This window comes from Bacillus capparidis (genome assembly GCF_017832095.1).
Taxonomy (GTDB): Bacteria; Bacillota; Bacilli; order Bacillales; family Bacillaceae; genus Bacillus; species Bacillus gobiensis.
Map to the genome: position 1 here is coordinate 172236 of NZ_JAFDST010000003.1, position 57671 is coordinate 229906.

A 57671-nucleotide genomic window follows, 5' to 3' on the forward strand; every position below is an offset into this window, starting at 1 on the left:
GGTCTGTCAAAATTTTTTTTTACTTTTCTCTCCCAAAGGAGAACCGGTTAGTAAAAGTCCCCAATTTTCTATATCTTCTCGATCTGCACTTTTCCTGAAAAGAAGACTGCTCCGCCGCCCATGTCTGACAGCCGGTCCGGCGCTAGAGCGTTCACAAGCTGTTGTTTATCTTTTGCGTCTGCCCAGAGCCCCTGCGTGACAACCGCTCCCGGAAGCACCTGGTCTCCTGCTGAAACGGTCAGCACACATTCGCCCCGGTCATTCCAGATACGGACTTTTTCGCCAGTTTTGATTCCTCGTTCGTTTGCATCATCTATGTTTATAAAGGCTTTCGGTTCTTTTTCTAATTTTTGATGCTTTTCATTATTGGAAAACGTTGAATTTAAATAATTGTGGTTGGGTCCAGGGATAAATGTCAACGGAAACTCACTGTCATCCAGTAAGTCGGTATGTACTGGAAGAGGTGAATAACCGTCTTTTTTCATCGCTTCAGAATATAATTCAATTTTTCCGCTTGGTGTTTTAAGAGTACCAGGCAGAAGAGGCTGTCTTTTCGCTTTCATAAACTGATTTTCCAGCAGAGCCTCGTAGGTAATACCTTCAATATGGGAGTTTCCCGTATTGTAAAGTGACTGGCGAATCATGTCTTCATCCGTATCCTGAAGCGCTGGTTCATCAAATCCCATCGCTTTTGCCAAAAGACGAAACACTTCTGTATTTGATTTACTTTCGGCAAAGGGCTTGATCACTGGTTGTTGGATTTGTATATAGTGATGCCAATAAGACGTATAGAAATCGAGATTTTCAAAAGACGACGTTGCTGGCAAAACAATGTCTGCGTATTTTGCCGTTTCTGTTAAAAATAAATCATGGACAACCGTGAACAGATCATCTCGCATGAAACCTTCACGAACTTTATTTGCTTCTGGAGCAACCACTGCGGGATTTGTACCGTAAATAAACAACGAATAAACAGGCGGATCTGTTTCCGTCAGTATCGTTCCGAGCTGATTCATGTTAAAGCTTCTGGGCCTGCGTCCTTTTAATAAATCAGGACGCTGTAACGCTTGTTTATTAAATTGAAGGAAAGCGGAGTTACCCTTGGTTGCTCCTCCTCCTTTTTCCAGCCACTGTCCCGTAATAGCAGGCAGACATGAAATGGTACGAACGATCATTCCGCCGTTGTCATGATGTTGAATGCCATTCCCAATTCTGATAAAGGCTGGAGACGTTTCTCCGTACATGATTGCCAGCTGGTACAAATCCTCTTCAGGAACCCCCGTTATGTTTGCAACCTTTTTAGGAGCATATTGCTTAACGTGCTCGCGCAGTTCTTCATGCCCCGTGGTGTAAGTTTTGAGGAAAGCATCATTTTGTAGATTTTTTTCAAACAAAATGTTCATGATGCCGAGCGCAAGCGCCCCGTCTGTCCCGGGATTAATCGGGATAAACCAATCGGCAAGCTTTCCGGTCTGGTTTTTATGGACATCGATGACGACGATTTTAGCACCTTTTTTTCTGGCTTTTTGCGCGATCGTTATTTGATGCATGTTCGTAGAAACGGCATTGATTCCCCAGAAAATAAACAGCTTTGAATGGATTGTTTCCTCAGGGTCGATTCCGTGCGCGCTGCCCATTGTGTAGTTGTATCCTACAGAACCAGCAGTATTGCAAATCGTCCGCTCTAGCTGGCTTGCACCTAGGTAATTGAAGAATCGGCGATCCATTCCTTCAGATTGAAGCCGTCCCATATTTCCGTAAAAGCTATAGGGAAGGATGCTTTCGGCTCCTTCTTTATCAATAAGTTTCTTCCAACGGGAGCTGATCGTATCAATCGCTTCTCTCCAAGAAATCGGTTCGAATTTACCTTCTCCTTTTTTCCCAATTCTCTTTAAAGGGACCGAAAGACGTTTTTTATCATATATTCGTTCCGTCATATTGCGTACTTTGTTGCAGATGTTTCCCTGGGTTACGGGGTGGTTTTTATCACCCGCAACCTTTACGATTTTTCCGTTTTCTTTATGAATTAAGAGGCCGCATTGATCCGGGCAATCGAGAGAACAAACAGATGGAAAAACACCGTTTTCCTGCATAGTGAAATCGTTCATAACGCATATTCCTCTCCGAGTTTATATTTCTAGCATTATATCATGTTTAATGAAAGGGGTGATTCAGGATTTAATGTAAAAAAACATCTAATTAGAAATTTTCACTAATATTGTATGGTGGTAATACAATAAAAATAGATAATAGTATCTATATAAACACGAAATATAGAAACCTATTAGTTAAATAAAAGGAAGAGGATCTCCTCCCAAAATTGATTCAATTAACCTTTAAACTTAATCGTATATTTCCACTAGCTAGAATCTTTACCAAGGTGTAAATCAAAATTAATAATCGATTGCTATTCTTGACTCGTAGTTACTATGAGAGGAGATGTGAATAGTGAAAAGAAAATGGTTAGCGGCTCTTGGTGCTCTGGTAATTGGAATTGGAATGGCTGCTTCAGGTGAAACTGGTATGGCAAAGGAAAAACATAAGGATATTGTAAACGTTTCACACCGTGGTGCTTCCGGCTATGCTCCTGAACATACTCTTGTATCCTATGAGAAAGGCGAAAAAATGCACGGTGACTATATTGAAGTGGACCTGCAAATGACAAAGGACGGCAAATTAATAGCCATGCACGACGAGACTGTTGACCGGACGACAAATGGGACAGGAAGAGTAAAAGATTATACATTAGCACAAATTAAACAGCTGGATACAGGGAGCTGGTTTAACGAAGCTTACCCTCAATACGCAAATCCTGACTATGAAGGATTAAAAGTTCCTACTCTTGAAGAGGTCTTTCAAAAATTCGGGAAAAACGCAAAGTATTACATTGAAACGAAATCTCCTGATGTATATCCTGGTATGGAAAAAGAGCTTTTACGTCTTGTAAATAAATACGATATTAACAAAGATACGCTTCTAGTTCAGTCGTTTAGTTCATTAAGCTTGCAAAAAATGCAGCAGCTGGATCCATCGGTCAAGCTCATACAGTTGCTCTCCTATAAAAGCAATGCGGTAATTACCGATGCTGAAATTGCAGCAATAAAAGAATACGCCGTTGGAGTCGGACCTAACCATACATATTTAAATCAAGAATATGTAAGGAAGGTTGTTGATAGCGGGCTCGAGATCCACCCGTATACCGTGAATGACAAGGGAAGGATGCAGCAGCTGATTGACTGGGGGGTTACGGGAATGTTTACAAACTTTCCAGATCAGCTTCATGAAGTGAAAAAAGGGAAGTAGTATCGATGAAAAATGCCGTTCCTATCGTGGAACGGCATTTTTACATTTATGAGATATGAAAATTAGACATTAAATAAAATCTCCCAACATAGCATACGGGAAGGGAGATGATAGAAATGCCAGATATTCAATTAATACCATATCGTGTTGAAGAACTAAGGGAAACTTCGACAGAGATTCCGTATGGTGTAAGCATGATTCAAGCACCGTCAATTTGGCGAGAAGGATACAAGGGTGAAAATATCGTAGTAGCCGTAATCACACAGGATGAAATCAATCATCCTGATTTAAGGGGACAAATCATCGGCTGATATAATTTTACGATGACTATAATGGAGGAACGTCTCCGATAATAACGGGCACGGCACACATGTGTGCGGCATTATTGCAGCGAAGGAGAATGACAGGGGAATAACAGGAGCTGTTCCTAAAGCAAAACTGCTGGTATTAAAAGGCTTAACAGGTGAAGGAAAAGGATCAGTTCAAACAATTTCTGATGCCATAAACTATGCAGTGAAATGGAGAGGACCCCGAGGAGAAAAAGTGAGGATTATTTCACTCTCGTTAGGCAGTCCTGACGATCATCCTGTCTTACACTCTGCGATTAAAAAAGCTGTACAAAATAATATTGTTGTCGCCTGCGCAGCGGGTAACGAAGGTGACGGAAATGCACAAACGAATGAATATAGCTATCCGGGAGCTTATCCGGAAGTTATAGCAGTAGGCTCTGTTGATAGTAATCAACGTCTCTCTCCATTTAGCGGCTCCAATTCTGAAGTTGATGTCGTAGCACCCGGAGACAAAATTGAGTCTACTTTTCCACCAAGTAAATATGCGGTATTATCTGGGACATCAATGGCTACTCCGCATGTGTCAGGAGCTTTGGCTCTTCTCATTGAAAAATATGAGGAAAAATATAACCGTACCTTATCTGAGCCGGAAATTTATGCTCAGCTCATAAAAAATACTGTTTCAATTGGCTATCGAGAGACAGAAGAAGGGAATGGACTGGTGAAACTGGATAGTAACCGGTCATCGAGATCGTTTCGATGGATGTAATGTATGTAAAAGTCTACCTGTTTTCCTATGTAAACAGGTAGACTTTTTATGTCAAATCACTCGTTTTGTTCCTTTATATTTGCTTTTCCAATGCGAGTCTAACTCGGAGATCTGCACTTTTTTCCCTTGCCGATACGTATGAAGGATATGTCCTTTTCCAATATAGACGGCGACATGTCCAATTTTTGCGACGCCTTCTCTATTTTCACGTTTTTTTGTTGTGAAAAACAGCAAATCTCCTTGCCGGATTTGAGAAAAAGGAATCCGGGTACCCATTAAAAATTGCTGGCGAGAATTTCTAGGAAGAGAAATCCCGTTTACGCCAAAAATATGCTGAATAAAAGAACTGCAATCAAATACATTGGTTTGATCCGAACGGGCGTTAAACACATAAGGAGTTCCTAAAAAGCGTAAACCTGTTGAAATAATTTGATCGGCGAGCATGTTAACCCTCATTATTTTCTTTTTTTTTATATCAAATGCGGCCGGCAGTCTGTTTGCTTGGACAAGTATCATACATTTATCAGCCCATTCTTTGAAAATATCCTACCTTGACCGGCATATATCCCCCCTACATCATACCTAGGTCGAAAATTGCATAGAGTAAAGCAACCCATAAGAAAGTGGTGGATTCATTTTGACTTCAAATTTTAGAGACGGCAAATTTCTAAAAGAGCATATAATGGCCATCGTCCGTTACTATGCTTCGAGATGTATAGATACAAAAAATGGCGGTTATATCAATTGCTTCTTGGACGATGGAACTATTTGTGATTATGAAACGAAGCATCTTGTTGGTATGTCCAGGTTTATTTATATTTTCAGTGTGGCTGCGATGATTAGTGATTCTCCCGCCAAGTATGTGGAGGCTGCAGAACACGGACTAACGTTTCTTGAGGAACATCAGCATGACAAAGATCACGGTGGCTATTATTGGATTTTAAAAGGACAAGACGTCTATGATTCAACGAAATTTGCGTACGGGCATGCTTTTGTCCTGTTGGCTGTCTCTACTGCATACCAGGCGGGGATTAAAAAGGCCGGGCAGTTAATTGAAGATGTTTTTGATATTCTTGAAACTTATTTCTGGAGAAAAGAAGATGGATTATACGTAGATGAAATATCTGCTGATTGGGCAACTGTTTCACCTTACCGGGGACAAAACGCCAATATGCATCTGTGTGAGGCGATGATGGCAGCGTTCGAGGCAACAGGGGAAGCACGTTATCTCGACCGGGCTTATCAGTTGGCCCATTCGGTCATATTTAAGCTTCTTCCCCAGTCTGGCAGTCTGATCTGGGAACATTATGATGAGAATAGGAAAATAGATTGGGAGTACAACAAAGATTATACCAAAAGTGAATTTCGGCCTTACGGCTTTATTTTTGGACATTCGATCGAATGGAGCAAGCTGCTGCAGCTTCTGGAAAAGCACAAAGAGGAGCAATGGATTTTTCCGCAGTCAGAGCGATTATTTCGTACGGCGGCAGACTACGGAAGCGACCGCAGGTATGGCGGGATTTATTATGCCATGTCTCCTGAAGGGAAAATCATCGATTCAGATAAGCTTTATTGGGTTATGGCAGAAGCAATTGGGGCAAGCGCTTTATTCGCTGCAAAGACTAACAAAATCGCGTATAGAAACTTTTATGAGCAAATATTCAAATATTGCTGGAGGTACTTTGTCGATCATAAATGGGGAGCATGGTATCAGCTGCTGAGCGTCGATAATCAAAAAAACAGCAACATTAAAAGCCCTCCGCCTAAAACAGATTATCATCCGATTACAAACTGTATAACTGCAATGAAGGCTTTTTTATAACGTTCTTCTTACGTCGTAACCATTTGGCCGCCGTTCACGTGAATGGTTTGACCCGTAATATAGGATCCGTCATCAGAGGCAAGCAGTACATAGACCGGGGCCAGGTCATAAGGCTGCCCTGCCCGTTTCATTGGCACATCTGTTCCCAATGTTTTTATTACCTCGGGAGGCTGCGTTGAAACGTTAAGCGGTGTCCAAATCGGTCCGGTGCCACAGCGTTCACACGAATTCCTTGATCAACAACAGAATTAGCCAGAGCCCGGGTGTAGCTCACGATGGCTCCTTTTGTTGCCGAATAGTCGATCAGGAATTTGAAATTATTATATTCAGCCTGAAAACTTTAGGTGAAATGTTCATTGAATACTTAAAAAGATTAAAGGAAATAGTATAAGTGAAATTTAATTCAATAGGAGGAAGCTTATGAACTCGCAACGGGCACAAGAGATTTCTGAATCGCCAGTTATGGCAAATGTCACTTATAACGGAATTCCAATTTACATTCAACATGTGGATGAGAGCAATGAAACCGCCAGAATTTATCCTCTCGATAACCCGGAAAATGAACAAGAGGTTTCATTAAGAAGCTTAAAAGAACTAGACTGAACCAATTATGGTTTGGTCTTTTTTTTTAGAACAGAAAAAATCTATAAAAAAGCTATTGACCTTCACGTTACGTAAAGGTGTACATTAAGGGTGTCAGGAGGTGATCACATGGAATATACAGTACAAAAATTGGGGCAGCTGGCTGGAGTCAGCACCAGAACGCTTCGGTACTATGATGAGATTGGAATTCTTAAGCCGGCAAGAATTAACTCGTCAGGCTACCGGATCTATGGTCAAAAGGAAGTTGACAGGCTGCAGCAGATTCTGTTTTACAGAGAACTGGATGTTAACCTGGACAAGATAAAAGACATTATCAATGCCTCATCCTTTGACGAAGTAAGCGCCTTAAAAGAACATCGTGAACAACTCTTTGACAAAAGAAAGCGATTGGATTTGCTAATAGCCAATGTAGAAAAAACAATTGCATTATCGGAAGGGAGAATCATTATGTCAGATAAAGAAAAATTCGAAGGCTTTAAGCAAAAAATGATAGATGAGAACGAGAAAAAGTATGGAAAAGAGATCCGCGAAAAATACGGGGATGAAACGATCAATAAGTCTAATGAGAAGCTGATGAACATGACGCAGGAGGAGTATCAAAAGGTTAAACAGTTGGAGCAGGAAGTAAAGGATACGTTAGCTGAAGCATTCAAAACTGGTGACCCAGCAAGCGACATCGCGCAAAAAGCTGCTGATTTGCATAAACAGTGGTTAACGTATAGCTGGAGCAAATACAGCAAAGAGGCACATGCGAATCTTGCGCAAATGTATGTCGATGACGATCGCTTTAAAGCATATTATGATGACAAGCAGCCAGGAAGCGCAGAATTTTTGAGAGATGCGATTCATATTTATACTGGGAAAAAGAGTTAAAAAAGTGCTTTGAAGAAGAACATGCGGGTGAATGCCCGCGTGTTTTATTAGTCTATCTGAACTAACGATATCAGCATATATTGACACTAATGTAAGATCAAAATATAATCAATGTTAGTTATCAATAACTATCTTAGTTGAGCATGATGTGAGGTGTCTTTATTGAAGGCAATTGAAGCGGGAACCGCGGAGCGAATCATTCAAGCAGCTCTTCAATTGATGCAGAATAAAGGTTTTAAAGCTGTAACAATAAAAGAGATAGCGCAGGCAGCAGAGGTGAGTGAGATGACTGTCTTCCGCCATTTCGGAACGAAGAAAGGCGTATTTGAGGCAGCTGTGAAAAAATATTCATATCTTTCTGATTTTAAGAATGCTTTCGATGAAAAGATTCTTTGGGACATAGAGAAGGATCTATACATGATCGCACAAATGTACATCGAATTAATGATTAAGAATCAACCTATTTTTCTGATTGCTGTCCAAGAACGGACGACGATGCCTGAATTGGCAGATTTTGTTTCTAAACAAACAGATCGATTGAAAGAATACCTTACAAATTATTTTCTCGTGATGCAGGACAAGAAAAAAATGATCAAAACGAACGCCAAGATCCAGGCGATGATATTCTTGACTATGTTATATGGCTTTTTTTCTTCAAAAGCCCTGTGGAAGGATCAATTTATCAAGGAATCAAAGGAAGAGTTCCTGCAGCATACTGTAGCTGCTTTGTCTAATGGATTAAAAAATAGATAAGGAAGAGGAGGGGGATGGACAATGAATCTGGTTGTCGGCCGTGGCGGCACAGGAAGTTCGGCGTGGCTAGTTTGTCTTTCCCTTTTTTTCTAATAGAACAGCCGATGATTCCTTACTGTGGGGAATATCGGCTGTTTTCATAAGGTAAATGAATAGGTTCGTCTTTTCTAGTAAAATTTTGATGAACTTGTAAACTTATTAACAAAACCTCAATGAGGATCAGGAGCACAATCAATATCGGTAAAAAGAGGAAGACTAAGTTTTGCAGGCTATCGATTAGTAAATGATGGCCCTTGGGTATCCTTTCAGTGAAAAAAAGAAACGTTCCAAACGTAAAGATTCTTGCCCATTGACTAGGTGAATAGGAAAAGACTCCTTGCTTCCATCCCAATTTTTTAACCCGCTGAGTAGACCGGAAAACCTCAATAGCCTCTATAATGAGGAAAAGGGTAAATGAAACGATCCAGATGAAATCAAGGATGTAAAAGGCTTCGAAATGTGAAAAGGTTAATGATACACCTGTAATCGACATAGCGCCATGAATGATGCAGTTTGTGTTTGTCCAACTTTCTGTTAGATCTTTATTTGGTATATGAATATACCGAAATAAAATAATTCCAAAATTTAACAAATAAAATAAGAAACCGATAATGAGAAGAATGTCTGCAAAGTGTGTTGGAAAAGCAACTCCAAATATGGTATACCCAGAAATAACAATCGACTGGGTGACAACACACGTCAGTAACAATCCGCCATGAATTTGATGTGAGTATTTTTTTGTTGCTTTAAAAATGTATATATAGTTTCGTACTGCCAATCCTAAATATGAAAGCCATAAGACAAGATTAATAAAAAAAAGAATCCGTGAAGGGGTATAAAATTGCTTATCTGAAAGTAAAACGGTAATAACGGATATGGCAGCAATCCAAGTCCCTGTCGAAAAACTAGATATAGGGTCTTTTATATGTGATGAATAAAAGACACCTTCCAGCATATCAAACGTGTAATGTATGATAACCCAAAAGGCTATGAGGATAATGAGATGGAAAACTATACCGCTTATATAAGGAAGGGCGAAATCCTCCGTAAGGATGTCTTTCATCATAATTCCCATTGCCATGATGGGAGCACCAGCTACTGTAGAAATGTTTAGGCGGGAAACTTTCAAGTTAACTATAATCGCTAATGTAAGAATAATAATGAATAAAAATATAAAAATCATCGCATTCTCCTAGGTGATTTATTCATGAGGAATTTATTTAAATTTTATTAGACTAATATCTTCGTTTTACGTAATTGATATCTATAATTCTGATGAAAATACATAAACGTCTGTAGACTATGCAGGTTTCATAGAGTAGTTCAATTCTCATTAATAATTATATCGCAATACGATATAATTTGTAAGTATAATTCGATCTATTCCAATTTGTTTTATTGGTATATAAGATCGCTTAATTTTTTAATAAAGATTCAACGTTTTCAAAAAGTAGATTTTTCCCCTCCCCTTTGCCTCCCCCCCCTGATAAATCATGTGAATTTATCCCGCATTAACGGGCAGTAAGCCCTCACCTTTCAGGGAGAATCGACTGAAAAAGAGGTGGGGGATTAACTGCCTGTAAAAGCCCGATTGGTTCACCTAACAATCAGGTGGGAGAAAATGTTCGAAGGCTAAGTACTCATGCGTCCTGTGCATATCCAGTGTGGACTTCTTCGGGATTAATAATCACTAAAGTGTCATTCACCCCAAATTGTGTTTCACCCTTATATTGAAACGTTATTAGACTCCTAACCGTTATTTGTCGTAAAATGAGCCCTATTTGAGTTTTGAAGAAAATGATCTACGATGATGCTGTTGATAGCGTTGATAAACGCGAATGCACTTGCTTTCATAATATCCGTGTCTGTTGCTTTCGCCATGTATTTTTCTCCTCTGTATTCGACCTGGATTTTTACTTTTCCAAGTGCCTCTTTTCCTCTTGAAACGCTGCTAATATTGTACTCAATCAAGGTAAGATCCAACTCGCTAATTTCTGCAATCGTTGAATACAACGCATCAATCGGACCTGAGCCGCCGCTGCTTCCTTCCAGCAGTTCATCTCCTTTTTTCACTTTTACACTTGCAGAAGGGAAATGGGTATTGCTGATCACTTGCAAGTCAATCAGTTCAAAGAAATGGTCACTATAGTGCGTCATGTTTTGGTTGAGATTATCGTGTTTTGCAAAATAATTTTCAACGATCACATATAGATCATGGTTATAGACTTCTTTCTTCGCATCAGCCAGCTCAAGAAATGCTTCAAAAATCCCTTCAAAATGTGTGTCCGTTAATGAATCAAAACTTAATTTCTGAAGGGCGTTTTTCACTGCATGACGCCCGGAACGAGCGGTTAGAACAAGCTCCATATCTTCTAAACCGACTTCAATCGGGTTTATGATTTCGTAAGCTTCTCTTGATTTCAACAATCCGTCCTGATGTATGCCTGAAGAATGGGCAAAAGCATTTTCTCCAGTAATCGCCTTATTTACCTGTACTTCAAGTCCCATTAAATTGCTTATAATCCTTGATGTATTCATGATTTCTTTGGTATTAATGTTGGTGTATGCATGATAGGCATCGGAGCGCGTATTCAACGACATTACCACTTCTTCTAGTGAAGCATTACCTGCTCTTTCACCAATACCATTGATCGTACACTCCACTTTATCCGCACCACTTTTAATAACTGCTAACGTATTGGCTGTTGCCATACCAAGATCGTTATGACAATGGACGCTTAATAGCACGTGATCATTCACGTTTTTCAATCGGTCATTAATTTTAGAGATGAGTTCACCAAACTCCTCCGGCTCGGCATAACCACAGGTATCAGGCACATTTATTATCGTAGCCCCTGCTTTGACAACCGCTTCAATCGTTGCCCATAAGTATTCAAAATCAGCGCGGGACGCATCTTCTGTTGAATATTGCACATTAGGCAAAAGTGTTTTGGCATATTTTACGGCATCGACACCAATATTTAAAATTTCACTTTTCGATTTTCTGAATTTTTTTTCCACGTGGACGTCTGAAGTACCGAGAACGATATGGATTAGCGGGTTTTGCGCATACTTCACGCTATGATAAACTGCATCAATATCAGCTTTTACCGCTCTTGCTAACGCTGTGATGAAAATATCATCTGTATTGCCGACTTTTTCAGCAATTTCTTTTACAGCATTAAAATCGCCGGCAGATGACGCAGAAAAACCCGCTTCGATAATATCAACGTTTAGCTTTTTCAGCTGCTGTGCCACTTCTAATTTTTCATTCAGATTTAGCTTAGCTCCCGGAACTTGCTCTCCATCACGTAAAGTCGTATCAAAAACCCAAATTTTCCTCGACATTTCAAAACCACTCCCTTTTGTCATTTTAAATTAATAAAAAAGCCCCGCCTCTATAAAAACCTATAGAGACGAGGCTTTACTCGCGGTACCACTCTAATTGATCAATCCATATAAGATTAACCCACTCATTTTTCGACAGCCATCACTGCCTATCTTCATAACGGTAGAAACCGACATCCCTTACTAATCAGTTCAGGGAGTAGCTCTTGGATGAGTTCAAAGGCAATAACTGCCGATTCCCACCAACCATCGGCTCTCTGAAAAGCTTATACACCCTTCTACTATTTCCAATATTTGCTTATTGTTATTTAATTACTTGGATAATAAATCAGTGAACTCGAGTTGTCAACACTAAAATTCAGAAATATTGATCATTTAATGAAGGAGAGGTTTCGTTCCTTTATTGGCGGCTTTTTCCTCATCTCTTTGTTCCGCTGAAAATTCTTTCAGAACATCAACAAAATATTTGACCGATACGGAAGCATTGTCAAACGAAGGACAAATCAGGCTAATCTCTCTTTTGATAGCAGGGGAAATGATTTTTAAAGGCAGCTCATGAGAAATAGTAGCTAATGTAAATTCAGAAATGATGCCAATTCCCAATCCGTTATTCATCATTTTTACTAGCGTTTCTCCGCTTTGAACCGTAATTCCATCATTTAAATTCAACTTTGTGTTTGCAAAAGCTTCTGTAACAGCTTCTTCATGTCCGCCCTTGCAAAATATCAATTCTTCGTTCTCTAATTCTTCAATCGTAACGATCTTTTTTCTGTAAGACGATAATTGGACGGGAGTACGACGACCATTTTATCTTTTTTTAACACGATATGTTCAAAATCATCGGCCGGGCTGGCAACGATTCCTACATCAATTTGATAATCATCCAGTCATTTTTTTACTTGATCCGAAGACCCTTCTTTTAATTCAAATTTAATGTCCGGATATCTGCTTTTCATGTGGGAAATAACTGGCGGCAAAAAGTAAGCCTGCTGTAAATGATTCAATGCGGATTTTTCCGCTTTTTAATCCTTTATTTTAACACGCAAACAGTGACAGGTGAATTGCTGATCATTGTCTCAGCACTGAGCTGGGCGTGTGTGAATGTTTTCAGTAAAGTGAAGTTTTCCGGAGATGAAATCATGAATATGACTGCCTGGCAGTTACTCATAGGAGCGATCATTCTGTTTGTGATTTCGATAATGACGGAAAATGTGTCACAAACGGAATGGACACTTCCGGCCGTATTGTCCCTTAGGATTGCTCGTTTACACTCATAACCCTGAAGGTGGGGGTCTTACTGACCGTTAATGCGGGATAAATAATATAAAAGAAAGATCAAACTCCTTTGTAGAAAACTTGTTTGTGGTAACAACAAGCTTAACATTTCTACAATAGGAGTTTTTTCTCTTAAAGTTTTTTCATTTTCTGTAACCGATACAACGCTAATAGGGGCAGATCCTTTGTTTTAAGCTGCCTTCCTTAATTGAAATTTTTTTAGATATATGATTCACATAAATGCTCTTTCTGTATTTGCAGCTAAACGATCCCCTGTTTCATTTGTTCCATCAATTAGAAGTTCTAATTTACCTGAAACAGGATGTATAACTAGACCATGTACAGGGATATGCTTTGGCAGGAGTGGATGTTTACAAATAACATCTACACTGTGGCATACCGAATCTTCTACAGAGTTAAATCCTTTTAACCAATCGTACAGGTCAATACCTGAATATTTAATTGTTTGGAGAGTTTTCTCATCTATACGATTTTGAAGTATCGTCTCGATTATTTTATCCGCATCTAAGTTCCCAGCTCCACAATCGTAGTGTCCCACTACACAGACTTCGTTCGCCTGCAGCTCATATATTGCAATAAGTATGCTTCGCATAATGCTGCCAAATGGATGATCAACAATAGCCCCAACACTTTTAATGATCTTGACATCACCGTTTTGAAAGTTCATTGCACGTGGCAGTAGCTCAACTAAACGTGTATCCATGCAAGTAACAATGACTAAACGTTTATCAGGAAACTTTGTTGTACAATATTTTTCGTATTTTTTTTCGTCAACAAATTTTTGATTATATGTTAAGACTTCCTGCAAAAGTGACATATACTTACTCCTTTCTATGTCTTGCAAAAAGATTCGTTAACCTCATTTAAGAGTATAAATACCAATCTATTGGATCCACTGAGCTAACTGATTATACAATGGAATACCAAAAGTAAGGTTAAAAGGGAACGTTACACCTAAAGCTAAACCTAAATAAATTGATGGGTTTGCCTCTGGTACAGACGATTTTAATGCTGCTGGCGCTGCAATATAAGAAGCACTGCCAGCTAAAACGCCCATTAGAGTAGATCCACCAACAGAAAGACCTGTGAGATGTCCCAATAAAACTCCTAACGTACCGCCAATAAGTGGCATATAGAGTCCAAAAAGTAATAATTTCATACCGTGTTTACGAACTTCAGGCAACCGTTCACCTGCCATCAATCCCATAATTAATAGAAATATAATTAATACACTGCCATATAAGTCTATAAATAAGGGTTTTACTACTGGAAGAGCACGTTCTCCAATAATGAGTCCTATAAATAAACTTCCTAGTAAAAGCAAAACACTTTTTCCAAATATACTTTCAATGATCAATTTTCTATCAAACATTTTGAACGGGGAAGAGGCAACTATGCCAACATTTTGTGAATGGGTTGGTACCGGGTGTTTTTTATTCTCAATAACTTTTAATAACAGTAATGAAACAAAGATTGCTGGGCTTTCTAATAGGGCAGCCATAGCACTCATAAACCCTTCGAATGTTGTTCCCTGTTTTTCAAGATATGAAATGGAAGTTCCGAAAGTAACAACACTGATCGAACCGAATGTCGCTGCCAAGCCAATGGAGTTTTTGAGATCCATTTTAATTAGCCGCATGATAAAGAACGTTATTAATGGAATAGCGATTCCTAAACATAAAGTTCCCATAAGGGGCCGAATAACAGAATTTAATGAATAATGGGAGAGTTCAATTCCGCCTTTTATTCCAATTGCAATTAAAAGATAAATACTTAAAGTTTCACCTAGTCCAGCAGGAATTTTTAAATCAGACTTGCATAAAGCAGCGATGACACCTAATACAAAAAACATGACAGCAGGTGTTAATAAGTTTTGTAAAACCATTTCAAACATTTAATATTCCTCCTAATTTGTAAAAACAAAATAAAAAAACCGACACAATCAGAATGAAGGGTCCCCTTGACCATTCATGCTAGTTGAAGTCGGTTTATCGTTAACTCCCTTATTAATTAAGGTTTTTAAAGATCTCCCTAAGTTATGAAATTAAATGAATGACTTAATTGGTTTCTTCTAAATTCTTAGAAAATTTAAAGACGATTAGTCTTTCTCCAGTTTTTGTACTTATATCGGTAAAAAAACTTATTACTTCTTCTCCAATTTTATTTTGGATCATTTGATTGATTTCAGCTGCTCCTGATTCAATTAGATCAGAACGAAATTTTTTAACAGATAATATTCCTTGTTTTGTTTCACAAAGTGAATGCTCTGCAGGAGTTAGGATACCGTGTAAAACGACAATAACTTTATCTCGCAAAATATCTGCCTTAATCGACACAGCACCACGGCCAAAGTTATCCTTTTGCCAGTGAGTAACAATTTTACAAACCTCTGCTTCGATAAATCCTTTAGTTTTTTTCAAATAATAGTTTTCCACCATTCTCTAATTTATTAAAAATTTTTACCAGTTGGTATTGGAGGCTTCTCTGGATGAGGCTGCATATCCGCAAATGCGCAGGTGCGGGAAAAACAATTTCACTAAATGTAATGATGTACTAAAAATATAATGACAATCTTTTCTTTTATTTCTCAATACATGATTTTAAAATCTAAAACCTAAAAAAGACTTCTTTTTTACCAGATTTTTTCTTTTGACATTTTATTTAGTCTTATCACCTTCTTTTGTTTATCACTTTAATCAAAAGTATTAAGCTTTACAATATTATGTAAAGCTTTGTACTCTCGCGTTATATTCTATTTTTTATAATTTATAGAGTCAATAGGTTTTCTTTTAAGCAAGTTTTTTTAAAAACTAAGTATTTAGAGCTAACAATATTGATGTAATAGGTTTGAAAACGTATTGCATTTTAAATATCACTTGCAAAAAATGAAGCAATATATCTATTTTCTATTTTAGTTTAATAGGCATAAAAAACTCATATTTTCAGTAAAAAAGTTTCAGGAACAAACTTTCGTTATCGTTAGACTTTTTCATTTTACATGGAATAGAACTGGAGAATGCATGGGGATATTTATTTGCTGCTTTAATGGCAATCCGAATTTCCTAAAACCGGCACGGTTGCCTAACAGTAAGAGTTGTAAACATTAAGGAACGATTTCGCTCCTTCTTTTATACTTTTAAAGACGATGTAATTTCCTCATCCCTTTGCTCCTCAGTGAACTTTTTCAAGATATCGACAAAATATTTGACGGATATGGAAAGATCATCAAATGAAGAAGTTATGAGACAAATGTCTCTTTTGATCGCAGGAGAAATTGTTTTTAACGGCAGTGTATGAGGAACCGTAGCTAAAGTAAATTCTGATATAATACCCGCTCCTAATCCGTTATTCACCATTTTTACTAGCGTTTCTCCACTTTGAACGGTGATTCCGTCATTCAGGTTCATATGCTCATTTGCAAATGCTTCATTCACAGCAGCTTCATGTCCGCCTTTACATAAAATCAATTCTTCATTCCCTAATTCCTCAATCGTAACGATCTCTTTTTCCGTTAACCGATGATTTGGCGGGAGGACGACGACCATTTTATCTTTTAATAATACGAAATGTTCATAATCAGTTGTAGGGCTGGCAACAATTCCCACGTCAATTTGATAATCATCAATCCATTTTTTTACTTGGTCTGAAGTTCCTTCTTTTAATTCAAATTTTATATCAGGATATCTGCTTTTAATGTACGAAATAACCTGCGGCAAAAAGTATGATGATGCTGCCACAAATGATCCGATACGGATTTTCCCACTTTTCAAGCCTTTTTCTTCATCTGCGAATTCCTCTACTTTGTTTACCAATTGAATCACTTTTCTAAATTCCTGTACAGTTGCAGTGCCAATTGGAGTTAAGTGGATCCCCCTTTTTTTATCGCGATAAAATAAAGAAACTCCTAACTCTGATTCAAGACTTGAAATAGCTCTGCTAACAGCCGGCTGCGTCATAAATAGTTCTTCGGCTGCGTCTGTAAAATTCAATTTCTCAGCAACCTTAATAAAAATTCGGAGCTGGTTTATTGTCATAACAAATATGTTATCTCCTTTCGTTAATTTATGTATTTCCATTATGATGTTGATGTTATTATACTAACTTTACATAATAAAAGAAAGGAATGGATAATACATGTTTAAAGTTGCAGGTGCTATATTTTTAGTCGTACTCATTTGGGGATATACATGGGTAACGATGAAAATAGGGTTGAGCTATATCCCGCCATTTTTATTTTCTGCTTTTCGATTATTAATTGGCGCCATTCCGATTTTTTTGATATTAATGCTGCTAAAAAAACCGCTGCTTCCGGATAAAAAGAAAATCACGAACGTTTTGGTCATGAGTGTCCTCATGTCGTTGGGGTATTTGGCAACTTTAACTTACGGGATGCAGTTTGTTGATTCGGGCCAAAGCTCTGTATTAGTGTATACGATGCCCATATTCGTTACGTTGATTGCCCATTTTACGATAAATGAGCGGCTGACTTCATTTAAAATCATCGGAATTTGTTTAGGAACAGTTGGTATTCTCTTTATTTTAGGGCCGCAATTTCTCAATTTTAACGCGCAAACAGTGACAGGTGAATTGCTGATTATTGTTGCGGCAATCAGCTGGGCGTGCGCGAATGTATTCAGCAAAGTAAAGTTTTCCGGTTCAGATATTATGAATATGACTGCGTGGCAATTATTAATTGGAGCGATCATGCTTTTTGTGATTTCGTTTATCACCGAAAACGTGTCGCAAACAGAATGGAATCAACAAGCTGTGTTGTCCCTGCTTTTTAATGGGATTTTCTCAACGGCCGTAACATTTATCGCCTGGTTTTGGGTTCTTACGAAAATCGAGGCATCTTTAGCATCGATGACACTTATGGCCGTTCCGATTTTAGGTTTATTTTTTGGCTGGCTGCAGTTAAACGAAACCCTTACGATAAACATTTTGGCAGGAGCATTCTTAATATGTATCGGGATTTTCTTTGCTGCTAATAAAAATAGAAGAAAAGATCTAGTGAAGGATACATTGGAATATCAAGTAAGACATCGATAAACCACTCTTTGGTCAAAAAGAACCAAGATCTCCGTTAATAGTTCTTGGTTCTTCCTGTTGTATGGGGAAATTTCGGTAAAGCGAGTGACTTTCTAAAGTGCGAAAGTCTGTTGCGTGCTAAATTGATGATGTGCTGCACCTTGCCTATTTATGTACAAACTGGGCTTAGCATGCGAATTCAGCACTTTGTATGTGGGGGACCCTATCAGCTATTTTTGATATAAAATGGTTTGGGCAATGCCGATGAAATATTCGGATTCACGGATAATATGATCAATTACAACTTTCGCAGTTAAATTGTTTTTGATTGCTTCGCTTTGGTTCTTAATTTGTCTGCATAAATCAATAAATCTTTGACTTTGTTCTAAACAGAATGATACGAGTTTGAGTACATCCTGGTAGAGGGAAGGTGTAATTTCATAGTCCGAACGGGTTACCGTCTCAATAAATCTAATGACCCGCTGATGTGTTTCGCTTAATACCTTTTCCCATTCTATTAATGCTTCGACATAATTCGCTTCCAAGTTTTTCACTAATTCCCGTATGACAACTGTATGCTCTTCTTCTTGATGCTTCCAAAATTCAGCCTCGTCCAAAATACGTAATGGCATTTTTTGTCCATAATAAAATTGCATTTCCCTTTCTGACCCCCATTCAATATTTGCCTATTAAAAATGTATTCATCCTTTTAGACAAATATGAGGGCTTGTTTCAGAAGAGTAAACTTAGAACCAGAGCATATATTATACTATACGAAGGTATATTAGGGTTGATTTAAGTAATGGAAAATGTGACGATTGTAATTCTCAGTTTCTCATATATTAAAGTACTTTTTGAAATAAAACCGTCCGGTGCTTGTAATGCTGACAGCTCTTGTATAAGGGATATGAGTGATCCACTGTTTTTCAAAAAAATGAGTAGCTAGTGCACTTCCTAAGCTGCCTGCCAGGTGATGCTGCCTTTCACTCCAGTCTAAACAACATCTGGAAAATGAACGTCGTTTTTTTCTTATTGAGGGCAAGTCTAATCCTAAATCGCCAAAAAATTGTTCTCCCTTTTCCGTTACTTCAAACTGCCCCTGTTCTTTGCTTAAAATTCCCGAATGAACCATCGACTCCGTTAAGCGAACTCCCAAATTTCCGGCTATATGGTCATAACAAGTTCTTGCTTTACGTAACGCTCTTGTTTGCGAATCTTGTTTTAATGACTTTATTTCTGCAGGCGGTGAAATAACAAGGAAAGACTCTAACATTTGTGCGACCTCTTGATTAGCTAATTGATAGTAATGAAACCGGCCATGTTTCTCCATTTTTATCAAATGGATTTTGCTTAGCTTTGCCAAATGAAAACTGGCTGTTTGCGGCTTTACTTTTGCAATGGAGGCTAATTCACTCGCTGTATGAAATCGCCCGTCCAATAGACACGTTAATATTTCTGCCCTTGATGGATCAGCCAGAAGCGAGGCCATTTCAGTAATATTAGGGTTTCCATTCATCATTTCCACTCCTTTTGTAATCCATATTTCGATGATACTGGAAATGTTTCGGTATTACAATGAAGACATAACAAAACAAATCAGGATCTTGGATTGAAAATACCAAAAGGAGAGACACATGAATGAAAAATAATCGAACAGTAAAATATGAAAAATTCCGGCAGCTTCATAGCCGATCTAAAACTTTTGTCCTTCCAAATGCTTGGGACGCCGGAAGTGCAGCAATTTATCAACAAAGCGGTTTTGAAGCGATCGGAACGACGAGTGCAGGAATGGCTGTCTCATTAGGGTATCCTGACGGAGAAAATCTTCCTTTTGATAAATTGCTGGAAGCATTAAGGTCTATTGTAAATGCTGTGGATGTTCCAATCAGTGCGGATATCGAAGCGGGTTATGGGAAGTCAGTACAGGAAGTGAGAGAAAATGTAAGGCAGATTATTTCTACGGGAGTTGTAGGTATTAATCTTGAAGATGGGACAGGAAACCCTGATGCCCCCATTTATGATCTTTCATTGCAGTGTGAAAAAATAGCAGCTATCAAAGAGCTTTGTGATTCGCTGAAAATGCCCTTATTCGTCAATGCCCGTACAGACCTTTTTTGGCTTAATATAGGGAATCCCGAAGAGCGTTTGATAATAGCCATAAATCGTTGTAAGGCTTACCAAGAGGCAGGAGCAGACTCCATCTTTGTTCCCGGTCTAAAAAACACAGACGCTATTAACATTCTCAGACAGGAAATATCAATCCCAATCAATTTATTAATTGATGCAGAAACTCCTTCTCTGCAGATGCTTTCTGAAATTGGAATTGAGAGGGTAAGCACTGGTTCGGCACCTTTTCGAGCGACAGTTACATTCTTAAAAAGAGTAAGTGAAGATATCATAAAACGAGGTGATTTTCAGCAAATAGCGGATGGGGTAATTTCATATCATGAGTTGGCCAAATAGTTGGAACGCCAATTGTTCATTAAAAAAGAGGTTTTTTGCCTCTTTTCATTTTTTCTCTTTACATACGGTAGGGGGGTATAGTAAGATTAATTCAAGAAGACGATGCAAAGCAGGTAATAATCCATTTTGTTTATCGTACGGTTAAAAGGTATGAAATAATAATCAGCCAAGGAGGCAAAAAATAATGGAAAATGTAAAATTACAGGTAAAAGGAATGTCTTGCAGTCATTGTGTAAATGCCATTGAAGGGAATGTTAGTCAATTAGAAGGTGTTCATTCAGTAAATGTTCATTTAAATGATGGAAGCGTAGACGTATCGTTTGATTCAAAAAACATTTCTTTACGGGAAATTACCGATGTTATTGAAGACCAAGGCTATGAAGTAGGCTAAGTTCAAAGTTTCTAAGGGGTATGCTGTACGATTACTATACCCTGATACGGTATGTGGTTATGAGGAGTGAGCGGTGTGAGTGATAAAAAAGAAACTACCCTTCAGATTGCTGGAATGACGTGTGCGGCTTGTGCCGTGCGAATTGAAAAAGGCTTAAAAAAAGTTGATGGGGTAGATGATGCTAATGTGAACTTTGCGTTGGAAAAATCCAAAGTAACATTCGACCCATCCAAAGCCAACGTAAACAAACTGAAAGAAAAAGTAGAATCTCTAGGGTATAAAGTAGTTACGGAAAAAGCGGAATTTGATATTACCGGAATGACCTGTGCAGCGTGTGCGAACAGGATTGAAAAACGTTTAAATAGATTAGACGGCGTCCAAAACGCCACTGTCAATTTTGCTTTAGAGACTGCACAAGTCGAATATAGCCCGGAAGAAGTGTCGGCTTCAGATATGAAAGAGGCGATCAAAAAGCTGGGCTACCAGTTAGAACAAAAGCAAGAAGATACAGGAGAAAAAGTTGACCACAGACAAAAAGAGATAGAGAAGCAAACAGGCAAGTTCATTTTCTCCCTGCTGCTTTCCATTCCTTTACTTTGGGCGATGGTTAGTCACTTTGAATTCACTTCGTTTATTTGGCTGCCGGAAATGTTCTCGAATCCTTGGGTGCAGCTGGCACTTGCAACTCCGGTTCAATTTGTGGTTGGCGGCCAGTTTTACGTTGGAGCCTATAAAGCATTGCGAAATAAAAGTGCGAATATGGATGTTTTAGTCGCGCTCGGAACGTCAGCTGCTTATTTCTACAGCCTTTATTTAAGCATTCAATCGATCGGATCAGGTGCCCATATGGTGGAATTATATTTTGAAACGAGTGCAGTTTTGCTTACTCTGATCATTTTAGGCAAATTATTTGAAGCAAAAGCAAAAGGACGTTCATCAGAAGCAATAAAAAAACTGATGGGACTTCAGGCAAAAACGGCTACTGTTCTAAGAGACGGCCAAGAATTAAATGTACCGATCGAAGAAGTAAAAGCTCTAGACATTGTTTACGTAAAGCCAGGAGAAAAGGTGCCTGTTGACGGAGAGATCATCGAAGGCAGGTCTGCCCTGGATGAGTCAATGATTACTGGGGAAAGTATTCCTGTTGATAAAACGACAGGAGATGTTGTAATTGGATCCACAATCAATAAAAACGGATTTTTGAAGGTGAAGGCGACTAAAGTTGGAAAGGACACAGCTTTGGCGCAAATTATTAAAGTAGTGGAAGAAGCTCAAGGATCGAAAGCGCCTATTCAACGTTTGGCTGACGTTATCTCTGGAATATTTGTCCCGATTGTTATTGGAATCGCGGTTGTTACGTTCCTTGTGTGGTATTTATTCGTCAGTCCGGGAGAGTTCGCAGCAGCCCTTGAAAAATTAATTGCTGTGTTAGTTATCGCCTGTCCTTGTGCATTAGGGTTGGCCACTCCTACGTCCATCATGGCCGGATCCGGGCGGGCAGCTGAGTACGGAATATTGTTTAAAGGCGGCGAACACCTTGAAACGACTCATCGTTTGGATACAGTGATTTTAGATAAAACCGGAACGGTCACCAATGGTAAACCGACGCTTACTGACGTGATTGTGTCAAATGGGATGGATAAAGCTGAATTTTTAAGGTTGGTCGGTACTTCCGAAAAGAATTCCGAGCATCCTCTTGCTGAAGCCATCGTCCAAGGGGTTAAAGACAGAGGAATCAAACTCGGCGATTCGGAGCATTTTGAAGCTATTCCGGGCTTTGGAATCCATACAATTGTTGAGACGAAAACCATATTGATCGGAACACGCCGGCTTATGGAGAATAACGAAATTGATATTCAAGAGATCATACCGAAAGTGGAAGAGTTAGAAAAGCAAGGTAAGACGGCAATGTTCGTCGCAATTGACAATCAATTTGCCGGAGTTATCGCTGTTGCGGACACAATAAAAGAAACGTCTAAAAAAGCGATTCAGAGATTACAAGAAATGGGGCTCGAAGTGGTTATGATCACGGGAGATAACAAAGCCACAGCCCAAGCCATTGCTAGTGAAGTCGGCATTGAACATGTAATAGCCGAAGTTCTGCCGGAGGGGAAAGCAGAAGAAGTCAAAAAGCTTCAAAACGCTGGGAAAAAAGTAGCGATGGTTGGAGATGGAATCAACGATGCACCGGCACTGGCAACAGCTGACATCGGTATGGCAATCGGGACCGGGACGGATGTTGCAATGGAGGCTGCTGATATCACATTGATTCGCGGTGATTTAAATAGCATAGCTGATGCAATCTTTATGAGTAAAATGACCATTCGTAACATTAAGCAAAATCTGTTTTGGGCGTTTGGCTATAATACGTTAGGTGTTCCTATTGCGGCGCTTGGCTTCCTTGCTCCGTGGCTTGCGGGAGCAGCTATGGCATTTAGTTCCGTGTCCGTTGTTTTAAATGCACTGCGCCTGCAGCGAATGAAGTTAAGAGGGTAGAGGGGGTTATGTCATGAAGCACAAAAATGTTTGGATATGGTTTGTTTCAGCATTTGTTTACCTTGGCTTAGTCATTAGCGGGTATACCGTATACGCAAGCATGAATCAAACGAACCCGCAAGCTGCTGGCCACTCTGACTCAATGAATATGGAATCCGAAGAAAGCAGCGGTCACGATGAACATGACGAGGAGAGTGGCAGCGAACATTCAGATCATGGAGCTGATACGAAAAGTGAAGTCGCAACAGATGTAAAATATAATGAAGGTTTGCTCACGATTGATGTAAAGGATCATAAGAATAACCCGGTTGAACTAGAAGTATCGCACGAAAAAATTATGCATCTTATTCTAGTAAGTGCAGATTTAAAAGAGTATCACCATTTGCATCCTGAAGAACAAGGGAATGGCAGGTATACTTTGAAAATTAACCTTTCCGAAAACAACTATAAAGTGTTCGTAGATATAAAACCAAAAGACCTTGCCTATCACGTTCGTCCGAGTGAGCTGCACGTTGGTGGAGATCATGCGGGACACGGTGAGAATTCTCTTCAAGCAGATACAAATTTCACAAAGACGATAAATGGGAAGACAGTTGAATTAACAACAACAGAGTTAGCTGCGAACAAAAATGTCACGTTAACCTTTGATACGAAAGGTGTTACGCCGCAGCCTTATTTAGGAGCTTTAGGCCACGTCGTTATCCTAGATGAAAGAGGCGGGGAGTTTATCCATGTCCATCCGGCTTCTAACGACCAGACCGTTTTTAAAACGAAGTTCGACAAACCGGGAATCTATAAATTATGGGGAGAATTTAATTTCGATGGAAAGGTGAATGCCTACCCATTTGTTATCGAAGTGAAATAAGCAGCGGAGGCGTAGTGATTGCCTCCGCTGTTTTTAATAGATAAATGATAGATTGGGAAGATTATTAATAATAGCTTAATAATCATTTACTATAATCAATATGAGAAAGGTTTATTAAGACGAAAAAGGAGTGATCTGATTGCTCAGGTGCAAAGAAGAAAACGTCTTTTTTGAACGTCTTTTTCAGCATAAAAAGATTGCAGCCGTAAAACATCCGAAAAGTATTGAAAAGGCAGTTATGCTAAAAGACCAAATCAGTGCCGTTTTTTTGCTGACTGGTAATATTATGTCGGTTAAAAAGTATGTGGATTTGTTAAAGAACGAAGGAATTCCTGTCTTTGTTCATATTGAAAAAATTGGCGGTATAAGCATGGATAACGAAGGGCTCGACTTTGTTGCCAATTACGTACGGCCGCTAGGGATTGTCTCAACGAAACCGAATTTGATCGCAAAGGCGAGAAAGAGAAAGTTGATGACCATTCAACGTATATTTATGATCGATACGGAAGTATACGATCACGTGCTACATATAGTTGAACAGCATCAACCTGATTTAATTGAAATCATGCCATCCCGCCTGCCGCAAGTCATCCGCGAACTGAGTCAGAAGGTCCATGTCCCGTTGATTACGGGAGGCTTGCTCTCAGAAAAAGCCCATGCCGTCGAAGCGCTTGAAAATGGAGCTGTTGGTGTATCAACCTCCAATATAGACGTTTGGAAAGCAGACCTTTCGATGAAAGAAGATGTTCAAAAAGTCACTAGTTAGGTCGTCCCATTTCTTTACTTTTTAATAATACTTCCTTAACATTCAATCGTTAAGATAAGAATTGAAAAGTGCATAGAAAATAATAGGTCCTAAATAAGAGAGACCCCAAATGTAATCGGTATACCCGATTCTTTTGGGGTCTTTTTATTTTTTGGAGGTGAGTCCATCTGACTATAGGTTCACTATTAAAAGCCGTTTAAGTAGAAAATAAAAAAATGGAGGAATAAAAATGAAAAAGTTAGCTTTTATTTTTATGTTATTCACGATGGTTCTTTTGGCTGCATGCCAGTCCGGCGGTACTTCAAATGAGAGCAAAGCCAATGCAGATTCAGGAAGCGAAGAAAACGGAGGAAAGATTGAAATCAACTATTGGTATGCTTGGGGAGATAAAATCGGAGAAAACAATGAAAATCTAGCAAAAATGTTTAATGAATCCCAGGACAAATATCATGTAAATGCAGAATTTCAAGGGACATATGACGATCTTCATGCAAAAACACAGGCCGCATTTGCTGCAGGAAATGCACCAGAGGTCACATTAAATGAAATCGCATCAATCGGTGTATTTGCTAAATCAGGAATGACAGAAAATTTAACTCCTTTCGTTGAGAAGGATGATATCAAAATGGATGATTTTAATCCGGGACTCATGGGGAATTCATACGTAGATGGCAAGCTGTATGGACTTCCGTATCTACGCAGTACACCGATTCTTTATATGAACACGACATTGCTGAAAGAAGCGGGATTGGATCCGGCTGGGCCTAAAGATTGGAAAGAATTTGAAGAGTATGCGAGAAAGCTGACAAAGAAAGGTGAGCGTGTAGGGATCAGTTTGCCGGCTGATATTTGGTTCTTTGAAGCATTCGTAGCACAAAGCGGAGGAAAAATGCTTTCAAAGGATGAAAAAACAGCTGAATTCAATGGAGATGCTGGGGTAAAAGCACTTGAATTTTGGAAAAAACTCGCGAAAGAAGGCGTAAGTAAAGTTCCTACAGGTGAAAAAGCAGGAGATTTAGCGAAGCAGGATTTCGCAAATGGAAAAGCAGCCATGATCTTTTCTTCCACAGCTGACCTTTCGTATCAGCTGTCCGTATCGAAAGAGAAAGGCTTTGAAATTAACACTTCTTTTATGCCTGCAAGTGATTCTTATGCTGTCCCAACAGGAGGAGCTAATCTTGTGATGACGGCTGGATTGGATAAAGAAAAGCAAGAAGCAGCTTGGGAATTCATCAAATTTATGACGGCGAAAGAACAAACCATTTATGCAAGTAAATATACAGGCTATTTGCCAAGCCGCCTGTCAGCTATCGATTCTGAAGAAATGAAGACATTGTATAAGGAAAAACCTCAGTTCAAAGTGGCTGTTGACCAACTGCAATATGGGCATGCGCGGCCGATGGCAGAAGCATATCCAGAGGTTGTAAAGGTCGTTGTGGATGAGATGAACAGATCTATCCTTAAAGATGATGTACAGCCTAAGGATGCACTGGATGCGGCGGCTGAAAAAGCCAATCAATTACTTAAATAACTCAGGTCTAAAGTTTCAAAAAGGAGAAAAGCGTGTCCCTCTAGCGCTTTTCTCTTCCATTATAAGATTAAAGGAGCAGCGAGATGGATTGGCTTAAAGATATTAAAGCAGTGATTTTTGATTTGGACGGTACGTTATATCAGGACTATACATTTTTAGGTCGGTATATTAAACATTTGTTTGAAGGAACTTTATCTGAAGCCGAAATCGAAATAAAGGTGAAAGAAGCCTACGCCATACTTGAAGGGCATCATCCTGTACGACTTGGATATTTTTATAATCGTGAAAACGAAAAGGTATATGCTCATAAAGACCTGCGGCTTACAAAAGCATTTCACTGGAATGGAATAGAAGAAGAGAATTTGATCGCTTTAGACGAATGCTTGTTTTATATAGGTGATCCTTGGGGTATTGCCAAGCTTTACATTGATCGATATGGCTTGGATGAACAAACGGCAAGAAATGCTTTTGAGCGCGTCAGACAAGAGATGCTATGCAAGCCGAATGAAATCTACCGCCACCACCCTTTATTTGATAGCATTTCAAAATTGAATGTGCAGAAGAAACTCTTTTTAACAAACACACCTGAGCCTTCAGGTCCTGAATTTGTTAAACACTTGCAAATCGGGGAGTTGTTTGACACTTACGTTTACGATGCTTGCAAACCGGACGGCATAAATGAATCTCTTGAACAGTTGCTAAAGGATGGGTACCTGGCTCACGAAATTTTGTCGATCGGCGATAATCCATGGAATGACCTGTATCCTGTGAAGAAAAGGGGAGGTCGGACGTGTCTGATTTCGAAATACGTTCATGCTGACCCGACAATATGGGACGTGACTGTTGAAACGATCGAAGAACTGGCGGACTTTTTACAAAACCATGCGGCGGAAATTCAACCTGCCATAAAAGGGCAGTAAATCCTGAATAAAAAGGAGATGGTAATGTGGCTGAGATCAGGCTGAAAAATGTATCAAAAACATACAAGGATGAAGAAGTTGTTAAAGATCTTAATTTAACGATTCGCGACGGATCTTTCACTGTCCTCGTCGGACCATCAGGCAGCGGTAAGTCAACGACGCTTCGAATGATTGCAGGACTTGAACAGCAATCAGGCGGGGAAATCTGGATTGGAGATAGATGTGTCAATGATGTAGCACCAGGAAAACGAAATATTGCGATGGTATTTCAAAATTATGCCTTATACCCAACGATGACAGTCAGGGGGAATATTGAGTTTGGTCTCGTCAATAAGAAAGTTCCTAAAAAAGAACGGGAGCAGCTAATCAACGAAATCTCAGAGATTGTCGGTTTGACAGAATACCTTGATAAAAAACCGCAAAATCTGTCGGGTGGACAACGGCAACGTGTGGCATTAGCCCGCGCAATGGTAAAAAAACCGGAAGTCTTTATTTTGGACGAGCCATTATCAAATCTTGATGCAAAATTACGCATCCAAATGAGAACGGAGCTAATCCAGCTGCACAAGAGATTGGGAACGACCTTTGTATATGTCACCCACGATCAAGTGGAAGCCATGTCTATGGGCGATGAAATCGTCATTTTAAATAAAGGTGAAATCCAGCAAATGGACACGCCGATGAATGTCTATCACGATCCGAACAACAGGTTTACAGCTGAATTTATTGGAACACCAGCTATGAATACGTTTGACTATGAACAGGTGAAAGATTATTTTTCAAATTTGAATGGAGATGTTGCATTTCTTGGGTTTCGTCCTGAGCATGCCTCATTATCCTTAACGAATAATACGGATCATTCCGATTGCCTGGTGCTGCACAGTGACATTATCACGATGGAAACACTGGGATCCGAAACGATTTATACCGTAAAAAACGATATTGGAAAAATGCATATAAAGAGCTTTATCGCTCCTTTTGAAAATGTGAAAAAAATCATTGTGTCGGTTCCACACGAAAAAATTTATGCTTTTGATAAGGAAGGGAAACGGAACCGTTCTGTTGCCATGGGGCAGTTGAATTCAGCTCTGTTAGGGGGAGTATAAATGAGGTGGAGCAGCATACGTCCTTATGCGATGATTTCTCCGGCCATTCTCGTCTTCTGCTTGTTTTTTATTTATCCTATTTGCTACATGGTTTACTTAAGCCTGGTCGACTGGAATTTTGTCAGTCCGGTGAAAAATTTTGTCGGTTTTGATAATTTTCAAGCCCTCTTATCTGAACAACAATTTATCGAAGTGATGAGAAATACAATGACCTACACGTTCCTCACTGTTTCACTTACGATAATCATTTCTCTTGTACTTGCAGTCTGGCTTAATAAACAGGGGGCAGTGTATGGTTTTGTTCAAGGAGCCATCTTCAGTCCCCATATCATCTCGCTTGTTTCTATTTCCATGCTTTGGATGTGGCTGATGGACACAGATTACGGGTTGTTAAACTGGTTTTTGAATTTGTTCGGCATTTCAAATGTACCTTGGCTGAGTGATCCTGGAACATCGCTTCTATCACTTGTAATTGTCGCGGTTTGGAAGGGTATTGGCTATAACACGCTGATTTTTATTGCTGGGCTTCAGAGTATTCCGCGAGATATTTATGAAGCAGCTGCACTTGATGATACTAGTAAAATGCGCACTTTTATTAAGCTAACATTGCCAATGCTGTCACCAACGTTGTTTTTTATTACCATTATTAACCTGATTAGCTCGTTTCAAGTATTTGAGACGATAGCGATCATGACTCAAGGCGGGCCGATCAATTCAACCAATACGTTTGTTTATTACATCTATGAATTTGGTTTCCGTTTCTTTAAGATTGGATATGCTTCCGCTGCAGGCGTGATTCTGCTGATTATTATTAGTATATTAACGCTGATGTATTTCAGAATCCTGTCGCGTCGTGTGCACTACCGTTAATGAAAGGAAGAAACTAATGAAACGATCATTATTAGGAAGACTCATCAATGGTATTGGCCTGTTTCTTGTCGTTTGCATTTTTGCTTTGCCCTTTGTCTGGATGATCTCCACCTCTTTTAAAACATTGGGTGAGACGATGACATTTCCGCCGCAATGGCTGCCTAACCAATTGCTTTGGGAAAACTTCTCTAAGGCATGGAACTCTGGACCGTTTTTTACCTATTTTATCAACAGTCTAATCGTTTCGATCAGCATCCTGGTTTTGCAATTTCTTACGATTATTCCGGCTGCTTATGCGTTTGCGAGATATCAATTCAAAGGACGAGGCTTTTTCTTTTCGTTAACGATGATTACGTTAATGATTCCGGCACAGCTCATTTTTCTGCCGGTTTATTTGCAAATGAGTTCATGGGGGCTGCTTAATACGCTTTGGGCGCTTATCCTTCCGTTTGCTTCAAGTGCTTTTGGAATTTTCCTTCTGCGCCAAGCGTTTAAACAAGTACCGGAAGAATTGCTGGAAGCAGCGCGTTTGGATGAGGCCAGTGAATGGAGAATAATTTATAAAATTATGATTCCAATTGCTAAGCCAGTGCTAATCACGTTCGGACTTTTTAGCTTTATTACCCATTGGAATGACTATTTTTGGCCGCTTGTTATGACAACTAACGATACAGCCAGGACTCTTCCACTGGGGATTTCCAAGCTGCGGGAAGTTGACGGGGGTGTGGCCTGGAATATCCTGATGGCAGGAAATATGATTCTAGTTATTCCAATATTAATTGTGTTTTTCTTTGCCCAACGCCAGATTATCCGTGCTTTTGTTTATACCGGTGTAAAATAAAGATCTGTTAAATTAGGTAAGGAGTACTTATAAAGGCTGAGGCTTTGAAGTCACTGCTTTCTCAGTCTCCTTACCTTATATTTTTGCGTTAACTTTGTAAAGAATCATTCACCTTCCCAAGCTGTGGAGGGTTTTTTTACGTGAAAACCTAGTTGTTTTCTATAACAACGGTAGAAAGAATAAAATAAAAATGACCGTTTGGTGCTGCTAACACCAAACAGTCATACAATAATTTATTTAGTTTTTTCTGCCATTAGGATTTCTTAGATTATGAAGTATGATCGACGACCGGCAGCAAAGAAATCCGGCACTCGCGATCTGCCTCTTCTCCTCTGGCAGCAGGTGAATGTGTAAAATGGTTGATATGGTTGTAAATGATTGGTGCGTTGTCGATTATATCTTGATCCGTAATATCAAGAGAAGAAATAACAATTTCGTCCTTTTCAATTTCAATGAGTCGAAACGCATGTTGGTCTAAAACGGCAGATGTTTGGACAAATGTCCAATTCTTTTGATTGACAATGGAGTCACAATGGGTATGCCCGTTTAAATACACTCCCACACCTTCTTTTTGATCCAGTATTCTCCACATATCGATACTAGGATGAATCGATCCCTTTTCCTTATCGGAATTTTTCGTCGTATTGTATATAGGATGGTGGGCAAACACAAGAAGCGGTTTTGAACCTGAATCCTTTACGACGTTTTCAAACCACTGTAATTGCTCGTCGTCAATATGGCCTCCCCAATCTTCAAAATCCATTTCTTTCGCCGTGTCTAAGAAAGCAAAAACAGCTTCGTCTGTTACGATTGAATGATAACGAGGTTGACCCGTAATTGTAAGGACTTCTTCTCTAGTTTGGGCATATAAGTCATGATTGCCTAGAGCGTGGTAAAAATTACGTTCTTTTCGTCTTAATAGCTTGTAAATTTCCTGTAATTCCGTCGCATGGCCGAAGTTTGTTAAATCTCCGATTGATACGTGAAGATCTGCATCAATTTCTAAAAACCTATCGATAAACATTTGATAAAAAGCCGCGCGGGCATTAAGTACATCAGAAACTGAATCTTCAATTTCCGGATAATGCAAATCACCCATTAATACAACCTTCATACGACATTCTCCTTTCATACCTTTGCATTGAATGGCTAGGCTCATCCCATCTCTCTATTTTAATATGTTTATATTACGTGGATGCTAGGTGTGTATTAATAGATTGTAAAAATCCATTTTTGTTTATAAAGCAAAAAGGATAGCGTTTTGCTTTTGCTATCCTTCCGAAGGCAAACTCCTTCTCCTATATGTGGGAGCGGGTTTAGTATTGATACGTTTGAGGTCTGCTGGTTTGCTAGTTTAAAAGGGAAAGGTACGATAATCATTTTGAACGGATATCCATTTGGTCACTGTAAACTCTTCTGCTATCCATTCATTTCCAAAACGGCCAGTTCCGCTCGCTTTATTTCCTCCAAAGGGAATTAAAGGGCTGTCATTAACGGTTTGGTCATTAATATGTGTCATACCGCTTTCGACTTGCAGCCCAAGTTCTCTTCCTTTGTCTAAATCAGTGGTAAAGATGGCAGAGCTTAAGCCATATTCAGTATCATTTGCCAGTTCAATTGCATGCTCATCTGAGTTTGCTTTAATGATCGTGGATATTGGTGCGAACAGTTCTGTTTGAGCAAGCTTGCTTTTGTTATCTACATCTATAAATATATATGGAGTTAAAACATTGCCTATTTGTTTGCCTTCAAGTGCCAGTTTTACTCCATCTTGTTTTGCATCTTCAATAAGCGTAAGTGCTTTCTCTATTTGACGTTCATTGATCAACGGCCCAATAACCGTTTTTGGATCTTTTGGATCGCCATACGTTATCTGTTTCACTCTTTCTACATATTTTTCAACGAATTCGTCATAGTTATCTTTATGGATAATCAATCGATTTATGATCATACATATTTGGCCTTGGTGAATGAACTTGCCGAAGATAGCCGCATCTACTGCACGGTCAACATCGGCATCCGAAAGAACAATAAAGGGACTGTTTCCTCCAAGTTCTAAAGCAAAACGTTTCAGCATTTTTCCTGCTAGTTCCCCGATATGTTTTCCCACTTTCGTCGAGCCAGTAAAGCTAATAAATTCCGAATGCGGACTTGTGAGCATTTCATCACCAATTACTTCAACATCACTTTGAATGACTTGAAGAATACTCTTCGGAAGTTCGGCATATTCAAATGCTCTAGCAATAATCGATCCACCTGTTAAACCAACTTGTATATCGGGTTTATGTACGACAGCATTTCCTAAAGCCAAAGCAGGAGCAATCGTTCTCAACGATAAATTCATTGGGAAGTTGAAAGGAGAAATCGAGGTGATCACACCTAATGGCAGACGGTATACCTCGTTCTTCTTTCCATGAATGGACGATGTCACTTCTCTTCTTTTATACACTTGATCCACTAAGTCACAGGAGGCTTCTAGAATCTCAAGTGTAAGATCAAGCTCTACATTTGCTTTCATCTGGCTGCCGCCTGTTTCACGTGAAATGATATCAACAATTTCTGAGCGATGTTCCAGTAAATAGGCTGCGGCTTTTTCTAAGATTGTCCGCCTTTCTTCAGGCTTCGTTTTTCCCCATTCTTTCTGTGCCTGTTTAGCGGTTTTAAATGCTCGATGAAGTTGATCGACACTCGCTAAACTAAATGAGGTGATCGTCGATCGATCATAAGGATTTTGATCGACAAATGTTCGGTCTGACTGTCCCTCTGTCCATTCTCCATCGATGAAACTCATGTGATACTCTTCGAACTTTTCCACATAACCCCTCCTTCAAACAATCTGGTTTTCTTTGATGTTAACCTATTCATAAGTGGTTATGCTAATCATTCAACTTCATTGCTTTGTTAAATATAATGCTGATATTTTCTCGAAAAAGTCCAATTAGTTATAAAAAAAGCTTGTAGACATGTCTGAAGGCATTGTCTACAAGCTGTAAGGAATAGCGTTTAGCTATCCATCTACATACTTTCTTGCTGCAAATTCGAATCTGCTAATTTCTCCTTGCTCATGAACAGAATAAAGAGATATGCAATCCCAAGAGGAACAAGTGTCCAAAGAATAGTTGTTGTAATCGAGTTTGTTAATACTTCCGTGATTTGATTTAAGACATTCTCCGGGATCTGGGAGCGCAGTTCAGGAGATAATAGCGCCCGGCTGTCCTCACCAAGCCCGTTTTGTTTGATGTCCTCAGGTAATCCGGCAGAAAAATTGTTTTTTTGAATAACTCCAAAGATTGTTATACCGAGTGTCATACCTAATGAACGAAGGAAGTTGCTTGTAGAACTTGCAATTCCTCTTTGCTCCGGCAATGCTTTTTGCAAAGAAGCCATGCCAAGTACAGAAAATGATGGGCCGACTCCTACTCCAATAATCACCATGTAAATGGTTAATAGCCACCCAGGTGTAGAAGGTTCTAACGTCCCTAACAAAATTGTTCCTATTCCCATAACAATTCCGGACAGGATCATAATCTGTTTGTAGCTCATTTTATTAGCGAGAGCTCCGCCAATTGGGGCACCAACACTAGTGCCAACCATCATCGGCAATAACAATAAACCTGAGTTTGTTGCTGTCCCGCCGGTGACTCCTTGAATGTACAAGGGAATATAGATCGTAGATACCATAAAAGCTGCTCCGTAAAACATTCCTGTCAAGGCGCTGCTTGTGTATAGCCGTTCTTTAAATAATTCAAAAGGTAAAATTGGATCTTTGACACTTTTTTCAACCAGCATGAAAATCGCGAAACCAACAGCAGCTACAACCAATAACGAAATAATCTGCCATGAATCCCAATCATATGTGTCTCCACCTAATTCAAGCCCGAACATAAGCGAAACGGTGAAAATGACAAGAAAAATTGCGCCAAGCCAGTCGATATTCTGGCGTACGTGTACTTTTGATTCGTTGTAAAAAACAATAATTAAGAATAAGGCAACCAAACCAATAGGTATGTTAATGTGAAAAATCCAACGCCAATGAATATAATCGGTAATAAAAGAACCTAATAAAGGACCAATGATGCTTGATAACCCGAAGACCGCACCGAATATTCCACTCATTTTTCCGCGCATTTCACGAGGAACGACATCCCAAATAATGGTGAAGGCAATCGGCATTAATGCACTGCCGCCAATTCCTTGAATTGCACGGAATATGCATAATTGAACCATCGATTGCGCAAATCCGCACAAAATAGAACCGACTAAAAATAATAAAATTCCAAACATATAAAATCGTTTTCTGCCATACATATCAGACAGTTTCCCAAAAATCGGCATGCCAGCCATTTCTGCCACTAAGTAAGCAGATGTGACCCATACGTATTTATCCAAGCCACCCAAATCACCGATGATTGCTCCCATACTTGTTGCAACAATTGTATTATCCAATGCCGCTACGAAAATCCCTAAAATGAGTGCGGCCATAACAGGGACCAGCTTTGTTTCTTTTTTCATCGATTACCCTCCCTTTTCATTAACAGTGTTAAATTGACAATTTGTAGTTTAACATCGTTAAATAGAGAAGTAAAGAAATTTTATCTGAAACAGTATACAATGGTTCATTGAGGTGGTTTTCGTGGCGAAGAATAAGATTAATAAAGAAATCATTACAGAAGCGGCACTCAGTATTTTACATGAAAAGGGCCTTGCCAATTTAACGATGAGAAATCTGGCAGCAAATCTGAAGGTAAAGGCACCTGCGCTATATTGGTACATTAAAAGTAAACAAGAAATTCTCCAGCTATTATCAGAATATATTTCTTCGCAAATTGAGTATCCAGAGGAATCGAAGGATTGGGAAGAGGAGATGACTCTCTTGTCATTGGCGAGCAGGCGGGCGATGTTATCGGTACCTGACGGAGCGGAAATCATGATGGATACGCTGCCTGTTTCCAAAAAAAGGTTGCATCTCATTAATAAAGCTTTTGAAATCTTCCATAGAGCGAATTTTCCAGAGGATAAAATATTTTTAAGCGCAATCTTAATAAATAGTTACGTAACTTCATTTGTATTGGACGAACAGAAGCAAAAGAAAATGATAGATGAAATGGGAAAAGAAGAAATCGTGAATCAATTCAAAGGAGCAATTACCGCGATTCCGGAAGATAACATTCCGCATGTATATCGTTATATGCTAACGCCGAAAACAAAATTGAATGATGAAGAAAGCTTTTTAGCTGGTCTGCGAATCATTTTGAAGGGGATAAAGGCTGAGATGGACAGGTAAGTTTAGGGAGGGACTATGATGATCAGAAGGTTGACGAAAAGTGATCACGAGGTTTGTTTTCAGCTTTTGAAAATGCAATCAGCTGAAAACCTATTTATCATCGGTGATATTGAAGCCTACGGGTACGATAAGGACTTCCAAAAGCTATGGGGTGATTTTAACGAAAACGGAGAACTACGCGCCGTTTTGTTAAAATATCAGGAAAACTACATACCATTTGCAAGGGGATCATTCGATGCGAAAGGGTTTGCCGAAATTATAGAGAATGATCCTACGTTTTCGATGATGTCAGGATTAAAAGACATCACAGAAAAAATCGAACCCCACTTGAATAGAAAGCTTAAAAGAAAAAGGCAAACCTACTACGCGAAATGTACCAGATTACAACCAAGCATCAGTAACATTGATGTGTCTCACGTAAAACAAGCCAAGCCCGACGATGCGAAAGCTCTTGTGGAGTTATTAATGAGTATTCCGGAGTTCAGCGAGTCCGTCATTACCGTTAAGAGAAAAAGACGCGGATTAGAAGATGGGGTTTCACGTTCCTTTTTCATCATGGAAGATAATAAAGCTGTTTCAACCGCTTCGACCTCTGCAGAAAATTCTTTCTCCGCCATGGTAACAGGAGTATGTACACTAGAGCCCTATAAGAAAAAAGGCTATGCTACCCAGTGCATGGCAAAGCTCTGCAAACAGCTGTTGGACGAAGAAAAGGAACTATGTTTATTTTATGATAACCCGGAAGCCGGAGCGATTTATAAACGGATTGGCTTCGAAGATATCGGCTTCTGGATGCTGTATACGTATGAACATGTGAAAGCTAAAAATTAAATATTCCTCCCGTGGCGGGGAAATATCATTTAAAGATTCAAAGAAAAATGTTATTAAATTTTTAAACTTATGTTTGCAAGAATTAAAATCTTTTTATAATAAGTTTTATAAGCTTTTAGAAGAAAGATCATCTCATTATTGGAAGGCACTGACACTATTAAAGGGCAATTGTTACTCAATCGACTAACTTATTATATTGTGAATATAACAACATTGAACCGTGGGCTTTGGTTGTAAAACCCTTCTAATTTAGGTTTAGAATAAAGTTTAATCAGAAATATCTTACAAACCAGCATTCTACGGTAAATAAAAAGAATCCATTTTGAAAAAGGATTGATCAAAATGTTCGGCTAGATAAAATGGGCCAGTTGTTTTTTTGTGTCTGATTGATATAGAGCGAGAACTGTGATTTGCATGGAGTCTTCTAAGGGTCTCGGTAGCAAAACGCGGAAAACATACGCTACGCATTCGACATAACAATTCTTTATTTTCGTCAAAAAAGCGTATGTGACAGATTTCTGAACATACGCTTTTTCGTTAATGTAACTTTTATATTTATTTCGCACTTTTTTAATACTTATTTTACGTAAATAACAAATAAAGAGGGTGTCCCAAAAGTAAAAACTTTTGGCCCCCTGTTTTCTGTAATGTTCTTAATTGAATATGATCTGTAAATGTTTCTTCAGAAGATTTATGTTTAGTTCAACGCACTTAAAACCAATATAGCCATCTGGCCGGATGACAAGCATTCCCTCTTTAGAAGCAAATCCGTACTTGCTGTAAATTTGCCCCTTTGAATCACACAAGTAATTTTGTTGAATCGCACAATCTCGTTCTATTCCGATTTGAAACACCTGTATTGGGTATGATTCCACATTTTCTTTGATTTTCTTAAAGGTTTCATAATCTTGTGTAAACACAAAAAGAACATGTTTTGTAGTTGTTAATAAATGGTGTAGACGCTGTCCATTGCCTATAATTTCGTCGGGTACTCTGTCTCCGGGCTGTAACCAATTCCCTTTATTAAACACCTTAGATCCGTATTCTTCGCCATTCACAATCGGACTATGACGATAATGGATACCTGTTTGAGAAAGTGCATCAATGAATTTTTGGTTGATGAATCGAGAAGAGGTAATGACTGGAGCAATCGTCTTTCTAACTTGATTGACTAAGCGACTCTTTTGGAGAAGGATTCTTGTAAAGCGTTCGGTTCCCGATAATAAATTACCCCAGACGGGCTCTCTTTCCGTTGTGTATGTATCCAATAACGTATCCGGGGAATAGTTTTTAAGGACAAGCGCTAACTTCCAGGAAAGATTATAAGCATCCTGAATACCTGTATTCATACCCTGGGCGCCTACTGGAGAATGAATATGAGCAGCATCTCCAGCTAAAAAGACACGTCCCAAGCGCGCTTGCTTCACCATTCTTTGATTTACAAGGAATCGTGAGGTCCATAAAACGCTGCTGACTGATGTGTTAGTTGGCCCGACTGCATGAATCATCTGTTCAATTTCTTCAATACTGACCTCCGAATGTTCTTTGGCACCTATATCAGATGTCATTAGGATTCTATGTTTTCCGTCTTTCATCGGAAAAAATGCAATGAACTTTCCCCTGTCAACAAACGCATAACTCTCGTTATAAGGCAATTTCCATTCCACTTTAAGATCAACCAGGGAAAAGTTTTGTTGAATCGTTACCCCTTCAAAATTTAACCCAAGTTGATGACGGACAGTACTGTGAGCCCCGTCACAGCCTACTATATATTTGGTGCGGATGTTCGCGGTCTTTTCTATTCCTTTTTGAACAATCACTGTTGTTCCATTGGCGTCCTGCTCGATTTCTAACAGTTTCGTTTCCCACTCTACATCATAATTTTGTTTCATTAAATAGTTATAAAGAATTTCTTCTGTTTTGTTCTGCGGCAACATCAAAACAAATGGAAAAGGACTATTGCATTGCTTATTAAAATCAAAATAGATGAGTTTATGGTCTTTGTTCATTACATTAAATGCTGGTGTGTCCAGGCCCTTTTCAACCATTTCTTCTGCAATTCCTGTTTTCTCATAAAGCTCCAATGTTCTTGGCATGATACCTAAAGCTTTTGTCGTTTGCGAAGTGGTAATTGCTGAGTCGATAATCTTAAATGATATGTCATGTCTGGCCAATTCATTTGCTAATGTTAGGCCGGTAGGTCCTGCACCCACAATCAATACATCTGTATCAAAGCTATTCATTTGAATTTCCCCTTATCTCAAATGCTTTATATTATGGTCATGTCTACTTGTTTACCTGAAATCAGTTGTATTATGTATAAATCAGCACTTAGAAGATGCTTATGATAAGCAAATAGAGTTTAGTCCTATCCCTTAGCAAGAGGAGTCCGTGTCACTCCACTACGCCCGATTCCATGGCATAAACAGGTGTCCCATATGGCATACCAGGAAAATTCAAGTCTTTCGCACCGTCATGACCAGGTTGACAAGGCTCCGGACTGCCTTCCTAATAATGTTGTGGTCCAAGGTAGTGATGGATTCTTCACCGAATACGCTCACATAACACCAGTTCGCAGGCGCCCAAATCATGCACTTCCTGGATCGACTTTATATTGGATGTGGTATAATCGACCACTTACGATAGGGAACCCAATCAGAACAGGGGACTTACTTGGTTGGGTGGATAATTCTGGGCGCACGGAGGGAGATCCTGTTGTTCATATTGCACGATATACTCCCGGGCCTATTGAAACTTTGTATTCCAGACATTCTCCTTGTGATTGGTATATACATGGTGTCGATTCACCTTTAATGATCCCGCCTGCAACTTGTTTTCCAGGAGGCATTTACCCTCCTATTATCTTACCTGATAGAGTGTAGATAACCCTTGTTATAAGCCTAGAATTTGTTCCGATACTCTTCTTTTTTGGAACTTACATTGGATCGTTGATGACGGTCCTTTTTCATGTAAGTAACTTTGTAGTTTGATACATTGGCGATTTTTGACAAAAGGAAAATTAGCATCGAAATATTTTGATGAAGAAATAATTGCTATGGAAAAAATACAACCATGGACGGAGGAACTGGAATCATGAAAACTACAAGGTTATTATCTACTCAGCTTTCTTTGGCATTCTTCTTTTAAATAATGCTCAAACTGAAAACCGTCCATCCGGTCAATATCCAAAATCCCTGATTTACTTAATCTTTTGTCCAATTGATGTTGCTTAAAAAATCGATATACGGAAGGCACAAAAAGAAGAAGCAGGAAAACCAATATCGTATTGAAATACGAGAAGGTCTTCAGATACGACCATGAGTAAAATATATTCTACCATCACCAAAAAAAGTAGACCCATTTTTGCGTCTTTTCCAAATTTCCTTCGTCCCCATTATTGAAAGAGAAAAAACGAAGGAGGAACAACTAGTGCAATATACTTTTCTAGGAAGAACAGGATTGAGGGTCAGCCGTTTATGTTTAGGCACGATGAATTTTGGGGTGGACACGGACGAAAAGACCGCATTCCGAATCATGGATGAAGCTCTTGATGTGGGTATCAACTATTTTGATACAGCGAACATTTACGGGTGGGGGGAGAATGCAGGATTGACGGAAACCATGATTGGCAGGTGGTTTGCTCAAGGCGGACAGCGCCGGGAGAGAGTCGTTTTGGCTACCAAAGTGTACGAACCTATGTCGAATCCCATCGATGGTCCGAATGACACAAGGGGCTTGTCGCTCTACAAAATCAGACGCCATTTGGAGGAATCATTGCGGAGGCTCCAGACGGACCATGTGGAGCTCTACCAAATGCATCACATTGACAGGCGGACTCCATGGGACGAATTGTGGGAGGCCTTTGAAACCCAGGTTCGGTCGGGCAAAGTCGACTACATAGGTTCAAGCAACTTTGCAGGATGGCATTTAGTAAAGGCGCAAGCGGCAGCAAAGGAACGCCGTTTTATGGGTCTTATAAGCGAGCAGCATAAATACAGCCTGCTCGAACGGACCCCGGAATTGGAGGTATTGCCGGCGGCACGGGATTTAGGCTTGGGTGTCGTTGCATGGAGTCCTCTGGCAGGAGGTCTTCTCGGTGGCAGCGCGTTACAAAGCGATGCGGGAGCTCGTACAGGCAAACGAGCCAACCTCATTGAAAAGCACCGCCGGCAGCTCGGAAAATTTTCTGCATTGTGTGCAGAACTAAGCGAAAAAGAGGCAAACGTCGCTCTGGCCTGGCTGCTGAAGAATCCGGTGATGACCGCGCCTATCATCGGACCTCGAACAGTGGAACAGCTGAGAGACGTCATTCGTGCGATCGAAATCAATCTTGATGAACATGTACTTCAGGAATTGGACAACATTTTTCCGGGACCGGGCGGAGAGACGCCTGAAGTGTATGCTTGGTAAGGAAGTTATAGGTAAACACTTCACCTCTAAAAGAGCTATGATTGATTTAAATCATTTGTAAATATAAATAGAAAACCGAGTATTAGAACATACTCGGCTTTCTGTTATTCGATTAGATATCTATTTGGTATACAAGTACTGTATACCTACAGAGGTCCTTTAATACAAACAGCACCAAGAATTATAGTTTCACAAGCAGCCGCACATAAGATAGCTAATACCCCAATTGCCTAGTTACTTAATATTGATTTGCAAGGCTGACAGGTCAAATATCCAAGCTAGTGTAAACGACTTGATAAAGCGTGGGGTCATACTGTTCGGCAATTTCTTCAGCCTTCTTCATGTGAACGAGAGCCTCAGGATCTTTTAGCATACGCGAGAAGGCCTCTTCATCCTTCCATTGGGCATAATTTACGACCTTTGTTCCATCCAAGCTTTGATGGAAATTAGCAGAAAGAAACCCTGGAAACTTCTTCATAACGGATTCTGTAGCTTGGATTAATAGAGCAACCAATTCCTCTTGCCGGTCAGGATCAACAGTAAACACATTAATTAACGTAACACACGGGTGTTCCGTGCTGATGGTCGTCATTAAAAATTCCCCCTGTTTATCGGTTGATTGCCATAAACCTGTCACACGATCCTTTTCAAAGTATTTAAAGATAAATTACCCTTATAAAAACACCCTAAAACACAAAATCAAGAAAGACATCCACCACAAATATATAAAATATAGAATTATTTGAAACCTTATCCTATTAAATACGTATCACATACTACACGTATTTTTATAGAAAGGGGATTTTAATATGCTTGAAATTGTTATTATTATTGTTTTGGTCGCACTGCTGCTTGGAATTTTCTCTTCAAAGAAATCTCTTTCAAAGAGAAATCATTCATTCCATGATTCTTCCAATGGTGCAGGCCCGGGCTTTCCCTTTTTTGTCGGCAGTGACGGTGGAAATGATGGAGGAAGCGATGGCGGAGGGGGCGGTGACGGAGGCGGGGGAGCCTGAATGGACTGAGGGTCTGCCGTCTTGCTGTTTGTAAATATATCCTCTTTATTCAGGTTTATATCAACCCATGACCTAGAATATTCCCCCATAATCATGAGATATCCTCCCATTATACAAACTTATCCTCCCATCTCTTTTTCACTCTATTATAAAATGGAAAAGACGGGAGGATTTCACATGCAAAAAAAGATTTTAATTATAGACGATGATACTGAACTATGCAGACTGCTAAAAAAATGTATGGAGTCGGAAGGATACAAGTCGGAGATTGCCCATACAGGAAAAGAAGGTTTAAAGCTGCTTGCCGGAGAGGAGTACCATCTCGTCATTCTCGATGTGATGATGCCGGAGATGGATGGGATGTCCGTGCTGGCACATATTCGAAAAACAAAAAATACACCGGTGTTAATGCTTACGGCCAAAGGGAATGAAATGGACAAAGTACTGGGATTGAAAGCCGGAGCAGATGATTACATGACGAAACCGTTTAGTTTGTCCGAATTAACGGCGAGAGTCGAATCTCTCATTCGAAGATATATGGTGCTGGGCGCCGCCCTTCAACAGCCCCGCAGCCTGACTTTCGGTTCTCTGGTGATTGATCCTGCATACATGCGGGCTACTTTAGATGATGAAGATGTGTCATTAACGGGAAAAGAATTTGATTTGCTCTATTTTTTGGCATCAAATGCCGGGCAAATTTTTACTAAGAAGCAAATATACAAGCATGTTTGGCAAAATGAATATGCTTACGATGACAACAATATCATGGTACATATTAGAAGGCTTCGCAAAAAAATTGAACCAGATCCGGCGAATCCCATTTATATCTTAACCGCTTGGGGTATGGGCTATAAATTTAACGGAGCTGCAGGAAATGAGTAGTATGAGTTATTTGCTGCTGATCGGCCTCGTCATCGCCCTGATTTTTTTTATTATCCGCGAACGGAAATACCGTAAACGGATTCAGGAGACGCATTCGATCTTAGAAGAGATTGTCGCCGGCAATGAAAATCGCAGAATCCATGTAGACGAGAAAGAGCTGATTGCTCCGTTAGTTTTCCAAATCAATCAGCTGGTCGATTTCTATCAAACGGATAAAGTGAAAGCATACCGGTCGGAACAAGCAAGAAAGAGGATGCTGTCGAGCCTTTCACATGATGTCCGGACGCCTTTGACATCGGTTTTGGGATATTTGGATGCGTTAGAGGGTGGCCTGGCTGGTGAAGAAGCTGAGGAGTATATACATATTGCGAGAAATAAAGCTTATGCGCTAAAAGAGTATTTGGACGAGTTGTTTGTGATTGCCCAAATTGATGCCGACGAATGGAAGCCTGCCAGTGAATCGTTCGATCTATTTGAATTGCTGCGCAGCGTCTTGATTGGATGGATGCCCGAATTTCAGAAAAAGGACATAACGGTCGATGTCCAAATTCCAGATAGTGAACGATTTATTATCGGAGATCAACATGCAATTTCACGGGTTTTTAATAATTTGCTGCAAAATGCTTTACGCTATGGCGGCGATTCATTTATCGGAATCAAGGCATGGGCTGAGGAAAAAGAGATTCATTTTGAAGTGTGGGACAAGGGTTCCGGGCTTTCTCCAGATCAGCTTTCAAAAGTATTTGACCGGCTTTATAAGGCCGATTCATCCAGGTCATCAAAGGGGCACGGATTGGGTCTGGCGATTGCCAAGGAGCTCGTCCAAAAAATGAATGGAACGATTGTTATGGAAAGCGATCCTTTTCAAAAAACCGCTGTACTGGTATCTCTTCCGAAAGTAAGAAAAAGTAAGAATTAAGTAAGCTCCATGTCAGAACCGCCGGGTAGAATGATAGATAGTTAAGAAGGCAAGGAGCGATAGGAATGCAAAATTGGGTATTAGAAACTGAAGGACTTACCCGAAGGTTTGATCAACAAACAGCTGTCGATTCAATCAGCTTACACGTTCCAAAAGGGCGCATTTACGGTCTTTTAGGGAGGAACGGGGCAGGAAAAACGACGACCCTTCGGATGATTATGGGACTAGTTCGGCCTACTTCAGGAGAAATCCGAATGTTCGACCATAATGTAAATCAATATACAAAACAAATTTACCATCGTATCGGGTCACTAATTGAAACACCGGGTTTTTATCAAAATCTGACAGGAAGCGAAAACCTCGCCATATTAGCACGATTACGGGGAATTCACCGTCGTGACGCGATCCGGTATGCGTTATCACGAGTAGGGCTGGATAATGAACCGCGCAAAATGGTGTCCCAGTATTCGCTGGGGATGAAACAGCGACTAGGCATTGCCGCAGCGATCATGCATGAACCGGAATTACTGATTTTAGACGAGCCTATTAATGGACTAGATCCGATCGGGATCCAGGAAATGCGAAAATTTCTTACTGATTTATGTGATGAAAAACAAGTGACCATTGTCATTTCAAGCCATATTCTTAGTGAGATTGAACACGTAGCCGATCATATTGGAGTAATCCATGAAGGGAAGCTGCTGGAGGAAGCCTCGGTGTCAGAGCTTAGAAAAAGAAACCGCAAATACCTCCAGTTTCAAGTATCGAATGAGAAAAAAGCTGCAATTCTCTTAGAAACGCACTTTCAAATCCAAGATTATGAGATTCATGAAAAAGGGACTATACGTGTCTATTCCCACTTAGGACAGCAAGGAAAGATAAACCGCATATTTGTGGAACAGGGCATTGAAGTTTCCGGAATCATGGTGAGTGAGGACAACCTCGAGGATTACTTCATTAAATTGATAGGGGGCGGGACGATTGGTTAATTTGTTGTACGCGGAGCTGTTAAAACTAAAGCGGGCTCAGATGTTTTTAGTCAGTGTGATCGGCGCTTCGGCAGTCCCGGTTATGATATTTATCAGCGCATTGAATACGAAAATCAAAACACCTGATATTCCTATTCATTTTGTTGAAGCTTTTGGAGAATCCAATATGTACGTTCTTATGCTCATCGGGCCACTTTTATATGGGGTAATTACATCCTATCTGTTCAGCAGGGAATTTACCGAAAATACATTAAAAAATTTATTAACCATTCCTGTGTCCAGAGTGAGCCTGATTGCAAGTAAAATGGTTTTGCTTCTCATTTGGATTATCGTTTTAACTTTGGTTGCCTGGGTACTGACCTTTATTGTAGGTCTCATCTTTCAGTTTGAGGATATGAGTATCAACGTCTTATTACAATCTATCAAACAGTTTATGATTGGAGCATTTCTGCTTTTCCTTTTATCAGCTCCAACGATGCTGGTCACATTTTTTTTCAAAAATTATGTTCCAACCATTATCTTTACGGCTGCAATCACGATGGCGAACATTGCTATTGTCAATTCAGAATATAAGGCTTTGTTTCCGTGGTCGGCCGTACATGTCATCGCAAGCAATGGCTTTGTCCCTGGATTTTCTCCGATTTTTTCGTATCTATCTATTTTTCTTGCGTCACTCATCGGCCTAGTGGCATCTATTATTTATTTTAAAAAATTGGATATTCACTAGATAAAAAATGGAGGAAGTGATTCAAGTGAATTTGTGGGAACTTTTTGTAGCATTTATCCTTGGACTGGTTGAAGGCATGACAGAATTTGCGCCGATTTCGTCTACCGGCCACATGATTATTGTTGATGACTTTTTGTTTCAAACAAAAAAGATGTTCTCCCAGGAAGCAGCCAATACATTTAAAGTCGTCATCCAATTAGGCTCGATCCTTGCGGTTGTCGTTCTCATGAGAGACCGGTTCCTGAATCTGCTCAGTTTGAAAAAAATAAAAGGACAAACGGTTACCGAAAACCATTTCAATTTGTTTCATGTGCTGATAGGTATATTGCCGTTTGGTATACTTGGATTTCTTTTTGAAGATTACATTGATACATATTTGTTTTCTGCTGAAAGAGTTGTCATCGGGCTAGTGCTCGGAGCCATCCTCATGCTTACGGCAGATTGGTTCCGGCGCAGCAAACCAAGAACGGAAACTGTCGATCAGATAACGTTTAAGCAATCGCTTTCTGTTGGGTTGATTCAGTGTTTTGCTTTATGGCCGGGATTCTCACGCTCGGGATCAACGATTTCGGGAGGGGTTCTTCTCGGAATGAGCCATCGCGTGGCGGCAGATTTTACATTTATTATGGCCGTACCGATTATGGCCGGGGCAAGTGGCTTGTCACTCTTAAAAAATTGGGATTCGATCACAGTGGATGTTCTTCCTTTTTTCGCTGTCGGCTTTATCAGCGCCTTTCTCTTTGCGCTCGTATCGATTCGTTTTTTCTTAAAGCTGATCAACCGGATCAAGCTTGTCCCGTTTGCCTTGTATCGATTGGTGCTTGCTGCTGTGATTTATTTTGTGTTCCTGTAGAATGAACAGAATTGGCGGCATGATGTAATTTACAAAAACAAAGGAACAAGCGCCCATCGCAGCTTGCTCCTTTCCTTTTACATGCTTATTCCCAAATATCCTTTAGCGTCCAATACGTCAATTCTTTGACCGTAACATCCCCTTTTTCAGAAAACAGCTCGATACCTGTTCTGCTTTCATTAGGGTAGATGCGGCTTGTCAATGTTGCCTGGCCGTTGTTTGTAAAGACTTCGATGGACGACCGGTCGATAAATACACGCAAGACAAGCTCTCCATTAGCTTCTGTAGTCACGCTTCTGACTCCGTCTTCCGGCTTTCCGCTTTTCGTGCAGTCAAGGATTAGCTTTTGGTTAGATGTGTTATACGTTAATACTGTCTCTTCCTGGCCACCAACAATCTTTAACCCAACTGATTCAGGACGCGAGCCGGTGAAATCAAAAACGGCTTTTACTTCAAGCATCTCACTGTTCGTTTCAGCTGTGAAGCTACCTGAGATCACTTGATTTGTACATACATTGTGTTCCGCTTCGCGAAGCAATTCTGCTTCCTCTACAGGATTCATAAGAAGCTTGTTGTTTTCTCCAAGAGTGAGAACGCGGGGGAGAGTCAACGCACCTGCCCATCCGTCTTCTTTTGTCGGCATGTTTGATTCCCACATATCCATCCATCCTATGGCGATTCGGCGGCCTTTATCATCTAATAAAGTTTGTACGGCGTAAAAGTCATGTCCGTGATCCAATTCCTCGAATGAACCATGCACGAATTTGTTCGTTTCGTAGTCATACTCTCCTATAAGGTAGCCTGTTTGAAAAAGGTTTTTATATAAATCTCCTTTTGCTTCTACTCCTTGAGGCGAAAACAAGAGAACGTGCTTACCGTCTAATTCAAAGAAATCCGGACATTCCCACATGAACCCAAGATCTCCTGCACTTTGCGCAAGAACGCCAACGTATTCCCATTTTCGCAAATCAGCAGAACGATATAAAATCACACGTCCCACGTTATCTTTTGTCGAATTTCCCAGAATCATATACCAAGAATCCTCGTGTTTCCACACCTTTGGATCACGGAAATGATGGGAACTGTCTTCAGGAGGCTCGGCAATCACCGGGTTTTCTCCAACTTTTGTGAAATGAATCCCGTCAGTGCTCACTGCGATGTTTTGATTTTGATAGAAAATGTCATTATCTTTATCTGTATAGTTATGACCAGTATAGATCAGTGTCAGCTCTCCGTTGTTATCTACTGCGCTTCCAGAAAAGCATCCGTCTATATCGCACTCATCTCCCGGTGCTAAAGCGACTGAGCAGTGCTCCCAATGAACCAAATCCTTGCTTTTTACGTGGCCCCAATGCATAGGACCCCAATGTTCATCGTACGGATGATGCTGGTAAAACGCGTGGTACTCTCCATTAAACTGGATCAGTCCGTTTGGATCATTAATCCAATTGGCAGGAGCCATTATGTGATAACCAAGCCGAAAACGTTTATTCATTTTTTCACATGCTTGTTGTAATGCCTGATTCGCTAGCTCGATTTTATTTGTTGTTAGCATTAGGTAGTCCTCCTATTGTTGGTTGATTTGCCGTTTCCAATTGAATTCCTCTGGATGTTTGTTTTTTCTCAGTAAGCAAAGTGAAGATGGAAAGAATCGTGAACAAAAGAACGACTGCTCCCATTATGATATACGTATTACGAAACCCATAATCATCATAAAGCATTCCGGCAATCGGTGAAAGGATGGTTGTGCCTACTTGGGTGGCAAATTGAAATCCGACTAAATAAAGAATGGATGAAAGCCGGGTATCAAAATGAGCTGCCAAGTATTTAAACATGGCAATTAACATAATCGGCAGCTCCAACGCATGAATCAATTTCATCGATGAAATACCGACCGGCCCCATAACCATGCCTGATCCGATGATTCGGAAGGCCATTAAAAATCCTGCCAGAAGCAAGCCGTTTTTAACCCCGATTTTTTTCACAATAAATGGTGCCAGGAACATCATTCCGGCTTCCATGAAAACCTGAAATGAATTTAAGTACCCAAAAACTTGATTTCCTAAAGCTTCAGATGAAAATACGGATGAGTAGTAAATAGGGAATTGCTGGTCGTATACCCCGTAAATACAAGCGACACCTATGACGTACATCATCAAAAACCAAAAGTCTTTTAATAAAAACAGATTTCCAATGTCTTTAATAGAAACAGAATCTGCCCTTACGATTTCAAAATCTGTCATTTCTACATGAACTGATAGAATAATAGCTACCAATATGATCGCAGAAATAGAAGCGATCCAGAAGTTCAAGTTCGGATTAATGTTAAAAATTTGCCCAGCGAAAAATGTGGCTGCAGCCCATCCTAATGATCCCCACATTCTCGATTTGCCATACTCAAATTTGTATTTCCGGCTGATTTTTTCAATATAGGTTTCAATTGCGCCGACACCTGACAAAAATGTTACGCCTAAATACAAGCCTCCGACGATCGCACCCGCTAATATATTGAATTTTAATAGCGGCCCATAAATATAGATAAAAAATGGTCCGACAAATACAAGCAGCAGGCTGATGAATAAGAGAATGTTTTTCTTTAAGCCGATTTTATCGGAAATATAGCCGTAAAGCGGTTGCATAATCAGAGCGAAGATAGCGTTTACAGAAAAGATAATGCCAGTAGCTGCTCCGTTTAAATTGATTTCCTGTCCTAGCCAAATGGAAAAAAGTGAAAAGCTTGCTGACCAAGTGAAAAAGAAAAAGAAGAAATATCCGCTTAATTTCCAATACATTGTCTTTGATTTTGACATTTATCCCATCCCCCTTGAAAGGTACCGTTTTCAGAAAACCCTTTCACAAATAGTTTATGTCAACCGCTTTCGTATGTCAACCGCATGACATAAAAAAATAAAAACATTGCTAAAAAGACAATGTTTTATGTTGTTTTTCCTTCTAACAGGGTAACAGGCAACTGTGTTTCATATGGAGCCGTGCCGAATTCACCGTCAATTTCTTTTCGTAAAATCTCGATTGCCGTTTTTGCAATTAAATCAATCGGCTGCTGTATGGTTGTCAATTGAGGCATCATTATTTTCCCGGTTTCGGTACCGTCATAGCCAACAACCTTTAACCGGTTTGGTATGTCAATTCCCCGCTTCTTAGCTTCATTAATGACCACGGCGGCAATTAAATCATTGCTCGCAAATACTCCGTCAACGTCCGGGATTTCGCCAAAGGCTTTTTGAATCACTTCTTTTTGGCCTTCGTGACCGAGAGGAGTTTCGATTTCATAAGTAACTGGCTCCATATGATGCTTTTTCAAAACATCTTCAAATGCTGTTCTTCTTAACTGGCCAGGAGCTTCGATTTGTAAAGGCGCGTTAAAGTGAATGATTTTTTTACATCCTTTAGAGAGTAAATGCTCAGTCGCAAGTTTCCCACCTGCATAATTATCCGAACCAACTACGGGAATCGTATTTGAAAAATAACGATCAATCGCAACAATGGGCAAATTTTGCTTGTGGTAATGAAACGTTCCTTGATTGTGTGTCCCGACAATAATCCCATCTACTTGATTTCTCATTAGCATTTCGGCATACTGCTCTTCTTTATCGATCCGGTTCAAGCTGTTACAAAGCAAAACCTTATAGCCGAGCGAAGCGCATATGTTTTCAATATGGAAAGTAAGCTCTCCGAAAAACGGGTTGCTCGTCGTCGGTAGGATTAACCCGATTAAGTATGTACGTTTATTAAATAAAGAGCGAGCCAAGTCGTTTGGAAAGTAATTCAGCTCATTCATCGCTTTTTGTACGTTGTCCTTTGTCTTTTGGCTGATATAGCCGCGGTTGTTTAACACTCGGGAAACCGTCGTTGGTGAAACACCTGCGAGCTTTGCAACATCTTCAATTTTTGGCTTCATTCCATTTCCTCCAGCTGTATCATTCCCTATTATTATACGTTTTTTATCGGGGGCGGTAAAATGTCCGGGTTAAGGGTTTTGTTTTACCTGAAACACTATATGCTAAGAAACGAACCGAATACAGTATTTGATCTTGTTGAACTTTTAAATCACATTACTTTACGGTAAGCTTATAAATGAAAGCGGTTGGTTATGAAGGGAATGAAAATAAATTGAACACAAAGAGTCGCGGAATTTCGTTTGGACCTCCTCGTTTTAAAATTGCTGTTCGTGCGCTTGTATGGCTATCACAATGTGAAGGGAAGTTGTCGAGTGCATCGATTGCTTGTCAAGTCAATTCGCACGCTACTTTTTTAAGACGAGTATTAATTTTATTAGTGAATGCAGGAATAGTTGAGGCAAAAGAAGGAAGAGAGGGTGGCTATACCCTAAGGAGACCTTCATCTGAAATTACTCTTGCAGATGTATATATGGCTGTAAAAAGCGAATGTACAGAAACTGAAGAAACAACAAACTGTGATGAAGCTGGCAAACAACTGGACATGGCTATAGAAAAAATCATGAACGAGGCAGAGCAGAAATCACTTGATTTTCTTCGTCAATATACCATATCAGATTTAATCGGTTAATATAACAAAGAAGTAATTTCTGTATGCATTATTGTTGCTTTAAAAAAGTATTCTTCGTATAATGTGCTTAAAGTAGTTGCAGTTAGTTAATCACTTGCTGCATTTATTTTTACTTTTTACTGTGCTACATATTGTTGCAGTAAATTTATTACTTGGAATCATCATGAATACATCTAGGGAGATTTTAAAGCAAACTGTGATAAATTTTGAACAATTTTTTGTAACAACGCTTAGAAAGAGTAGCTTTTGGCAAATCATTTATTTTAGGGGGAGAGAACAATGTCAATAAAAGTAAAACAAGAATCGTTATTTTCTGATGTAATTAGAGATCGCCATTCCGTAAGAAAATATGATCCCAATTGGAAATTGTCTAAAGATGAAATAAATGAAATCCTGAAAGAAGCGACACTGGCGCCCTCTGGTGCTAACGTGCAACCGTGGCGTTTTCTCGTAATCGATGATCAAGCCAAAAAAGAAATTCTTTTACCGATTGCATTTAATCAGGAACAGGTTGTGCAAGCGTCTGCAATTATAGCGGTATTGGGAGATTCGCAGGCAATAGAAAAAGTTGAGCAAATTTATAGTGCAGCTGTCGAGGCGGGGTATATGACAGAAGAGGCAAAAAGTCAGATGATTAAAAATATTAATGGCTACTACTCTGATCCTCATTCTGACATCGTGAAACGTTCCTTACTGATCGATGGGGGATTAGTATCAATGCAAATCATGCTGTCAGCTAAAGCAAGAGGTTACGATACAGTGCCAATGGCTGGCTACAGCGAGCCAGAATTCCGAAAAGCATTCGGCATTTCCGACCGCTATGCAACGGTCATGCTCATTGCAATCGGTAAAGCGGCGCAACCTGCTCATCCGACGGTGAGATTGCCTTTAGATGAAGTCACATTTTGGAATACGATGCCGGAGCAAAGTTAAAAATCGGATCCTTTATTCTTTAAATAACTAATTTGATAAAAAAGAACAGAATTTTCTACCTTAAGAAAGTTCTGTTCTTTTTTTCGATATTTTTAGCAAGAATTTTTCCACCATGTATTTCACGAAATTTTCAAAATTTATCAATCTAGGCTTGAAAAAGAAGGAATCCTTGCCATACCTCATTTTTACATATATCATTTCTTAAAAAACTTTTCTGAATGAATTTGATACTTAGCGTGCAAAATCTAATATTTAATGATTTAAAAAGGTGAAACCGCAGGAAAGGGGGATATCCTCCCAAAATGGAAATATATCCCCCAAGACTAAAATATATCCGACCATTCTCGGAATATATCCTTCTATCGATCTTCTTTTCGTTTTGGCAGGGAGAACCACAGCTGATCGAGCCATTTCAGTTCGTCTGCTGAAAAGTCGTCCATCTCCGTTGCTCTTATGCTCGCATCTAATTGATCCGGACGGCTGGCACCAATTATTGCGGATGTGATTCCGGCTTGCTGAATAACCCATCGCACTGCAGCTGATGCCATCTCATAGTTATGCTCCAAACACCATCTTTGAAATGTTTCTACCGCTGCAAAATAAGGCTCTTTCCAATATCTCTCCTGGTAAAATGATCCTGCTTGATTATGCCCTTGAAGTCCAAAGCGGCTGCCTGCTTCAGGAGAATCGCCCCAATTATATCGTCCCGTGAGAAGGCCGCCTGCCAGAGGATTGTAAGTAATCACACCGATACCTTCCTCACTGCACATTGGCAAGAGCTCCTCCTCAATCATGCGAAACAAAAGGTTGTATCGCGGCTGGACGCTTTCAATTTTCATATAATGTTTTTGTTCTGCGATTCCGTTTGCTTTTGCTATTTGCCATGCACGCCAATTTGACACACCGATGTAGCGTACTTTTCCTTGAGTGACCAGATCGTCAAACGCTCGCAATGTTTCTTCCAATGGCGTCGATGGATCAAACATGTGGGCTTGATAGAGATCAATATAGTCTGTTTGTAATCGGCGCAAGCTTTCTTCTACAGCCGACATGATGTGCTTGCGGCTAAGGCCTTTATCGTTAGCGCCAGGTCCCATGGCTCCGAAGCATTTGGTTGCAAGGACGACACGATCCCGTTTTCCTTGCAGCCAGCCGCCGACTATTTCCTCAGTTGCACCCAGTTGGCTCCACTCGCCGCCCAGCGGGTACATATCGGCAGTATCGATGAATGTAATCCCTGCATCAAAAGCTTTATCCATAATTTCGAATGATGTTTTTTTGTCGGCTTGATTTCCAAATGTCATTGTCCCAAGGCCTAGATTAGTTACCTTTAATCCTGAACGGCCTAACGAACGATTCTCCATATATTCCACCTCATTCATTATTGATTCGCAAAAGCAATTTTCCAACAGTGTTTTTTCCTTCTAACAGTACGTGGGCATCAATTACTTCATCTAATGAAAATACTCCGAATATTTCTGCGTGAATTTCTTTTCTGGCAAGCATTTGCAGGGCCTCTTTAGCTGCTTTTCCAACGATTTGAGGAGCAGTTTGCGCATAAGATCCCAAAGCGAATCCAGAGACGCTTTTATTGGACATCCATAGCTGGTTCGAAGAGAAGGGTACATCCTCTTTTCCGCTTGCGTTCCCCACAACAATCAATTGACCAAACGGGCGAAGCACTTCCAAGCTCTGTTCCCGCATATCTCCTCCAACCGGGTCGAATACCGTATGTACTCCTTTTTGCTCAGTTGCCTGAAGGATTTGCTTCTTAAAATCGGATCGGAGAAACAATTCATCATAGTCGAATGATGCACCACACTTCATTTTCTCTGCACTTCCGACAGTTCCGAAAACCTTGCCTGCTCCTAATTTCTTTGCCACTTGCCCTAAGAAACTGCCAAGTCCGCCGACAGCTCATGAAACAAGGATCGTGTCATTTACCTGCATTTTATTTACATGTTTAATAGCCATATAAGCTGTTGTGAGATTCACTATGGAAGCTGCTGCAGCATCCAGACTCAGATCAGCCCCCAATTGATCAAGCGGGATAGTCAAATCAGGTGATACATGGGCAAGCGAAGCATAGCCGCCTAAATTCATCAACGTCATTGATACAACCGGCTGGCCAGTATAAAATCCTTCGACACCTTCCCCGACCTCACGTACATATCCCGCCACTTCTAAACCCGGAATCAAAGGCATCGGAAAATTCGTACCAAATGCCCCTTTGCGAAGCAAAATATCGACGTAACCTACCCCGGCATAAACAACATCAATCGTTAGCATTCCAGGATCGGGCAGAAGGTCGGGTAATTCTCGAAGCTGTAAGTTTTCGGGGTTGCCAAATTGATCGATTACAACTGCTTTCATTTTTCATGCCTCCTTGTTTCTTATATTCATATTTTATGAAACAAAGAGAGAGGCAAACAGTGTTCAATTATACTGGTATAAAAACTACCTGGATGGAGATCAATCCGAAAGAGGTGTAAACACACAGCAATGGAGATCGGCATTCCCGTTAATGTGGCCGAAACTGTTCAATTGAAACGATATGATTCCTTCTTCGGGATGATTGAATGTCAATTTCCGTGCTGTCTTTCTTTGGACATCGTGAAGTTGCCATAAATCCGAAAACTCTTTGCTTTCCTTACAGATTTTCCGGACAAAAGCTTCAAACCAAGGGTCTCCAGGCTGTTGATCAAAATTCGAACGAAATACCGCTACTGAAAATTGGGCAAATTCATTCCAATTAACCAAATTCTTACGCAGGAATGGATTCAAAAATATTAAACGGGTCATATTCCGTTCTTCAGAAGGGATTTCGTCAAAATTAGCGATTATTTTTGAAGCCATCTTATTCCATGCAAGCACTACTGTCCGGTTGTTCGCAATAATTGCAGGGTATGGCATATGATCAATGATTCTTTGCAGCCCGGTATCCATAATTTCTGATTGGTTGGAAGGGTTCTTTGGCTCGCTATAATGAGAAAGCCTGAGCAAATGATGTTGCTCATCGGGGGATAATTGAAGGGCTCTGCCAATACTTTCAATTACTTCTCTTGAAGCTGAAACGTGTCTCCCTTGTTCCAGCCACGTATACCAGGTTGTGCTGACACCTGCCAGCTGAGCAACCTCTTCTCTGCGCAATCCTGGTGTTCTCCTTCTTCCGTAGGAGCCTAGAATACCGGCCTCCTCAGGTTGAATTCGTTCCCGGCGGGATTTTAGAAAATCTCCGAGTGTTTTATATATTTTGATTTCTAAAGTCATCGGAATTCCTCCTTGCCATAACATACCTCTGTATTCTTTTCTTGATTTCATTATTATTTCCTTCTGTAAACAAAAAAACTGCCCGAAAATTTCGGGCAGTCTTTTGGAATCTAGGACACAGCTTGGTTTTGTTTGCTGACACTCGTACTGCTGTTTTTTGATTTTGCTGATTCGATTAGGTTGTTAAACATGCCGACTAAGAATCCTAAAAGCAGGACACTGACGATTGAACCAATTCCAATAGGACCTCGGAAAATAATAGCAAGTATAAAGGCTGTTCCTTCTCCAACTGTTTTTGTGGTACTCATTTTCCATCCAAATCGTTTTGAAAGAGCCAGCATCAGTTCATCATTTGGAAGCGGTGCAAACCGAGCCTGAAGATAGATGGAAATTCCTAATGCAAGAATGACAATGCCAGCGAGATATAAGCCCCAGCGAAGAGGGAGACTTTCAAGTTCTATGAAGCTTAAAAGATTTAAATTTAATAAATCTACATAAAACCCCAGAAGAATGATAGGGATAAATCCTCCAACGTTTGGCAAAGCCTTTCTAATGATACTGTTAATGACAATAAGTATACCTAAAACAATAAATATCCAAGAACCTGCAGTTAATCCGACATTCTCCGCTAAACCAACATACAGAGCGTCCCATGGGGCAGTTCCTACATCTGCTTTAATCATTAATACAACACCAAATGCCAAAACAAAGAGTCCGCCTAGATAAAGTACTGCTCTTTTTAAAATATCCATTATAGTGTTCCTCCCTCTTTTTTTGCTGCATCAACAGTTAATTGGTAAACAATAATATTTAAGGGTCATTGAGATTCTCCATTTCTTGAAAAATTGTGTAATCGTTCACAATAATGAAATGGCTTTCATAGAAGTGTGTATGTTACCTTACACTTAATCCAAGGATGCGTTTTCAAAATCAATTGAGCTATCTTTTCTAGTTACTGAAGTTTTCATTTTACTGGAACCGTATTCAAATTATCAAATAGATTACAAATCCTTTAGACTAATAAGAAAGCGGATGCATAAACCTATAAAAATAAATAAAATTTATGTATTTCAAATTTAACATATTAATTAGGTTGCTGTAAATGGTTCGATACTCCTTTTCGAGCAATTTATTAATAATTGCTTATAAATAGGAAGTATAGGCATAAGGTATTAGCACATTATAGAAGGAGTTTTGAAAGGGAGAGTGAGAGGATTTTGTGTTTAGAAAAAACAGTGGAAAGGCCGCTTAATTATTCTAAAGCAGCCTTGGTGAGTGCTATATTTCTACTATTTGTCTATCATTTAACCGATCCACGCGTCACACCGCTAATAATCCACTTTTGTGCAAACATGTAAACAACAAGCATCGGAAGCAGTGCCATTAAATATGAAGCAAAGGCGAGATTATAGTTGGTGCTGAATTGTCCCTGAAAGACGAATTGTGTCAGAGGCAGAGTCGCTTGGTTGGGATCGCTTAATAACACGAGCGGAAGCAAAAAATCGTTCCATGTTGATAAACATTGCAGGATGGCGACAGTTGCATTGATTGGAGTGAGCAAAGGGAAAATGACTTTCCAAAATATTTTCCAATGTCCGGCACCGTCAATAATCGCTGCTTCTTCCAAGGCAATAGGTATGGATTTAATATAACCTACATAAACAAAGACATTGAAAGAAAGGGCATAAACTACGTAAAGAAAGATTAATCCGATTGGGTTATCCATCCCAAGAGAACCGGCTTGTTTCACAATGGGCAGCATTAAAATCGGAAATGGAATAAACATGGCGCTGATAAAAAAGTAATAGATATATCGATAGAAGCGTTTATGCATATTACGAGCAATCGCGTAAGCTACCATTGAATTCGTCAAAAGCGTCAAAATGACTACACTAATGGTAATGAAAGCACTGTTTTTAAAGGCGTTATAAAAATTGGTCAGCCGAATTGCTTCAGAAAAGTTTGAAAGCGAGAGTTGGTTCGGAAGACTTACGAATGATTGAGCCAATTCTTCAGGCGTTTTAAATGCAACGGTCACAGCTAAATATAGCGGAAACAGAATGAATAGTGCACCTATAGCTAAGAGTATGGTTATGATGAAATTTCTCTTCATTTACATATCAACCTCTCTTTTTTGCAGCAATTTGATTTGTAGTATGGAAATTGTTGCAAGGACAATGAAATATATGACTGCGTTTGCAGATTGGTAAGCAAACTGTCCGCTTGCAAATCCGCCTTTGTAAATCAGATAAGAAATCGATTCTGTAGCTGTTCCGGGTCCGCCACCTGTTAACGCGACAACTTGGTCGAACACCATAAGAGCCCCTTTCATTGCCAACACCATATTTATCGTAAAAAATGGGGCAATAAGCGGAAAGGTGATTTTCCAAAACTTTCTCCAGCCATTTGCTCCATCAATTTCGGCTGCTTCATAGATATCTTCATCCACAGTTTGAAGGCCGGCGAGATAGAGAATCGTATTAAAAGCAATTGATTGCCAGACGGCTACGACAACAATTCCAATCCATGCCAGATTCGGATCTCCTAATATATTTTTTGATAATCCATCGATTCCTAAAGAAGTACCGATTTCAGGAAGGATATTAGCAAAAATATAGTTGAAAATATAGGAGACA

At 39.8% G+C, this 57671-nt stretch carries 53 protein-coding genes, 3 pseudogenes and 1 other annotated feature (1 of these 57 only partly in view); of the genes and pseudogenes, 29 read left to right on the forward strand and 27 right to left on the reverse strand.

From position 1 onward, the window contains the following. Positions 1-68 precede the first annotated feature (68 nt). Positions 69-2108 carry a molybdopterin-dependent oxidoreductase gene (locus JOC74_RS14410; RefSeq protein WP_053605362.1) on the reverse strand — a complete coding sequence of 680 codons (2040 nt, stop codon included), beginning with the start codon at positions 2106-2108 and terminating at the stop codon, positions 69-71. Between the two features lie 391 nt (positions 2109-2499). Here JOC74_RS14410 and JOC74_RS14415 point away from each other — a divergent pair, with 391 nt between their 5' ends. Together JOC74_RS14415 and JOC74_RS14420 are read left to right on the forward strand one after the other, a co-directional pair. After that, on the forward strand, positions 2500-3303 hold the full coding sequence (locus JOC74_RS14415; RefSeq protein WP_098945337.1) for a glycerophosphodiester phosphodiesterase: 804 nt from the start codon (positions 2500-2502) through the stop codon (positions 3301-3303). A 116-nt stretch (positions 3304-3419) separates the two neighbouring features. Beyond that, positions 3420-4362: pseudogene (locus JOC74_RS14420) on the forward strand (S8 family peptidase). 51 nt (positions 4363-4413) lie between these two features. Here the strand turns inward: JOC74_RS14420 and JOC74_RS14425 are convergent. Further along, a complete protein-coding gene (locus tag JOC74_RS14425; protein WP_053605364.1) occupies positions 4414-4878 on the reverse strand; it encodes a C40 family peptidase in 465 nt (154 codons plus the stop codon). Between the two features lie 166 nt (positions 4879-5044). On the opposite strand from JOC74_RS14425, the gene JOC74_RS14430 reads away from it, so the two are divergent. Beyond that, complete coding sequence (locus JOC74_RS14430) at positions 5045-6184, forward strand: AGE family epimerase/isomerase (RefSeq protein WP_053606187.1); 1140 nt, start codon at positions 5045-5047, stop codon at positions 6182-6184. Between the two features lie 8 nt (positions 6185-6192). Here JOC74_RS14430 and JOC74_RS14435 read toward each other — a convergent pair. After that, positions 6193-6509: pseudogene (locus JOC74_RS14435) on the reverse strand (SDR family oxidoreductase); the annotation flags it as partial. A gap of 95 nt (positions 6510-6604) precedes the next feature. On the opposite strand from JOC74_RS14435, the gene JOC74_RS14440 reads away from it, so the two are divergent. From JOC74_RS14440 to JOC74_RS14450, 3 genes are all read left to right on the forward strand, one after another. Beyond that, positions 6605-6787 carry a small acid-soluble spore protein H gene (locus JOC74_RS14440; protein ID WP_053605365.1) on the forward strand — a complete coding sequence of 61 codons (183 nt, stop codon included), beginning with the start codon at positions 6605-6607 and terminating at the stop codon, positions 6785-6787. Between the two features lie 108 nt (positions 6788-6895). After that, complete coding sequence (locus tag JOC74_RS14445; protein ID WP_053605366.1) at positions 6896-7660, forward strand: MerR family transcriptional regulator; 765 nt, start codon at positions 6896-6898, stop codon at positions 7658-7660. 162 nt (positions 7661-7822) lie between these two features. After that, the gene (locus tag JOC74_RS14450) at positions 7823-8413 is read left to right on the forward strand and encodes a TetR/AcrR family transcriptional regulator (RefSeq protein WP_225970286.1); all 591 of its coding nucleotides are present in this window, start codon (positions 7823-7825) and stop codon (positions 8411-8413) included. 112 nt (positions 8414-8525) lie between these two features. On the opposite strand, the gene JOC74_RS14455 is transcribed toward JOC74_RS14450, so the two are convergent. From JOC74_RS14455 to JOC74_RS14465, 3 genes are all read right to left on the reverse strand, one after another. Further along, a complete protein-coding gene (locus tag JOC74_RS14455) occupies positions 8526-9635 on the reverse strand; it encodes a TDT family transporter (protein WP_053605367.1) in 1110 nt (369 codons plus the stop codon). A 566-nt stretch (positions 9636-10201) separates the two neighbouring features. Then, positions 10202-11800 carry a 2-isopropylmalate synthase gene (locus tag JOC74_RS14460; RefSeq protein ID WP_211086195.1) on the reverse strand — a complete coding sequence of 533 codons (1599 nt, stop codon included), beginning with the start codon at positions 11798-11800 and terminating at the stop codon, positions 10202-10204. Between the two features lie 61 nt (positions 11801-11861). Then, positions 11862-12104: a binding site (T-box leader), on the reverse strand. Between the two features lie 71 nt (positions 12105-12175). After that, positions 12176-12562, reverse strand: a complete 387-nt coding sequence (locus JOC74_RS14465; RefSeq protein ID WP_082364219.1) for a LysR substrate-binding domain-containing protein — start codon at positions 12560-12562, stop codon at positions 12176-12178. 233 nt (positions 12563-12795) lie between these two features. On the opposite strand from JOC74_RS14465, the gene JOC74_RS14470 reads away from it, so the two are divergent. Next, positions 12796-13077: an EamA family transporter gene (locus tag JOC74_RS14470; RefSeq protein WP_053605370.1), complete on the forward strand. Its 282-nt coding sequence runs from the start codon at positions 12796-12798 to the stop codon at positions 13075-13077. Between the two features lie 230 nt (positions 13078-13307). Here the strand turns inward: JOC74_RS14470 and JOC74_RS14475 are convergent, their stop codons facing one another. The 4 genes from JOC74_RS14475 to JOC74_RS14490 form a co-directional block, all read right to left on the reverse strand. Further along, positions 13308-13913, reverse strand: a complete 606-nt coding sequence (locus JOC74_RS14475) for a beta-class carbonic anhydrase (protein ID WP_053605371.1) — start codon at positions 13911-13913, stop codon at positions 13308-13310. Between the two features lie 66 nt (positions 13914-13979). After that, positions 13980-14990, reverse strand: a complete 1011-nt coding sequence (locus tag JOC74_RS14480) for a sodium-dependent bicarbonate transport family permease (protein WP_053605372.1) — start codon at positions 14988-14990, stop codon at positions 13980-13982. A 163-nt stretch (positions 14991-15153) separates the two neighbouring features. Then, positions 15154-15516, reverse strand: a complete 363-nt coding sequence (locus JOC74_RS14485; protein WP_053605373.1) for a Na-translocating system protein MpsC family protein — start codon at positions 15514-15516, stop codon at positions 15154-15156. Between the two features lie 708 nt (positions 15517-16224). Beyond that, complete coding sequence (locus JOC74_RS14490; RefSeq protein WP_053605374.1) at positions 16225-17130, reverse strand: LysR family transcriptional regulator; 906 nt, start codon at positions 17128-17130, stop codon at positions 16225-16227. 100 nt (positions 17131-17230) lie between these two features. Here JOC74_RS14490 and JOC74_RS14495 point away from each other — a divergent pair, with 100 nt between their 5' ends. Next, positions 17231-18145 (forward strand): DMT family transporter, encoded by a 915-nt coding sequence (locus JOC74_RS14495; protein WP_082364225.1) that lies wholly within the window; start codon positions 17231-17233, stop codon positions 18143-18145. A gap of 209 nt (positions 18146-18354) precedes the next feature. Here the strand turns inward: JOC74_RS14495 and JOC74_RS14500 are convergent, their stop codons facing one another. Both JOC74_RS14500 and JOC74_RS14505 read right to left on the reverse strand, forming a co-directional pair. After that, positions 18355-18780 (reverse strand): DUF2935 domain-containing protein, encoded by a 426-nt coding sequence (locus JOC74_RS14500; RefSeq protein WP_053605375.1) that lies wholly within the window; start codon positions 18778-18780, stop codon positions 18355-18357. A 179-nt stretch (positions 18781-18959) separates the two neighbouring features. Next, positions 18960-19640: an ArsR/SmtB family transcription factor gene (locus JOC74_RS14505; protein ID WP_053605376.1), complete on the reverse strand. Its 681-nt coding sequence runs from the start codon at positions 19638-19640 to the stop codon at positions 18960-18962. Between the two features lie 122 nt (positions 19641-19762). On the opposite strand from JOC74_RS14505, the gene JOC74_RS14510 reads away from it, so the two are divergent. The 10 genes from JOC74_RS14510 to JOC74_RS14555 all read left to right on the forward strand — a co-directional run bounded on the left by JOC74_RS14510 (position 19763) and on the right by JOC74_RS14555 (position 30373). Beyond that, positions 19763-20587, forward strand: a complete 825-nt coding sequence (locus JOC74_RS14510; RefSeq protein WP_053605377.1) for an isocitrate lyase/PEP mutase family protein — start codon at positions 19763-19765, stop codon at positions 20585-20587. Between the two features lie 184 nt (positions 20588-20771). Beyond that, positions 20772-20978 (forward strand): copper chaperone CopZ, encoded by a 207-nt coding sequence (gene copZ, locus JOC74_RS14515; protein WP_053605378.1) that lies wholly within the window; start codon positions 20772-20774, stop codon positions 20976-20978. Positions 20979-21053: 75 nt separating this feature from the next. Next, the gene (locus tag JOC74_RS14520) at positions 21054-23474 is read left to right on the forward strand and encodes a heavy metal translocating P-type ATPase (protein ID WP_053605379.1); all 2421 of its coding nucleotides are present in this window, start codon (positions 21054-21056) and stop codon (positions 23472-23474) included. A 13-nt stretch (positions 23475-23487) separates the two neighbouring features. After that, a complete protein-coding gene (locus JOC74_RS14525) occupies positions 23488-24339 on the forward strand; it encodes a DUF8832 domain-containing protein (protein ID WP_053605380.1) in 852 nt (283 codons plus the stop codon). 139 nt (positions 24340-24478) lie between these two features. Then, on the forward strand, positions 24479-25105 hold the full coding sequence (locus tag JOC74_RS14530; RefSeq protein WP_053605381.1) for a glycerol-3-phosphate responsive antiterminator: 627 nt from the start codon (positions 24479-24481) through the stop codon (positions 25103-25105). Between the two features lie 229 nt (positions 25106-25334). Continuing rightward, positions 25335-26636 (forward strand): ABC transporter substrate-binding protein, encoded by a 1302-nt coding sequence (locus JOC74_RS14535; protein ID WP_053605382.1) that lies wholly within the window; start codon positions 25335-25337, stop codon positions 26634-26636. 83 nt (positions 26637-26719) lie between these two features. Continuing rightward, positions 26720-27556, forward strand: coding sequence for an HAD family hydrolase (locus JOC74_RS14540; protein ID WP_053605383.1), 837 nt, complete (start codon positions 26720-26722; stop codon positions 27554-27556). A 26-nt stretch (positions 27557-27582) separates the two neighbouring features. After that, positions 27583-28662: an ABC transporter ATP-binding protein gene (locus tag JOC74_RS14545; protein WP_053605384.1), complete on the forward strand. Its 1080-nt coding sequence runs from the start codon at positions 27583-27585 to the stop codon at positions 28660-28662. Next, positions 28663-29532 carry a carbohydrate ABC transporter permease gene (locus JOC74_RS14550; RefSeq protein ID WP_053605385.1) on the forward strand — a complete coding sequence of 290 codons (870 nt, stop codon included), beginning with the start codon at positions 28663-28665 and terminating at the stop codon, positions 29530-29532. A 16-nt stretch (positions 29533-29548) separates the two neighbouring features. Then, on the forward strand, positions 29549-30373 hold the full coding sequence (locus JOC74_RS14555) for a carbohydrate ABC transporter permease (RefSeq protein WP_053605386.1): 825 nt from the start codon (positions 29549-29551) through the stop codon (positions 30371-30373). Between the two features lie 268 nt (positions 30374-30641). On the opposite strand, the gene JOC74_RS14560 is transcribed toward JOC74_RS14555, so the two are convergent. The 3 genes from JOC74_RS14560 to JOC74_RS14570 form a co-directional block, all read right to left on the reverse strand. Then, complete coding sequence (locus tag JOC74_RS14560; protein ID WP_053605387.1) at positions 30642-31487, reverse strand: metallophosphoesterase family protein; 846 nt, start codon at positions 31485-31487, stop codon at positions 30642-30644. Between the two features lie 240 nt (positions 31488-31727). After that, positions 31728-33164, reverse strand: a complete 1437-nt coding sequence (locus JOC74_RS14565) for an aldehyde dehydrogenase family protein (protein ID WP_098945339.1) — start codon at positions 33162-33164, stop codon at positions 31728-31730. Positions 33165-33388: 224 nt separating this feature from the next. Beyond that, entirely contained in the window at positions 33389-34885 is a 1497-nt protein-coding gene (locus JOC74_RS14570; protein ID WP_053605389.1) for an MDR family MFS transporter, read from the reverse strand. Between the two features lie 121 nt (positions 34886-35006). On the opposite strand from JOC74_RS14570, the gene JOC74_RS14575 reads away from it, so the two are divergent. Next, positions 35007-35657, forward strand: coding sequence for a TetR/AcrR family transcriptional regulator C-terminal domain-containing protein (locus tag JOC74_RS14575; protein WP_053605390.1), 651 nt, complete (start codon positions 35007-35009; stop codon positions 35655-35657). Between the two features lie 18 nt (positions 35658-35675). Then, complete coding sequence (locus JOC74_RS14580; protein ID WP_053605391.1) at positions 35676-36488, forward strand: GNAT family N-acetyltransferase; 813 nt, start codon at positions 35676-35678, stop codon at positions 36486-36488. A 653-nt stretch (positions 36489-37141) separates the two neighbouring features. Here the strand turns inward: JOC74_RS14580 and JOC74_RS14585 are convergent. Further along, complete coding sequence (locus JOC74_RS14585; RefSeq protein WP_053605392.1) at positions 37142-38731, reverse strand: FAD-dependent monooxygenase; 1590 nt, start codon at positions 38729-38731, stop codon at positions 37142-37144. A 1186-nt stretch (positions 38732-39917) separates the two neighbouring features. On the opposite strand from JOC74_RS14585, the gene JOC74_RS14590 reads away from it, so the two are divergent. Beyond that, positions 39918-40898 carry an aldo/keto reductase gene (locus JOC74_RS14590; protein WP_053605393.1) on the forward strand — a complete coding sequence of 327 codons (981 nt, stop codon included), beginning with the start codon at positions 39918-39920 and terminating at the stop codon, positions 40896-40898. Positions 40899-41163: 265 nt separating this feature from the next. On the opposite strand, the gene JOC74_RS14595 is transcribed toward JOC74_RS14590, so the two are convergent. After that, positions 41164-41490 carry an antibiotic biosynthesis monooxygenase family protein gene (locus tag JOC74_RS14595; protein ID WP_053605394.1) on the reverse strand — a complete coding sequence of 109 codons (327 nt, stop codon included), beginning with the start codon at positions 41488-41490 and terminating at the stop codon, positions 41164-41166. Positions 41491-41707: 217 nt separating this feature from the next. Between JOC74_RS14595 and JOC74_RS14600 the strand changes: the two genes are divergently transcribed. The 6 genes from JOC74_RS14600 to JOC74_RS14625 all read left to right on the forward strand — a co-directional run bounded on the left by JOC74_RS14600 (position 41708) and on the right by JOC74_RS14625 (position 46284). Continuing rightward, entirely contained in the window at positions 41708-41914 is a 207-nt protein-coding gene (locus JOC74_RS14600) for a hypothetical protein (RefSeq protein ID WP_053605395.1), read from the forward strand. A 177-nt stretch (positions 41915-42091) separates the two neighbouring features. Then, a complete protein-coding gene (locus JOC74_RS14605) occupies positions 42092-42796 on the forward strand; it encodes a response regulator transcription factor (RefSeq protein WP_053605396.1) in 705 nt (234 codons plus the stop codon). Further along, complete coding sequence (locus tag JOC74_RS14610) at positions 42789-43715, forward strand: sensor histidine kinase (RefSeq protein WP_082364229.1); 927 nt, start codon at positions 42789-42791, stop codon at positions 43713-43715. The genes JOC74_RS14605 and JOC74_RS14610 overlap by 8 nt, the downstream gene beginning before the upstream one ends. A gap of 65 nt (positions 43716-43780) precedes the next feature. Beyond that, positions 43781-44704, forward strand: coding sequence for an ABC transporter ATP-binding protein (locus tag JOC74_RS14615; protein WP_053605398.1), 924 nt, complete (start codon positions 43781-43783; stop codon positions 44702-44704). Beyond that, positions 44697-45431: an ABC transporter permease gene (locus JOC74_RS14620; RefSeq protein ID WP_053605399.1), complete on the forward strand. Its 735-nt coding sequence runs from the start codon at positions 44697-44699 to the stop codon at positions 45429-45431. Before JOC74_RS14615 ends, JOC74_RS14620 begins: the two co-directional genes overlap by 8 nt. Positions 45432-45456: 25 nt before the next feature. Next, positions 45457-46284 (forward strand): undecaprenyl-diphosphate phosphatase, encoded by an 828-nt coding sequence (locus tag JOC74_RS14625; protein WP_053605400.1) that lies wholly within the window; start codon positions 45457-45459, stop codon positions 46282-46284. An 85-nt stretch (positions 46285-46369) separates the two neighbouring features. On the opposite strand, the gene JOC74_RS14630 is transcribed toward JOC74_RS14625, so the two are convergent. The 3 genes from JOC74_RS14630 to JOC74_RS14640 all read right to left on the reverse strand — a co-directional run bounded on the left by JOC74_RS14630 (position 46370) and on the right by JOC74_RS14640 (position 50203). Next, the gene (locus tag JOC74_RS14630; protein ID WP_053605401.1) at positions 46370-47839 is read right to left on the reverse strand and encodes a glycoside hydrolase family 32 protein; all 1470 of its coding nucleotides are present in this window, start codon (positions 47837-47839) and stop codon (positions 46370-46372) included. Beyond that, complete coding sequence (locus JOC74_RS14635; protein ID WP_053605402.1) at positions 47823-49094, reverse strand: MFS transporter; 1272 nt, start codon at positions 49092-49094, stop codon at positions 47823-47825. The genes JOC74_RS14630 and JOC74_RS14635 overlap by 17 nt, the downstream gene beginning before the upstream one ends. Positions 49095-49219: 125 nt before the next feature. Continuing rightward, on the reverse strand, positions 49220-50203 hold the full coding sequence (locus tag JOC74_RS14640; RefSeq protein WP_053605403.1) for a LacI family DNA-binding transcriptional regulator: 984 nt from the start codon (positions 50201-50203) through the stop codon (positions 49220-49222). 176 nt (positions 50204-50379) lie between these two features. Between JOC74_RS14640 and JOC74_RS14645 the strand changes: the two genes are divergently transcribed. Continuing rightward, positions 50380-50832, forward strand: coding sequence for an Rrf2 family transcriptional regulator (locus JOC74_RS14645; protein WP_053605404.1), 453 nt, complete (start codon positions 50380-50382; stop codon positions 50830-50832). A 279-nt stretch (positions 50833-51111) separates the two neighbouring features. Next, on the forward strand, positions 51112-51765 hold the full coding sequence (locus tag JOC74_RS14650; protein ID WP_053605405.1) for a nitroreductase family protein: 654 nt from the start codon (positions 51112-51114) through the stop codon (positions 51763-51765). Positions 51766-52124: 359 nt separating this feature from the next. Here the strand turns inward: JOC74_RS14650 and JOC74_RS14655 are convergent, their stop codons facing one another. The 7 genes and pseudogenes from JOC74_RS14655 to JOC74_RS14680 form a co-directional block, all read right to left on the reverse strand. Further along, positions 52125-53129, reverse strand: coding sequence for an aldo/keto reductase (locus JOC74_RS14655; RefSeq protein ID WP_053605406.1), 1005 nt, complete (start codon positions 53127-53129; stop codon positions 52125-52127). 10 nt (positions 53130-53139) lie between these two features. After that, positions 53140-53661: pseudogene (locus tag JOC74_RS23600) on the reverse strand (zinc-binding dehydrogenase); the annotation flags it as partial. Positions 53662-53682: 21 nt separating this feature from the next. Beyond that, entirely contained in the window at positions 53683-54138 is a 456-nt protein-coding gene (locus JOC74_RS23605) for an alcohol dehydrogenase catalytic domain-containing protein (protein ID WP_225970288.1), read from the reverse strand. 99 nt (positions 54139-54237) lie between these two features. Further along, entirely contained in the window at positions 54238-55035 is a 798-nt protein-coding gene (locus tag JOC74_RS14665) for a helix-turn-helix transcriptional regulator (RefSeq protein WP_053606189.1), read from the reverse strand. Between the two features lie 110 nt (positions 55036-55145). Further along, positions 55146-55787 (reverse strand): YczE/YyaS/YitT family protein, encoded by a 642-nt coding sequence (locus JOC74_RS14670; RefSeq protein WP_053605407.1) that lies wholly within the window; start codon positions 55785-55787, stop codon positions 55146-55148. Positions 55788-56335: 548 nt separating this feature from the next. Continuing rightward, positions 56336-57148, reverse strand: coding sequence for a carbohydrate ABC transporter permease (locus tag JOC74_RS14675; RefSeq protein WP_053605408.1), 813 nt, complete (start codon positions 57146-57148; stop codon positions 56336-56338). After that, positions 57149-57671, reverse strand: partial view of a carbohydrate ABC transporter permease gene (locus JOC74_RS14680; RefSeq protein WP_053605409.1) — the 3' portion only. 338 nt of this gene lie beyond the right edge of the window; 523 of the gene's 861 nt are visible here — the last part of the coding sequence; its start codon lies beyond the right edge, outside the window; the stop codon is at positions 57149-57151.

Coding starts and splice junctions, on each gene's coding strand:
- JOC74_RS14480 (WP_053605372.1), bottom strand. CDS start 14,990: ATGTTTGAAATGGTTTTACAAAACTTATTAACACCTGCTGTCATGTTT.
- JOC74_RS14665 (WP_053606189.1), bottom strand. CDS start 55,035: ATGACTTTAGAAATCAAAATATATAAAACACTCGGAGATTTTCTAAAA.
- JOC74_RS14410 (WP_053605362.1), bottom strand. CDS start 2,108: ATGAACGATTTCACTATGCAGGAAAACGGTGTTTTTCCATCTGTTTGT.
- JOC74_RS14570 (WP_053605389.1), bottom strand. CDS start 34,885: ATGAAAAAAGAAACAAAGCTGGTCCCTGTTATGGCCGCACTCATTTTA.
- JOC74_RS14645 (WP_053605404.1), top strand. CDS start 50,380: ATGAAAGCGGTTGGTTATGAAGGGAATGAAAATAAATTGAACACAAAG.
- JOC74_RS14510 (WP_053605377.1), top strand. CDS start 19,763: ATGAAAAATAATCGAACAGTAAAATATGAAAAATTCCGGCAGCTTCAT.
- JOC74_RS14440 (WP_053605365.1), top strand. CDS start 6,605: ATGAACTCGCAACGGGCACAAGAGATTTCTGAATCGCCAGTTATGGCA.
- JOC74_RS14475 (WP_053605371.1), bottom strand. CDS start 13,913: ATGTCACTTTTGCAGGAAGTCTTAACATATAATCAAAAATTTGTTGAC.
- JOC74_RS14555 (WP_053605386.1), top strand. CDS start 29,549: ATGAAACGATCATTATTAGGAAGACTCATCAATGGTATTGGCCTGTTT.
- JOC74_RS23605 (WP_225970288.1), bottom strand. CDS start 54,138: ATGAAAGCAGTTGTAATCGATCAATTTGGCAACCCCGAAAACTTACAG.
- JOC74_RS14525 (WP_053605380.1), top strand. CDS start 23,488: ATGAAGCACAAAAATGTTTGGATATGGTTTGTTTCAGCATTTGTTTAC.
- JOC74_RS14535 (WP_053605382.1), top strand. CDS start 25,335: ATGAAAAAGTTAGCTTTTATTTTTATGTTATTCACGATGGTTCTTTTG.
- JOC74_RS14495 (WP_082364225.1), top strand. CDS start 17,231: ATGTTTAAAGTTGCAGGTGCTATATTTTTAGTCGTACTCATTTGGGGA.
- JOC74_RS14550 (WP_053605385.1), top strand. CDS start 28,663: ATGAGGTGGAGCAGCATACGTCCTTATGCGATGATTTCTCCGGCCATT.
- JOC74_RS14675 (WP_053605408.1), bottom strand. CDS start 57,148: ATGAAGAGAAATTTCATCATAACCATACTCTTAGCTATAGGTGCACTA.
- JOC74_RS14455 (WP_053605367.1), bottom strand. CDS start 9,635: ATGATTTTTATATTTTTATTCATTATTATTCTTACATTAGCGATTATA.
- JOC74_RS14565 (WP_098945339.1), bottom strand. CDS start 33,164: ATGAGTTTCATCGATGGAGAATGGACAGAGGGACAGTCAGACCGAACA.
- JOC74_RS14640 (WP_053605403.1), bottom strand. CDS start 50,203: ATGAAGCCAAAAATTGAAGATGTTGCAAAGCTCGCAGGTGTTTCACCA.
- JOC74_RS14635 (WP_053605402.1), bottom strand. CDS start 49,094: ATGTCAAAATCAAAGACAATGTATTGGAAATTAAGCGGATATTTCTTC.
- JOC74_RS14655 (WP_053605406.1), bottom strand. CDS start 53,129: ATGGAGAATCGTTCGTTAGGCCGTTCAGGATTAAAGGTAACTAATCTA.
- JOC74_RS14585 (WP_053605392.1), bottom strand. CDS start 38,731: ATGAATAGCTTTGATACAGATGTATTGATTGTGGGTGCAGGACCTACC.
- JOC74_RS14670 (WP_053605407.1), bottom strand. CDS start 55,787: ATGGATATTTTAAAAAGAGCAGTACTTTATCTAGGCGGACTCTTTGTT.
- JOC74_RS14500 (WP_053605375.1), bottom strand. CDS start 18,780: ATGCAATTTTATTATGGACAAAAAATGCCATTACGTATTTTGGACGAG.
- JOC74_RS14445 (WP_053605366.1), top strand. CDS start 6,896: ATGGAATATACAGTACAAAAATTGGGGCAGCTGGCTGGAGTCAGCACC.
- JOC74_RS14540 (WP_053605383.1), top strand. CDS start 26,720: ATGGATTGGCTTAAAGATATTAAAGCAGTGATTTTTGATTTGGACGGT.
- JOC74_RS14600 (WP_053605395.1), top strand. CDS start 41,708: ATGCTTGAAATTGTTATTATTATTGTTTTGGTCGCACTGCTGCTTGGA.
- JOC74_RS14560 (WP_053605387.1), bottom strand. CDS start 31,487: ATGAAGGTTGTATTAATGGGTGATTTGCATTATCCGGAAATTGAAGAT.
- JOC74_RS14595 (WP_053605394.1), bottom strand. CDS start 41,490: ATGACGACCATCAGCACGGAACACCCGTGTGTTACGTTAATTAATGTG.
- JOC74_RS14615 (WP_053605398.1), top strand. CDS start 43,781: ATGCAAAATTGGGTATTAGAAACTGAAGGACTTACCCGAAGGTTTGAT.
- JOC74_RS14505 (WP_053605376.1), bottom strand. CDS start 19,640: ATGAATGGAAACCCTAATATTACTGAAATGGCCTCGCTTCTGGCTGAT.
- JOC74_RS14430 (WP_053606187.1), top strand. CDS start 5,045: ATGGCCATCGTCCGTTACTATGCTTCGAGATGTATAGATACAAAAAAT.
- JOC74_RS14415 (WP_098945337.1), top strand. CDS start 2,500: ATGGCTGCTTCAGGTGAAACTGGTATGGCAAAGGAAAAACATAAGGAT.
- JOC74_RS14610 (WP_082364229.1), top strand. CDS start 42,789: ATGAGTAGTATGAGTTATTTGCTGCTGATCGGCCTCGTCATCGCCCTG.
- JOC74_RS14650 (WP_053605405.1), top strand. CDS start 51,112: ATGTCAATAAAAGTAAAACAAGAATCGTTATTTTCTGATGTAATTAGA.
- JOC74_RS14580 (WP_053605391.1), top strand. CDS start 35,676: ATGATCAGAAGGTTGACGAAAAGTGATCACGAGGTTTGTTTTCAGCTT.
- JOC74_RS14470 (WP_053605370.1), top strand. CDS start 12,796: ATGATTCAATGCGGATTTTTCCGCTTTTTAATCCTTTATTTTAACACG.
- JOC74_RS14460 (WP_211086195.1), bottom strand. CDS start 11,800: ATGTCGAGGAAAATTTGGGTTTTTGATACGACTTTACGTGATGGAGAG.
- copZ (WP_053605378.1), top strand. CDS start 20,772: ATGGAAAATGTAAAATTACAGGTAAAAGGAATGTCTTGCAGTCATTGT.
- JOC74_RS14490 (WP_053605374.1), bottom strand. CDS start 17,130: ATGACAATAAACCAGCTCCGAATTTTTATTAAGGTTGCTGAGAAATTG.
- JOC74_RS14630 (WP_053605401.1), bottom strand. CDS start 47,839: ATGCTAACAACAAATAAAATCGAGCTAGCGAATCAGGCATTACAACAA.
- JOC74_RS14425 (WP_053605364.1), bottom strand. CDS start 4,878: ATGATACTTGTCCAAGCAAACAGACTGCCGGCCGCATTTGATATAAAA.
- JOC74_RS14605 (WP_053605396.1), top strand. CDS start 42,092: ATGCAAAAAAAGATTTTAATTATAGACGATGATACTGAACTATGCAGA.